General features: G+C 39.1%; 43 protein-coding genes (2 of these 43 cut by a window edge). 15 read left to right on the forward strand and 28 right to left on the reverse strand.

Annotation, left to right across the window (positions count from 1 at the left end):
• The 8 genes from GQO80_RS06820 to GQO80_RS06855 all read right to left on the reverse strand — a co-directional run.
• Positions 1 to 1002 carry the 5' portion of an OmpA family protein gene (locus GQO80_RS06820; RefSeq protein WP_157207586.1) on the reverse strand. It extends 882 nt beyond the left edge of the window, so the window shows 1002 of its 1884 coding nt (coding positions 1-1002); it begins with the start codon at positions 1000 to 1002; its stop codon lies off the left edge, out of view.
• Between the two features lie 73 nt (positions 1003 to 1075).
• Positions 1076 to 1696 (reverse strand): lipoprotein signal peptidase, encoded by a 621-nt coding sequence (locus GQO80_RS06825; protein WP_157207587.1) that lies wholly within the window; start codon positions 1694 to 1696, stop codon positions 1076 to 1078.
• A 69-nt stretch (positions 1697 to 1765) separates the two neighbouring features.
• On the reverse strand, positions 1766 to 2149 hold the full coding sequence (locus GQO80_RS06830) for a TraR/DksA family transcriptional regulator (protein WP_157207588.1): 384 nt from the start codon (positions 2147 to 2149) through the stop codon (positions 1766 to 1768).
• 4 nt (positions 2150 to 2153) lie between these two features.
• Positions 2154 to 5558 (reverse strand): isoleucine--tRNA ligase, encoded by a 3405-nt coding sequence (gene ileS / locus GQO80_RS06835; protein ID WP_157207589.1) that lies wholly within the window; start codon positions 5556 to 5558, stop codon positions 2154 to 2156.
• Positions 5559 to 5655: 97 nt separating this feature from the next.
• Entirely contained in the window at positions 5656 to 6129 is a 474-nt protein-coding gene (locus tag GQO80_RS06840; RefSeq protein WP_157207590.1) for a hypothetical protein, read from the reverse strand.
• 98 nt (positions 6130 to 6227) lie between these two features.
• Positions 6228 to 7268, reverse strand: a complete 1041-nt coding sequence (locus GQO80_RS06845) for an aldo/keto reductase (RefSeq protein ID WP_157207591.1) — start codon at positions 7266 to 7268, stop codon at positions 6228 to 6230.
• 232 nt (positions 7269 to 7500) lie between these two features.
• Positions 7501 to 8460: an OmpA family protein gene (locus GQO80_RS06850; RefSeq protein WP_157207592.1), complete on the reverse strand. Its 960-nt coding sequence runs from the start codon at positions 8458 to 8460 to the stop codon at positions 7501 to 7503.
• Between the two features lie 26 nt (positions 8461 to 8486).
• Positions 8487 to 9251 (reverse strand): exodeoxyribonuclease III, encoded by a 765-nt coding sequence (locus tag GQO80_RS06855; protein WP_157207593.1) that lies wholly within the window; start codon positions 9249 to 9251, stop codon positions 8487 to 8489.
• A gap of 233 nt (positions 9252 to 9484) precedes the next feature.
• On the opposite strand from GQO80_RS06855, the gene GQO80_RS06860 reads away from it, so the two are divergent.
• The 4 genes from GQO80_RS06860 to GQO80_RS06875 all read left to right on the forward strand — a co-directional run bounded on the left by GQO80_RS06860 (position 9485) and on the right by GQO80_RS06875 (position 18900).
• On the forward strand, positions 9485 to 12907 hold the full coding sequence (locus tag GQO80_RS06860) for a hypothetical protein (protein ID WP_157207594.1): 3423 nt from the start codon (positions 9485 to 9487) through the stop codon (positions 12905 to 12907).
• A gap of 49 nt (positions 12908 to 12956) precedes the next feature.
• Entirely contained in the window at positions 12957 to 13349 is a 393-nt protein-coding gene (locus tag GQO80_RS06865; protein ID WP_157207595.1) for a hypothetical protein, read from the forward strand.
• A gap of 78 nt (positions 13350 to 13427) precedes the next feature.
• On the forward strand, positions 13428 to 17741 hold the full coding sequence (locus tag GQO80_RS06870) for a CusA/CzcA family heavy metal efflux RND transporter (protein ID WP_157207596.1): 4314 nt from the start codon (positions 13428 to 13430) through the stop codon (positions 17739 to 17741).
• A gap of 10 nt (positions 17742 to 17751) precedes the next feature.
• Complete coding sequence (locus GQO80_RS06875; protein WP_157207597.1) at positions 17752 to 18900, forward strand: efflux RND transporter periplasmic adaptor subunit; 1149 nt, start codon at positions 17752 to 17754, stop codon at positions 18898 to 18900.
• A gap of 13 nt (positions 18901 to 18913) precedes the next feature.
• Here the strand turns inward: GQO80_RS06875 and GQO80_RS06880 are convergent, their stop codons facing one another.
• The 6 genes from GQO80_RS06880 to GQO80_RS06905 all read right to left on the reverse strand — a co-directional run bounded on the left by GQO80_RS06880 (position 18914) and on the right by GQO80_RS06905 (position 25770).
• Positions 18914 to 19828 (reverse strand): M28 family peptidase, encoded by a 915-nt coding sequence (locus GQO80_RS06880; protein WP_157207598.1) that lies wholly within the window; start codon positions 19826 to 19828, stop codon positions 18914 to 18916.
• An 81-nt stretch (positions 19829 to 19909) separates the two neighbouring features.
• On the reverse strand, positions 19910 to 20656 hold the full coding sequence (locus GQO80_RS06885) for a succinate dehydrogenase/fumarate reductase iron-sulfur subunit (protein WP_157207599.1): 747 nt from the start codon (positions 20654 to 20656) through the stop codon (positions 19910 to 19912).
• Between the two features lie 66 nt (positions 20657 to 20722).
• Positions 20723 to 21100 carry a four helix bundle protein gene (locus GQO80_RS06890; protein ID WP_157207600.1) on the reverse strand — a complete coding sequence of 126 codons (378 nt, stop codon included), beginning with the start codon at positions 21098 to 21100 and terminating at the stop codon, positions 20723 to 20725.
• A 23-nt stretch (positions 21101 to 21123) separates the two neighbouring features.
• Positions 21124 to 23136, reverse strand: a complete 2013-nt coding sequence (locus GQO80_RS06895; protein ID WP_157207601.1) for a fumarate reductase/succinate dehydrogenase flavoprotein subunit — start codon at positions 23134 to 23136, stop codon at positions 21124 to 21126.
• A gap of 10 nt (positions 23137 to 23146) precedes the next feature.
• The gene (locus tag GQO80_RS06900) at positions 23147 to 23809 is read right to left on the reverse strand and encodes a succinate dehydrogenase cytochrome b subunit (protein ID WP_157207602.1); all 663 of its coding nucleotides are present in this window, start codon (positions 23807 to 23809) and stop codon (positions 23147 to 23149) included.
• A gap of 161 nt (positions 23810 to 23970) precedes the next feature.
• On the reverse strand, positions 23971 to 25770 hold the full coding sequence (locus GQO80_RS06905) for a T9SS type A sorting domain-containing protein (RefSeq protein WP_157207603.1): 1800 nt from the start codon (positions 25768 to 25770) through the stop codon (positions 23971 to 23973).
• A 204-nt stretch (positions 25771 to 25974) separates the two neighbouring features.
• On the opposite strand from GQO80_RS06905, the gene GQO80_RS06910 reads away from it, so the two are divergent.
• Positions 25975 to 27267 (forward strand): aminopeptidase P family protein, encoded by a 1293-nt coding sequence (locus GQO80_RS06910; RefSeq protein WP_157207604.1) that lies wholly within the window; start codon positions 25975 to 25977, stop codon positions 27265 to 27267.
• A 138-nt stretch (positions 27268 to 27405) separates the two neighbouring features.
• Here GQO80_RS06910 and GQO80_RS06915 read toward each other — a convergent pair whose 3' ends face one another.
• Positions 27406 to 28728, reverse strand: coding sequence for an aspartate kinase (locus tag GQO80_RS06915; RefSeq protein WP_157207605.1), 1323 nt, complete (start codon positions 28726 to 28728; stop codon positions 27406 to 27408).
• A 234-nt stretch (positions 28729 to 28962) separates the two neighbouring features.
• On the opposite strand from GQO80_RS06915, the gene GQO80_RS06920 reads away from it, so the two are divergent.
• Positions 28963 to 29619, forward strand: coding sequence for a hypothetical protein (locus GQO80_RS06920; protein WP_157207606.1), 657 nt, complete (start codon positions 28963 to 28965; stop codon positions 29617 to 29619).
• 45 nt (positions 29620 to 29664) lie between these two features.
• On the opposite strand, the gene GQO80_RS06925 is transcribed toward GQO80_RS06920, so the two are convergent.
• Positions 29665 to 29961 (reverse strand): thioredoxin family protein, encoded by a 297-nt coding sequence (locus tag GQO80_RS06925; protein ID WP_157207607.1) that lies wholly within the window; start codon positions 29959 to 29961, stop codon positions 29665 to 29667.
• Positions 29962 to 30091: 130 nt separating this feature from the next.
• The gene (locus GQO80_RS06930; protein WP_157207608.1) at positions 30092 to 31327 is read right to left on the reverse strand and encodes a metallophosphoesterase; all 1236 of its coding nucleotides are present in this window, start codon (positions 31325 to 31327) and stop codon (positions 30092 to 30094) included.
• A gap of 175 nt (positions 31328 to 31502) precedes the next feature.
• Between GQO80_RS06930 and polA the strand changes: the two genes are divergently transcribed.
• Both polA and GQO80_RS06940 read left to right on the forward strand, forming a co-directional pair.
• Positions 31503 to 34376 carry a DNA polymerase I gene (gene polA, locus GQO80_RS06935; RefSeq protein WP_157207609.1) on the forward strand — a complete coding sequence of 958 codons (2874 nt, stop codon included), beginning with the start codon at positions 31503 to 31505 and terminating at the stop codon, positions 34374 to 34376.
• 270 nt (positions 34377 to 34646) lie between these two features.
• Entirely contained in the window at positions 34647 to 35012 is a 366-nt protein-coding gene (locus GQO80_RS06940; protein WP_157207610.1) for an endonuclease domain-containing protein, read from the forward strand.
• Between the two features lie 579 nt (positions 35013 to 35591).
• On the opposite strand, the gene GQO80_RS06945 is transcribed toward GQO80_RS06940, so the two are convergent.
• The 8 genes from GQO80_RS06945 to GQO80_RS06975 form a co-directional block, all read right to left on the reverse strand.
• A complete protein-coding gene (locus tag GQO80_RS06945) occupies positions 35592 to 36527 on the reverse strand; it encodes a 2-hydroxyacid dehydrogenase (protein ID WP_157207611.1) in 936 nt (311 codons plus the stop codon).
• 159 nt (positions 36528 to 36686) lie between these two features.
• A complete protein-coding gene (gene mgtE, locus GQO80_RS06950; RefSeq protein WP_157207612.1) occupies positions 36687 to 38060 on the reverse strand; it encodes a magnesium transporter in 1374 nt (457 codons plus the stop codon).
• Between the two features lie 10 nt (positions 38061 to 38070).
• Positions 38071 to 38856 (reverse strand): 16S rRNA (adenine(1518)-N(6)/adenine(1519)-N(6))-dimethyltransferase RsmA, encoded by a 786-nt coding sequence (gene rsmA / locus GQO80_RS06955; RefSeq protein ID WP_157207656.1) that lies wholly within the window; start codon positions 38854 to 38856, stop codon positions 38071 to 38073.
• A gap of 224 nt (positions 38857 to 39080) precedes the next feature.
• Positions 39081 to 39407 (reverse strand): DUF4286 family protein, encoded by a 327-nt coding sequence (locus GQO80_RS06960; protein WP_157207613.1) that lies wholly within the window; start codon positions 39405 to 39407, stop codon positions 39081 to 39083.
• Positions 39408 to 39442: 35 nt separating this feature from the next.
• A complete protein-coding gene (locus tag GQO80_RS06965) occupies positions 39443 to 41218 on the reverse strand; it encodes a tetratricopeptide repeat protein (protein ID WP_157207614.1) in 1776 nt (591 codons plus the stop codon).
• Between the two features lie 167 nt (positions 41219 to 41385).
• Positions 41386 to 41508 carry a hypothetical protein gene (locus GQO80_RS15915; RefSeq protein WP_262885560.1) on the reverse strand — a complete coding sequence of 41 codons (123 nt, stop codon included), beginning with the start codon at positions 41506 to 41508 and terminating at the stop codon, positions 41386 to 41388.
• A 254-nt stretch (positions 41509 to 41762) separates the two neighbouring features.
• Positions 41763 to 43034, reverse strand: a complete 1272-nt coding sequence (gene serS, locus GQO80_RS06970; RefSeq protein ID WP_157207615.1) for a serine--tRNA ligase — start codon at positions 43032 to 43034, stop codon at positions 41763 to 41765.
• A gap of 72 nt (positions 43035 to 43106) precedes the next feature.
• A complete protein-coding gene (locus GQO80_RS06975) occupies positions 43107 to 44039 on the reverse strand; it encodes a bifunctional riboflavin kinase/FAD synthetase (protein ID WP_157207616.1) in 933 nt (310 codons plus the stop codon).
• A gap of 230 nt (positions 44040 to 44269) precedes the next feature.
• Here GQO80_RS06975 and GQO80_RS06980 point away from each other — a divergent pair, with 230 nt between their 5' ends.
• On the forward strand, positions 44270 to 46966 hold the full coding sequence (locus GQO80_RS06980) for a T9SS type A sorting domain-containing protein (protein WP_157207617.1): 2697 nt from the start codon (positions 44270 to 44272) through the stop codon (positions 46964 to 46966).
• Between the two features lie 28 nt (positions 46967 to 46994).
• Here the strand turns inward: GQO80_RS06980 and GQO80_RS06985 are convergent, their stop codons facing one another.
• The gene (locus GQO80_RS06985; RefSeq protein ID WP_157207618.1) at positions 46995 to 47726 is read right to left on the reverse strand and encodes a metallophosphoesterase family protein; all 732 of its coding nucleotides are present in this window, start codon (positions 47724 to 47726) and stop codon (positions 46995 to 46997) included.
• 162 nt (positions 47727 to 47888) lie between these two features.
• Here GQO80_RS06985 and GQO80_RS06990 point away from each other — a divergent pair, with 162 nt between their 5' ends.
• The 6 genes from GQO80_RS06990 to meaB all read left to right on the forward strand — a co-directional run bounded on the left by GQO80_RS06990 (position 47889) and on the right by meaB (position 55036).
• Positions 47889 to 49187: an NAD(P)/FAD-dependent oxidoreductase gene (locus tag GQO80_RS06990; protein ID WP_157207619.1), complete on the forward strand. Its 1299-nt coding sequence runs from the start codon at positions 47889 to 47891 to the stop codon at positions 49185 to 49187.
• Between the two features lie 56 nt (positions 49188 to 49243).
• The gene (locus GQO80_RS06995; RefSeq protein WP_157207620.1) at positions 49244 to 49804 is read left to right on the forward strand and encodes a transposase; all 561 of its coding nucleotides are present in this window, start codon (positions 49244 to 49246) and stop codon (positions 49802 to 49804) included.
• A gap of 61 nt (positions 49805 to 49865) precedes the next feature.
• On the forward strand, positions 49866 to 51458 hold the full coding sequence (locus GQO80_RS07000) for a 4Fe-4S binding protein (RefSeq protein ID WP_157207621.1): 1593 nt from the start codon (positions 49866 to 49868) through the stop codon (positions 51456 to 51458).
• Between the two features lie 76 nt (positions 51459 to 51534).
• Positions 51535 to 52227 carry a glycosyltransferase family 2 protein gene (locus GQO80_RS07005; protein WP_157207622.1) on the forward strand — a complete coding sequence of 231 codons (693 nt, stop codon included), beginning with the start codon at positions 51535 to 51537 and terminating at the stop codon, positions 52225 to 52227.
• Positions 52224 to 53714 carry a cellulose synthase family protein gene (locus GQO80_RS07010; protein WP_157207623.1) on the forward strand — a complete coding sequence of 497 codons (1491 nt, stop codon included), beginning with the start codon at positions 52224 to 52226 and terminating at the stop codon, positions 53712 to 53714. The genes GQO80_RS07005 and GQO80_RS07010 overlap by 4 nt, the downstream gene beginning before the upstream one ends.
• 317 nt (positions 53715 to 54031) lie before the next feature.
• Positions 54032 to 55036 (forward strand): methylmalonyl Co-A mutase-associated GTPase MeaB, encoded by a 1005-nt coding sequence (meaB, locus tag GQO80_RS07015; protein WP_157207624.1) that lies wholly within the window; start codon positions 54032 to 54034, stop codon positions 55034 to 55036.
• A 124-nt stretch (positions 55037 to 55160) separates the two neighbouring features.
• On the opposite strand, the gene scpA is transcribed toward meaB, so the two are convergent.
• The gene (scpA, locus tag GQO80_RS07020) at positions 55161 to 57293 is read right to left on the reverse strand and encodes a methylmalonyl-CoA mutase (RefSeq protein WP_157207625.1); all 2133 of its coding nucleotides are present in this window, start codon (positions 57291 to 57293) and stop codon (positions 55161 to 55163) included.
• A 72-nt stretch (positions 57294 to 57365) separates the two neighbouring features.
• Positions 57366 to 57671, reverse strand: partial view of a methylmalonyl-CoA mutase family protein gene (locus GQO80_RS07025; RefSeq protein ID WP_157207626.1) — the end only. The gene runs 1512 nt beyond the window's last position; the window shows 306 of its 1818 coding nt (coding positions 1513-1818); its start codon lies beyond the right edge, outside the window; its stop codon occupies positions 57366 to 57368.

Genomic DNA, 57671 nt, shown 5'->3' on the forward strand with positions numbered 1-57671 from the left:
AGCTTTTCTATGATGTTTTAAAATAGGCTCCAATGCCGTGGAAAGGTTAGCATCCAACTTCACTTTAATTTCTTTTTTTGTGAGGTTTTTTAAATTGTCGTGGGGCGTTCCTTTTATATCATTTAAAAATTCCACCCAATTTTCAGAGGAAGAAACGTCCGTTTTAATAGTTGGTTTTTGAAAACTTTGTAAAGCGGCAACAATGCTGTTGGCACGTTGTTGCTGAAGCTCAAGGTTTCTTTCAACAGATCCTTCAACCGAAGAATAGGCCTTAATTTTGATGGTTTTTATGTTATAATCGGTTAACCTTAACGAATCATAAATAGGTTTAATATCCTGCTGTGAATATTCCGATTTATTCTTTTTGAATGGAATTTTAAACTTTAAGGTTTTGTACTTCATTACAAACCCTTCATCCATAATGGGTTTAACTTTTTTTGGATTATAGGTTAAAGAATCCAAATACATACCCATATCCAACAAATCCCAAGGGTAAGATTCTAAATGGTAAATGGTATTATATCGGCATAGATTATTGTTTGTTAAAAACAAAATATTGAATTCCAGTTCTTTGTTTATCAAAGTATTGGGTATTTTTCCAACGAACACACGAAACAGTTGGTTTGCATACGGTTTTAGGCCGCTTTTTAAATTTGTTGTATAAATAGGCTTTAGTAATTCCCCTTTAATTTGAGGGTTTCCCAAGCGTATCTCCAAACAACCATAACATTCTTTTGAAACCACATCAACGGCAATGCCATCGGTTGGGTTTTTAAAAAGCTGGTTAAACCACGCTTTATCGTTTACTTGAAAATATAAGTTGTCATTTTCTCTAACAACCGAAAACTGTACTTCTTTTGGTTTTTGCGCAAATGTTTGGGTGCATTGTTGGCAAACAACATCCCTATCGTTGCCAGGGAAAACTATGTTGTATTTCGTTTGGGCCGTAAGCGTTAAATGAAAGATTATAAATGAAATTACTGCACAGAAACGATAGGCCATAAACAAATTTTTAATGTTAAAAAACTAAATTTATGAAAAAATACTTACGGATTAGCGTTTATTAAGCAAAAAATTATTTTTTGGGAAATGCCTTTTTATTAAACACAATAAGCATGATAAACCCAGTGCTTATCGCCATATCGGCCAAGTTAAAAACGGGTTCAAAAAAATTGAAACGCTTGCCACCACCAATAGGAAACCACGTAGGCAAATCGATTTCAAACAACGGAAAATAAAGCATATCAACCACGTGGCCATGTAAAATAGTATCGTAGCCTCCTGCTTCGGGCATAAAGGTTGCTACTTGGTTATAACTATGGTCGAACAAAACACCGTAAAAAACCGAGTCGATAATATTGCCTAAAGCTCCTGCAAAAATAAGGGCAATGGCTACCAACAAAACCTTGGAGGCCTTATTTTTAGTGGCATCGTACAACCAATAGCCAATACCAAAAATGGCAACAATCCTGAAAACGGTTAAGGCTATTTTGGCATTCCTTTCAGAAATAAAAGACACAAAATCGCTGAGTTTTGTTCCCCATGCCATTCCTTCGTTTTCGATAAAATAAATTTGAAACCAACTAAATACCTCGATGCTGTCCTGAAGCTTAAAGTGGGTCTTGATGTAAAACTTACTTATTTGGTCGATAAGCAAGATAATGACAATGAGAAAAATTGATTTTTTTAAGGACATTATGCTATAATCTGTTAAAATAAAAAACGTCCCAAAATGAGACGTTTCAAATATATCATTTAAAAATTATTATTGCTGCATATTTTTGGCCTCAATGCTTAACGTAGCGTGGGGCACCAATTTTAGGCGTTCCTTGGCTATTAATTTCCCTGTAACCCTGCAAACGCCGTAGGTTTTGTTTTCTATACGGATTAAGGCGTTTTTTAAATCGCGAATAAACTTTTCTTGCCTAATGGCCAATTGCGAGTTCGATTCTTTGCTCATCACTTCACTGCCTTCATCAAAGGCCTTAAATGTGGGCGAGGTATCATCGGTACCATTATTGTGGTTGTTCATGTAGGCACTTTTAATAAGTTCCAAATCATGTTGTGCCTTCACTATTTTGTCTTGTATTAGTTCTTTAAATTCCGCTAAATCTTTATCAGAATATCTTACGTTCAAATCTAAACTCATAATGTTAATGTTTTTGTATGAATAACTTGGTATTTACATCATCAAAGACAATTTCTATACCACTTTCTAATTTTTCGATAATTTCCAAATCCTCGGTCAATGTTTCAGCCTTAATATACGACATATTTGCGATTATGGCCGTATTAATCTGCACATCATTTTGTAATTTAACATCTATCCTATCGGTTACTTCAAACCCAGAGTCTTTACGCAGGTTTTGAATACGGTTTACAAGCTCGCGTGCAATGCCTTCCTTTCGCAATTCGTCGGTAATGGTTATATCCAGTGCAACGGTTAAACTGCCTTCATTGGCTACCAACCAACCTTCAATATCTTGCGATGTAATTTCCACATCATCAAGGGCTAAAGTTAAATTTTTTCCGTTAACTTCAATATCCAAAACGCCATTTTGTTCTATTTTGTTAATATCTTCTGCTGAAAAGTTAGTAACTGCTCCAGCAATGGCTTTCATGTCTTTTCCAAAGCGTGGGCCTAGGGTTTTGAAATTAGGTTTTATCTGTTTTACCAAGATGTCTGAAGCTTCTTCCAAGAGCTCGATTTCCTTGATATTGACTTCGTGTTTTATTAAATCGGAAACCGCCAAAATCTCTTCTTTTTGCTGAGGATTGGCAATGGGAATCATGATTTTTTGAAGGGGTTGGCGCACTTTTATCTTTTCCTTGGCACGTAACGACAGCACTAACGATGAAATGGTTTGCGCCGCTTCCATTTTTCGCTCCAACGATTTATCCACCAACGCTTCATCAAATACCGGAAATTCAGCTAAATGCACACTTTCAAAGGTTTCTTTTTGGGTGGCCAAATTCAAATCCAGATACAATCTATCCATAAAAAACGGAGCGATGGGCGCGCCCAATTTTGCAATGCTTACCATGCAGGTATAAAGGGTTTGGAACGCCGAAATTTTATCTTGGCCGTACTCGCCTTTCCAGAAACGTCTTCGGCACAAACGCACATACCAGTTACTTAAATAATCTTGTGTAAAATCTGATATGGCCCGCGCCACTTTGGTAGGCTCGTAATCGGCATAAAACACATCTACTTTTTTAATCAATGTGTTCAGTTCCGAAAGGATCCAACGGTCTATTTCTGGGCGTTCTTGTATAGGAACATCCGCCTCTGCATAGGTAAAATTATCCAAATTGGCGTACAACTGAAAGAACGAATAGGTATTATAGAGCGTGCCGAAGAACTTGCGTTTTACTTCCTCAATGCCTTCCAAATCAAACTTTAAATTATCCCACGGGTTTGCGTTGGCAATCATGTACCAACGGGTTGCATCGGCACCATAGGTTTTAAGGGTTTCAAATGGGTCGATGGCATTACCAAGGCGTTTCGACATTTTTTGACCGTTTTTATCCAACACCAAACCGTTGGATACCACGTTTTTATACGCCACCGAATCGAAAACCATCGTTGCAATTGCGTGGAGCGTATAGAACCAACCACGGGTTTGATCGACGCCTTCGGCGATAAAATCGGCTGGATATGCTGTTCCTTTATCAATTAAATTTTTGTTTTCAAATGGATAATGCCATTGTGCATAAGGCATTGCACCTGAATCGAACCAAACATCAATCAAATCGCTTTCGCGGAACATTTTCTGCCCACTTTTTGAAACCAAAACGATGGTGTCAACTATGTTTTTATGCAAATCTATTTTAGCATAATTTTCTTCGGAATTGTTGCCCACTTCAAAATCTGCAAAAATAGCTTTTGAAAGGACGCCCGCTGAAACGGCTTTTTGCATTTCAGCTTTTAGTTCTTCAACCGAACCAATGCAAATTTCCTCTTTCCCGTCTTCGGTTCTCCAAATGGGCAACGGAATGCCCCAATAGCGCGAACGCGACAAGTTCCAATCGTTGGCATTGGCCAACCAGTTTCCAAAACGCCCTGTACCAGTTGCCTTTGGCTTCCAGTTGATGGTTTCGTTCAATTCGAACATGCGTTCTTTCACATCGGTTATTTTTATAAACCAAGAATCTAAAGGGTAGTAAAGAATCGGTTTATCGGTGCGCCAACAGTTTGGGTAGCTGTGTTTGTATTTTTCAACCTTGAAGGCTTTGTTCTCTTCTTTTAATTTGATGGCTATTTCAACATCTACCGAACGCTCTGGCGCTTCACCTTCATTGTAGTATTCATTTTTTACATATTTACCAGCGAATTCGCCCATTTCTGCACGGAATTTCCCTTGTAAATCTACCAAAGGCACTAAATTTCCATTTTCGTCTTTTACCAACATGGGAGGCACTTCGGGGGTTGCTTGTTTGGCAACCAAGGCATCATCGGCCCCAAAAGTTGGTGCGGTGTGTACAATGCCGGTACCATCTTCGGTAGTTACGAAATCGCCCGCAATAACCCTAAAGGCATTTTCAGGATTGTCATTCGGCAACGCATACTGTAATAATTGCTCATATTTGATGCCTACTAAATCTTTGCCAATACATTCACTAATAATTTTATACGGAATTTTCTTATCTTCCGGTTTGTAAGCGGCTAATGCTTCATCGGTATCAACCTGAATAAACCTTCCGGTAAATTGATATGCAACCAATTTTTTGGCTAAAACTACTTTAATGGGTTCAAACGTATATTGGTTAAACGTTTCAACCAGCACATAGTCTATTTTTGGGCCAACGGTTAATGCCGTATTACTTGGCAGTGTCCAAGGCGTGGTGGTCCATGCTAAAAAGTGAATATCGCCTTCGTTTTGTAAAAAATCTGGAAGCGTGTTTTTAATGGCTTTAAACTGGGCCACAATTGTTGTATCCGTTACATCTTGATAGGTTCCCGGTTGGTTTAATTCGTGCGAACTTAAACCCGTTCCTGCCTTTGGCGAATAGGGTTGTATCGTGTAACCTTTATAAATTAATTGCTTGTTGTAAATTTGTTTCAGCAACCACCAAACCGATTCCATATATTTGGGCTCGTAGGTAATGTAGGGGTTTTCCATATCGACCCAATAACCCATTTTTTGGGTCAGGTCGTTCCAAACATCGGTGTAGCGCATCACGGCTTTTCGGCAGGCAGCGTTATAATCTTCCACCGAAATGGTTTTGCCAATATCTTCTTTGGTAATGCCCAATTCTTTTTCTACGCCCAGTTCAATAGGCAACCCATGGGTGTCCCAACCGGCCTTACGTTTTACTTGATAACCTTTCATGGTTTTGTAACGCGGAAAAATATCCTTAATGGCACGCGCTAATACGTGGTGCACACCGGGTAAACCGTTTGCGGAAGGTGGCCCTTCAAAAAACACAAAGGGTTGGTGGTTTTCTCGTGTAGAAACACTTTTTTCAAATATGTTGTTTTCTTGCCAATAGCCAAGGATTTCTTCGGCTACTTTTGGCAAGTCAAGACCTTTATATTCAGGGAATTTAGCACTCATTGTATCAAATTTCATTTCGAGGTGCGAAATTAAGGAATTTTGCCAAAATAGCATGGTGAAAATACCCAAAAAACGGTTTGAATGTTTCTAAAGGTAATTATTCAAATGTATGGGCTTTTTTGAATGTTTTTTGAAAACGGTGCGCTTTCGCTAAAAGCAGTTTTTCTTCTTCAGGAGTAACGTGTTGCCTTGAAATCACTTTTTTGTTTTTGATGACTATTTTTTTATCGGGCTCACCACTGGTTTCCGAATGAATGAAAATCAATTCATTATGTGAAAAATAATAGGTTTCGGTGATAGTTTTATCGGTTATTTCCACGTTTTTAATACGAAATAACGCATTGCTAGCCTCATCGAAAAGCACCGTATATTTAAAAGTTCCCACATCCTTAAAACCTTTTTTGTCGGTTAAGGCCCCTTCGGTAAGGGTTTCTTTTAACTGGTTGTTTGAATCAATTTCAGCTACTTTTTTTTCTGTTTCAGCAATCATGGTATCGGTATTAATCGCTGTTTTTGTAGCACAAGAAAATACGGTGAGCATTAAAAATATATAACTAAAGTAACGGGTCATAACTTGAAAATTTTATTGTTAAAAGGAAATTTAAGGCATAAAAAATACCCAAACAACAATTTGGGTATTTTTTATGAATTTAATAAGTCAACTTAAAGTTAGCATGCAGGATTGGGAATTTCAGCATGTACCGCATTAATTTGTTTTAATACCTCGTCGTTCAATGTTAGGTTAATGCTTCCAATGTTTTCCTTTAACTGCCCTAAACTGGTAGCGCCAATAATACTACTGGTTACAAAAGGCTGTTGGGTAACGAAGGCCAAACTCATTTGAGCCAAGTTCATGTTGTTTGCTTCGGCTATTTTTAGGTAGCGCTTTGTGGCTTCGGTAGATGGTTCGCTACTATAACGCGCAAACCTTGGAAACAGTTTTAAACGGGCATTATCGGCCGCTGTGTCTTTGATGTATTTACCCGAAAGCACCCCAAAAGCCATGGGCGAATAGGCCAACAAACCCAAATTTTCGCGCATTGCTATTTCGGCCATATCGCCCTCAAAACCTCGGTTTATTAATGAATAGGCGTTTTGAATGGTTTTCATGCGCGGTAAACTATGGGCTTTTGATTCTTCCAAATAACGCATGGCACCCCAAGCCTTTTCGTTGGACATGCCTATATGGCGAATTTTGCCCAATTTAATTTGTGCTTCCAACGCATGCAGCACGTTGTTAAAATTATCTTCCCAAGCATCATTGGGGTTGTGCTTGTAATCGCGCACCCCAAAAGTATTGGTTTCGCGTTCTGGCCAATGTATTTGGTATAGGTCTATATAATCGGTTTGCAAACGCTTTAATTCGGCATTTACAGCTTCCTCAACAGAACTTGGGGTAATGCCCGAGGTTCTTATATGCGCAGTGTAATCGCTGGGGCGACCCACTATTTTACTTGCCAACACAACCGTATCGCGATGACCCGTTTTTTTTAACCAGGAGCCAATAATTTTACTGGTGGCACCTTGGGTTTCTGGACTTGCGGGCACGGGATACATTTCGGCGGTATCGATAAAGTTAACGCCTTGTTCCAGTGCATAATCGAGTTGCGCATGCCCTTCGGCCTCGGTGTTTTGGTTGCCCCAGGTCATGGTGCCAAGGCATATTTTACTTATTTTTATATTAGTGTGCGGTAGGGTTGTGTATTTCATTTTAGGTTTTTAGATAGATTCTTTTTAGATTTTTAGACTTCTTAGAAAGCAGGGTCCAAATATAAAAAACCTTTCAGTTGCAAATGAACCGAAAGGTTTAAAACTGTGTTAAGAATTGTAATTACGAGGAATGAAGCAATCTGCTTAATCTCTAAACAAAACACGATAGACGTTCAATTTAAAAGATTGCTTCGCTTTTTTCCGAATGTAAAAGTTCGCAATGACGCGGTTTTCAATTATCATTTAACAACCTAGAAAGCTCGTCCAACTTGGGCGTTAAAATAACTTCGATGCGCCTGTTTTTGGCTTTGCCTTCGGGGGTATCGTTGGTGGCAATGGGGGCAAACTCCCCACGACCTGCGGCCGTTAAATTTTCTGGATTGATGGCAGCGTTCTCTCTTAAAATAGCGACGATTGCCGTGGCACGCTTTGTTGACAGGTCCCAATTGCTGGTTATCGCACCATTGGGTTGGTAGGGTACGTTATCGGTATGGCCTTCAATTAAAACGGCAATATCAGGGTTGGTGGCTAAAACGGTGCCTAATTGTTGTACGGCCCTGCGCCCTTCGTTGCCTACCGCCCAACTGCCGGAGCTGAATAACAATTTGTTTTCCATGGACACATATACCTTGCCGTTGCGTTGCTCGACCGTTAAGCCTTTCCCCTCAAAATCGGTTAAGGCTCTGGAAATGGCATCTTTTAAGGCGGTCATGGCGGCATCTTTATCGGCAATCACTTGTTCCAGTTCGGCCACCCGGTTTGAACGGTCTGCCAACTCTTGTTTTAGTTTATCCAAGCGTAGGTTTTCGGCGGCCAAAGCTTGTTCCTTTGCTTCCAATTCAGCCAATAATTCCCTGTTTTTTTGGGAATTGGCGGTAATAGCAGCAGAACTGTTTTTTTCCAACGCATCATACGATGCTTTTAGCGCATCTACATTTGCTTTGGCAGCATCATAATCGCCTTGCAATTTATCGCGTTGCGCTACGGCTTCCTTGTAAGATGCTTGAAGTTGTTTTAATTGGGTTTCGGCTGCGTTTTTTGAATACAGCAAATCGTCATTTTCATTAGCAAGTTTTCTGTTTTCTTGTTTTAAATTAGCATATTTAGCTTCTAATTCTTTGTAAATCTTTGGAGAAACGCAGGAAGAGGCAAGCACCAATGATAAGGCAACTAATGAAATTCTTTTTTTCATTTTAAAAAATTATTTTAGGGTTTGTGTTAATTTTCTATTTCCAATAATATGGGGCAATGGTCGCTGTGCACTGCATCCGATAGTATAACGGCTCTTTTTATTTTTTCTTGTATGGGTTTTGAAACCATGGCGTAATCTAACCGCCAACCTTTGTTATTGGCCCGTGCATTGGCGCGGTAACTCCACCATGTATAGTTGTCTGGCTCTTTGTTTAGATGCCTGAACGAATCGATAAATCCATTATTAATGAACCCGCCAATCCATTTGCGCTCTGAAGGCAAAAATCCGGAAACATTACTCAGCCCTTTGGGGTTGTGAATATCAATTTCCTCATGGCAAATGTTATAATCGCCACAGATGATTAAATTAGGTATCTCGATTTTTAAGTTATTTATATACTCTTGAAACAGATCCATGTACTCGAATTTATGGTCCAAACGTGCATCGTTGGTGCCTGATGGCAAATAGAGACTCATTATAGAAACGCCATCAAAATCGGCACGCAGGTTACGGCCTTCAAAATCCATCGAGGCAATGCCTGTGCCATATTCTACATGGTTGGGTTCGGTTTTGCTTAAAATGGCAACACCGCTGTAGCCTTTTTTTTGGGCACTGAACCAATAATTGTACTTGTAGCCTGCTTCAACAAAAACATCTAAATCCAATTGTTCCTTTAGCGCTTTGATTTCCTGTAAACAGATAACATCGGGATTGGCACTTTTTAACCACTCGACAAAGCCTTTGGCCATGGCTGCCCTGATGCCGTTTACGTTGTATGAGATTATTTTCATTACTCTTACTAAACCTCTCTAGTAGAAAGGGCTTTTTTTATAATTAATAAAATTTAGAATCAATTTTTATATTGAAACATCTTAAATTCTTGAAGATTTTATTTTTTAAAATTGAAAACCTATCAAATTTCAGCTAAAATAAATAATGCGTTACTTTTACACTATTATTTTACAGCACATTTAACAAAAACCAGTAACAAAATATTTTAAACGATTTGCAGTTTAAGTATCTAATGAAGTTTATAACCTGCCTATTTATCTTTTTTTTTGGATTTTGTGCTTCGGCCCAAAACCAAAACTCTAATTATAGAACTAAAAAAGTTGCTGTAAACCCAACTATTGCGATAGATAGCGTGAGTATAAACCCCCATTATTTCTCGGTTAAAACTAAAAACAATACGCTTATCGATTCTTCATTTTATGATATTGATTTTAGCAAAGCCCTATTAACTTTGAAAAAACCTGTTGAAACCGATTCCATCATCATCAACTACTTAAAATTTCCGGGGTTTTTAACGAAAATCTACCAACAATTGGATGATAAATTGGTGGTTGAAAACACCGATAATCTTCAAAAACTGTATCAGCTTTCACAACCCAACGACACGAAGGCGTATATCCCATTTGATGGTTTAACAACTTCTGGAAGTATTTCCCGTGGTGTTACGGTTGGCAACAACCAAAATTCGGTTTTAAATAGCGAACTGGACCTTCAAATATCAGGAAAACTGAGTGAAAAAGTATCGTTGCGAGCCTCCATTCAAGATGCTAATATTCCGTTGCAGGAAAGCGGTTATAGTCAGCGACTGGATGAATTCGACCAAGTTTTTATTGAATTGTACAGCGATAAATGGAACATTCGAGCGGGCGATATCGATTTACAAAACACCCGTTCCTATTTTGCCAACTTTTCAAAACGGGTGCAAGGACTCGCAATAAACACAAAATGGGGCGACGACGGTACCGAAACCAGTGTGTTTGCCGCAGGTGCTTTGGTACGCGGACAATTTACCCGAAGCCAATTTACAGCACAAGAAGGCAACCAAGGCCCGTATAAATTGCAAGGGCAAAACGGCGAATTGTTTGTGCTTATTGTGTCGGGTAGCGAAACCGTATATGTAAACGGCGTGATGGTACAGCGTGGTGAGGACAAAGACTATATTATTGATTACAACGCGGGCGAAATTATATTTAATTCCACATTTCCCATCACTTCCGAAATGCGCATTACCATCGATTACCAATACAGCGAGCGTAATTACTCCCGATTGGTGGCTTATGGCGGCAGTAGATTTGAAAGCAAAAAATTACATATTGGCGTTTCTGTGTATTCTGAAAATGATGCTAAAAACCAACCGCTTCAACAAAATTTATCGGAAGCCCAAGTGCAAATTCTTTCTGAAGCTGGCGATGACAGAACGCAAATGGTAGCACCTTCCGAAGTAGAGGAAACCCAAAACGACAACCGGATCCTATATAAAAAAGAGCTTGTTGGCGGTGTTGAAGCTTTTGTGTTTTCAAACAATCCGGAGGATACCTTATACCGAGTAACCTTTTCGCAAGTGGGCGCAAACCAAGGCGATTATGTATTGAGCAGCACCAACGCCATCAATAATATTTACGAATATGCAGGGGTTTTACAAGGAAATTATGCACCCATTGTTCAATTGATTGCACCAACAAAACTGCAAATAGCGGTGGTAAACGGAAACTATAATCCCACCGAAAAAACAGCTATTGGTTTTGAAGTAGCGGGCAGCAAAAACGACTTAAACCTGTTTTCAAGTTTAGACGATGCCAATAATGATGGCTTTGCAGGGAAACTAAAAATATCCCAAAATATTATAAAAAAAGACAGTTTATGGAATTTGAATGTGTTTGCCGATGGCGACTTCATTCAAAAAAACTTCAAAACCATCGAACGTTTGTACAATGCCGAGTTTAATAGAGATTGGAACTTAAACGATTCTACCACCACCCGTTTAAATACCAATTTTGGCAACCAAACCTTGCTTACATCGGGACTTTTTATGTACCATCCCAAAAAAGGAACGGCCACTTACCAATTTGAGCATTTGGGCTATTCTGAAAATTTTAACGGCAACCGCCATGTTTTAAATGCCAATGTAATGCTTGATAAATTTAGAATTGCTTCGTATTCCAGTTTTTTAAATGCACATGCAACCACCAATACTTCTAAGTTTTTAAGGTCGTACAACCGCATTGAATATAGCATGAAAAAAAGTTGGGTAGGCAGCAAATTGGCTTTTGAAGACAATGAGCAAAGAGACCTTGCAACCCAACTGTTAACGCCGTTGAGCCAGAAATTCAAATCGTACGAAGTGTTTTTTGGCGTGGGCGATAGCACGAAAATTTTCACCGAATTTGGTTATAAAAACCGTGTAAACGATAGCATCAGGAACAACCAATTGCAAAAAGTAAACACCTCGAACACCTTTTATTTAGACACACGGCTCATTCAAAAAACCAACACCAATTTGGCCTTGTTCGCTAATTACAGGACCTTGAAAAGTGAAGATGAAACCGTGAATGATGAACAATCCCTAAATTCCAGGTTGCAATTCAACCAAAAGTTTTTGAAACAAATCATCCAATGGAACACGCTTTTTGAAACCAATTCGGGCACCTTGCCACAACAGGATTTCACGTATGTAGAAGTGGAACCCGGACAAGGCACTTACACCTGGATTGATTATAACGAAAACGGCATTCAAGAACTGGAAGAGTTTGAAATTGCCCAATTTCAAGACCTAGGAAAGTACATTCGTGTGTTGCTGCCCAACCGCGTCTATATAAAAACGCACCAAAATAGGTTGAGCCAAACGCTAACCATCAACCCGTCGGCATGGGCGGTTAGTGAAAATAAAACTCAAAAATTCTGGTCGCATTTTTACAACCAAACCAGTTATTTGGTAGATAGGAAATTAAAACGTGAAGGTGGTGGTTTTAATCTAAATCCGTTTGAAAATAATGCAGAAAACCAATTAGGACTTCAATTAAATTTTAGAAATGTGCTGTTTTTAAATCGAGGTAAACAGCGATACACTACATCATACACCTATCTTTCAAATAAAAGCAGAAACATTTTATCTATAGGCTTTATTGAAAATAGTTTGCAAAGTCATCAGTTTAATTTTAATCATAAAATTGCCGAAAGTTGGTTAATAACACTTCAATCTGAATTTGAAACCAATGAAAGTTTAAGCCAAAATTTCGCAAGTAAAAATTATAATTTTGATGAAACCCGTTTCAACCCCAAACTATCCTATTTGTTTAATGACAATTCGCGGTTCGATATTTTCTACCAATACGCCAACAAAGAAAACACCATTGGTGGTCTGGAAACCTTGAAACAACAAAAATACGGTACGTCCTTTACGTTGTCATCTAACCTAAAAAATACGATAATTGGGGAATTTAACTATTTTTCAAACAACTACAATGGCAATGCAAACACCCCTGTTTCGTACCAAATGCTGGAAGGTTTGCAACCCGGTAAAAACTTTACGTGGAGCTTACTGGCACAGAAAAAATTAACCACGTTTTTAGATTTAAACCTGAGCTATTTTGGGCGGAAAACCCAAACCAGCAAAACCATCCACACCGGCACGGTACAGCTAAAAGCCTATTTTTAACAAATTATAACTGTTTAACAATCAATATTTTTTGTAATATTGCCTTGGTATGAGTAAAATTATTGTTGTAATATATTCTTTTTTGATACTTTTCAACAGTTTCAACATCAATCTTGAAGACTTTTCAAGACTTGGTGCGCTATGGGAACATGCCAAATACCACAAAATAACCTATGGCGATAGTTTTCTCGATTTCCTTTCAGAACACTATGGCAGTAAAATGGTTACCCATGAGCATACCCATGATGGGCATGACCATTTACCATTTAAGGACCATAACCACATGCTTTGCCACCTTAATGTCTCTTTTATCCTTACGCCACACTTAATATATACCGTTTACCATCAAGAATTTATAGAAAACCCAACCAACTTTTTTTATAAAGAACCATTTTCAAATTTCGAAAAACCTTCCTTTTTCCAACCGCCCAAAATAGCATAATTCTATTTCAATATTTTTTTAAACCTATCTTAAACACCCATTTTCGATAGCATTTATTAATTCCTATTAAAATGAATTATGTTAGAGTACATCATCAAATTCAGCTTAAAAAATAAGCTGGTTATCCTTTTGTTTACGGCCTCCATTATTGGTTTTGGCATACTGTCGCTAACCCAAATCCCTATTGGTGCCGTACCCGATATTACCAACAACCAAGTACAGGTAATTACCACCTCAAGAAATTTATCAACGCAGGATGTGGAACAATTCATCACGTATCCTGTGGAATTGGAAATGGCAAATCTTCCGGGTGTTGAAGAAATTCGGTCGGTTTCTAAATTCGGCCTCTCGGTGGTTACCATTGTTTTTCAGGATAAACTGGGAACCTATCTTCCCCGACAATTGATTGCTGAAAAAATAAAATCGGCTTCCGAAAAAATCCCTGAAGGCTTTGGTTCCCCAGAAATGGGCCCCATAACTACCGGACTTGGCGAAATTTACCAATATATTTTAGATGTAAAACCCGAATATAAACACCGTTATTCGGTTACCGAACTGCGCACCATCCAAGACTGGGTAGTAAAACGTCAACTTTCAGGAATTCCCGGTGTAGTTGAAGTGAATACTTGGGGCGGTTATTTAAAACAGTATGAAGTTGCCATAAATCCTGAAAAACTAAAAGCCATGAACATTGATTACCTGGCGGTTTTCAATGCCTTGGAAAAAAACAACAGTATTGCAGGTGGCGGTTATATTGAAAAAACCAACAAAGCCTTTTTTATTCGTGGCGAAGGTTTGGTAACCTCGTTACAGGACATTGAAAACATTGTTATAAAAAACGAGGGGTTGCCCATTTACATCAAAGACGTTGCCAAAGTAGGCTTTGGAAGTGCGACCCGTTTTGGTGCTATTACCGGTAATGGTGAAGGCGAAAAGGTACTGGGGCAAGTGATGATGCTGAAAGACGGCAATTCCAAAAAAGTGATTGATGCGGTTAAAGAACGTGTCGCTTCCATAGAAAGTTCATTGCCAGAGGGCGTTTACATTAACGGATTTTTAGAACGCAGCGAACTTATTGGCAAAACAACCTTTACCGTTGCCGAAAACTTGATCCTGGGGTCGCTCATCGTTATTTTTGTTGTGGTTTTGCTATTAGGAAATTTACGCTCGGGCTTGGTGGTGGCATCGGTTATTCCGTTGTGCTTGCTGTTTGCTATTTCGTTGATGAAAATTTTTGGGATTGATGCAAATTTGATGAGTCTTGGCGCGATAGATTTTGGCATTATCATCGATGGCGCGGTTATCATTGTCGAGTTTATTGCCTTTCAAATAACCTCGCAAAGTTCAAAAATAAAGGCACTTTCCCAAACCGACCAGCAACTTGCTATTGATACGATTACGCACAAAAGTGCTTCAAAAATGATGAATTCCGCCATTTTTGGGCAACTCATCATTCTCATTGTTTTCATCCCTATTTTATCGTTAAGCGGCGTAGAGGGCAAAATGTTTAAGCCCATGGCACTAACCTTCAGTTTTGCACTTATTGGCGCCATGATTCTTTGTTTAACCTATGTCCCTGTAATTTCTTCCCTATTTTTAAAACCAAATGTTCAAAGTAATAAAAACATTTCGGTTAGGTTAATGGCATCATTAAATAAACTTTACAAGCCTACCATCCATTGGGCATTAGAGCACAAAAAAATAGTAGTTTCGTTAGCAGGTGTTCTATTGGCTTTTAGCTTTTGGCTTTTTACCACCATGGGCGGTGAATTTGTGCCGACTTTAGATGAAGGCGATTTTGTGATACAACCCGTTTTAAAAACCGGCACCTCTTTGGGAAAAACCATTGAAATTACCACAAAAATCGAAAAAATACTTTTGGATAATTTTCCTGAAGTGGACCAAGTGGTGAGCAGAATTGGCGCAGCCGAAGTGCCCACCGACCCCATGAGCATGGAAGAAAGTGATGTGATCATCAAATTAAAACCTAAGAAAGAATGGGTTTCTGCGGAAAGTAAAGATGAACTGGCCGATAAATTCAAGGAAGCACTCGCCATTATCCCTGGGATGGAAGTTGAATTTACCCAGCCCATCGAAATGCGTTTTAATGAACTGATTACGGGTGTTAGGGCCGATGTTGCCATTAAAATTTTTGGCGACGACCTATCGGTTTTGGCGAACAAAGCCAATGAAATTAAAATGCTTATCCAACAGGTTGAAGGTGCTTCGGATATCATTATTGAAAAGGTTGAAGGTTTGCCGCAAATGAGCGTAACCTACAACCGCAGTAAAATTGCCCGTTATGGTTTAAATATTTCAGATGTTAACCAACTCATTTCCATGGGGTTTGCAGGCACCACCATAGGCACTGTTTTTGAAGGTGAAAAACGGTTCGACATTGCCATTCGCTTAGATACTGCACACCGCAACACCATTGAGAATATTCAAAATTTATATGTGGATACCCCAAATGGTGTAAAAATCCCGTTGAGTGAATTGGCCGAAATAAAATACACCACAGGGCCAGCCAAAATTTCCAGGGATGATACCAGACGACGCATCGTGGTGGGCATAAACGTTAGGAACCGCGATTTACAATCGGTTGTCGATGATGTTAGAAGCATCATTGAAGCCAAAGTGAAGCTTCCCGTGGGTTATACAATTACCTACGGTGGGCAATTTGAAAACCTGCAAAGTGCCAAGGCCCGTTTACTAATTGCAGTGCCCGTTGCTCTCATCCTTATATTCATCTTATTGCATTTTGCCTTTGGTTCCATAAAGGAAGCGTTCATGGTTTACTCTGCCATACCACTTTCTGCCGTTGGTGGCATTTGGCTGTTGTGGCTTCGCGATATGCCCTTTAGCATTTCCGCAGGCGTTGGTTTTATTGCGCTTTTTGGTATTGCCGTTCTAAATGGCATTGTTTTAATTGAACATTTTAAAGAACTAAAAAAAGAAGGCATGACCAACATTGAAGAACTTATAAAAAAAGGCACTGCCGAACGTTTACGCCCCGTTTTGTTAACCGCCGCCGCCGCCGCTTTAGGGTTTTTGCCCATGGCCATTTCAACCAATGCAGGCGCAGAAGTGCAACGCCCTTTAGCAACCGTTGTTATTGGCGGTTTGGTATCGGCAACGTTTTTAACGCTTATTGTATTACCCATTTTATATGCATGGTTTGAAGAAAAAAAAGATAAAAAAATGAACAAAAAAACCATACTACCTATTATTATCGTATTGTCCACTTTACAAATACAGGCACAGAACAAGCCTTTTACGGTTGATGAAGCTATAAATTTAGCTATTGAAAACAATGCGCATTTAAAAGCATCTTCATTAAAAACCGATGAAGCAAAAGCATTAATTGGTAGTGCGTTTAATTTCGATAAAACGGCCGTTTACTATCAGTACGATGAAAACAATCTAGCTGTAAACGGTTTGCCTTTAAAGATTTTTGGTGTATCGCAGGACTTCAAGTTTCCAACCGTATATTTTGCCGATAAAAAAGTGAACAAGGCCAGATACCAGCTTCAAAAATCGGGTTATACTATTAGGCTAGAAACTTTAAAACGCGACGTGGCACTAGCGTATTACCAGTTAAATTATGCCGAAAACAAAGCTAAAACCTATAAGTTTTTAGATAGCCTGTTCCAAAATTTTGCGATTGCCTCAGAGCGTCGATTTGAATTGGGCGAAACCAACTATCTGGAAATGATTAGTGCAAAATCAAAACAAAAACAACTTGAAACCATTTTTAAACAGGCACAACAAGATGTTATTTTGGCAAGTGAGCAACTGAAAAAACTGGTACAAGTTGATAGTATCTCAACCAATGCCGAACCTATGAGAAAACTTGAATTACAAACCATTTCATTGGCCAATAATGCAGGACTTCAATATTTCGACAACTCAAAAGCCCTGTACAAAGCCTTATACCAACAAGAAAAGCAAAACCTGTTGCCCGATTTAAGCGTGGAATATTTCCAAGGCACCAACAGCACTTTAAACAGCAATGTTATTGGGTATCAATTTGGTGTAAAAATCCCGTTGTTTTTTAGCGGAAATGCTTCAAAAATAAAAGCGACTAGAATTGCCGAAGAAGTTGCGGAAGCCGAAAAACAAGATTTTAAGCTAAAATTGAATGTTGAATATCAAACGTTAATGGCGAAACTTCAACAGCATGATGAAGCCATCACCTACTACGAAACGCAAGGCAAAACGCTTTCCGAAGAAATTATAAAAACAGCCGAACGCACATTTAAAGAAGGTGAAATCGATTTTTTTCAGTACATACAAAGCATTGAAACCGCTACCGAAATTGAATTGACTTATTTAAACAACATCAATGCCTATAACCAAACGGTTATCGCCATCAATTATCTAACATTATAAACGAAACACCATGAAATATATACCTAGCTTCCTATTTTTGCTTGCCTTGGTTGCTTGCGGAAATTCAGAAAAAAACAATGAAACGACTGCTGAAACGGCACCGAACAGCAACGACATAACCATCACACAATCGCAATTTACCAGTGAAAACATGCAGATGGGAACACTTGAAATGCACACTTTTAATGAAACCATTAAAACAAGTGGCATGATTGATGTGCCGCCGCACAACAAAGCTTCGGTAAGTACATTTATGGGCGGTTACATAACAAAAACCCCGTTGCTTGTTGGCGACAAAGTGAAAAAGGGGCAACTTTTGGTAACTCTTGAAAATCCGGAATTTGTGGAAATCCAACAGCAATATTTAGAAATTGCCGAACAACTTAATTACTTGAAATCTGAATTCACACGCCAGAAAACCTTATTTGATGAAAAAATAAGTTCGCAAAAAAACTTTTTAAAAGCCGAAAGTACCTACAAAAGTAGTTTGGCGCAGTACCACGGTTTACGAAAAAAACTGAATATGATCCATATAAGTCCCGCTTCGGTTGAACAAGGCCAAATAAGCTCAACCATCAATGTGTTTTCTCCTATCGATGGTTTTGTAACCAAAATCAACGTTAGCAGTGGTGCGTACGTCTCAGCTTCCGATGTCATTATGGAAATTGTTGATACCAACCATATCCATATAGAGCTATCGGTTTTTGAAAAGGATATTTTAAATGTTAAAAAAGGACAAAAAATTCAATTTAAAATTCCTGAAGCTTCCCAAAAAACCTTTGAGGCCGAAGTACACTTGGTGGGCACCACCATTGATGAAACCAATAGAACCGTAAAAGTACACGCCCATATTTTAAATGAAGATGAAACCAATTTTGTGGTAGGCATGTATGTTGAAGCCGCTATTATTACAGAAGCTACGGCAAGTTTGGCCTTACCAAAAGATGCCATTTTAGAGACAAATGGCGATTATTTTGTACTGGTTTTAAATGAAAAGAAAAAAGATGGCTACCATTTTAAAAAAGTTAAAATAAACTTGGGGACACAAACCGAAACGTATGCCAGTATATTGAACACAAACGATTTAATAGATAAAAATATTTTGGTACAAGGAGGTTACATGCTGCTTAATGAAAGCGAGAGCGACCATTCCCATTAAAAATTAAAGGCTGTTAAAGTTGTAAGGCATCCATTTTTTGGAAAACCGCCATGATAACTTTAACAGCTTCTTTATAGAATTCCGGTTGGATGTTCTCATAATCATCGGTGGGTTCGTGGTAATCTTTGTGGTCTTCAACCCCAAAATATAAAAACGGAATACCTTTTTTGTGAAATGATGCATGGTCTGAGGCGTGGGTCCAGTTCTCTTCCCAATTGCCTTCATCGTGCCCTGTTAAAAGCTTTATTTTGTTTGAATATTTATTACTTATTATGAGGTCTTTCAGCCATTTGTTGTGTATCGTACCCACTACAAAAAGTTCTTTTTCATCACTCCTGCTTATCATATCCATATTCAAATTAACCTTGATTTGGTTTAGTGGCACTATGGGACGACCTAAATAATATTTCGAGCCTTCCAGCCCCAGTTCTTCAGCATCAAAAGCAGCTAGAATAACCGAGTGTTTGGGCGCATGGTTTTTAAAGAATTCCGCAAAGGCAAATAGGGCGCTAACCCCCGACGCATCATCATCGGCACCGTTGTAAATCTGTCCGTTTTTAATGCCTTCATGGTCGTGATGGGCGGTTATAACGATGTATTTTTCGGGAAAGGATGTTCCTTTAATGAGCCCTAATACATTCGTTCCATTAAAATGCTTGCCTTCGCTTGAAAATGCAAATGGTTGGGTATAATTAGGAACTAATGGTAAAACTTGCAGTATTTTGAAATGGTCAACAATATAATTTACAGCTTTTACCCCGCCTTTGGTTCCTGTTCTTCTGCCTTCAAAAGCATCGGATGATAGGGTTTTGATATGATGGAGCAATTCCGTTTCATTAAACCCATTATTTTTAGGAATAGCAATTTGTGCTTGGTTCTGAAAGCCCCAGAAACAGATGAGTACAACAAAATAGATGTTTTTGCGCATTTATAATAAAATTAGTGGGTAAATCTAAATAAAAAACCCAAGCCGAGGCCTAGGTTTTTAGTATTATCGATAAAAAGGAAATTATTTTAATACAGCGGCTTTCATTAGTTCTCTGTTCATGCGTGCAATGTTATCCAAAGAAATGCCTTTTGGACACTCAATTTCGCAAGCTCCGGTGTTGGTGCAGTTTCCAAAACCTTCCAAATCCATTTGTGCCACCATGTTCCTTACACGATCGGCCGCTTCAACTTGCCCTTGGGGCAACAGCGCATATTGCGAAACTTTGGCACTTACGAACAACATCGCAGAAGAATTTTTGCAGGTAGCCACACAGGCACCACAGCCTATACAGGATGCTGCATCCATCGATTCATCGGCAGCGTGCTTTGAAATAGGCGTTGCGTTGGCATCTTGGGTATTTCCAGATGTGTTTACCGAAATATAACCTCCCGCTTGCTGAATACGCTCAAAGGCCATTCTATCGACCACCAAGTCCTTGATTACGGGAAATGCAGCGGCCCTAAATGGTTCGATGGTAATGGTATCGCCATCTTTAAACATGCGCATGTGCAATTGACAGGTGGTAACGCCTCTATCGGGGCCATGAGCTTCACCATTGATATACATTGAGCACATACCGCAAATACCTTCGCGACAATCGTGATCAAAAGCAATGGGTTCTTCCCCCTTGTTTACAAGCTGTTCGTTCAAAACATCCATCATTTCCAAAAAGGACATGTGCTCTGAAATATCCGTAACTTTATAATCGACCATCTTGCCTTTGTCGGTAGCGCTCTTCTGGCGCCATATTTTCAACGTTAAATCCATTTATTTAAGTTATTAGGTTGTTGATAGAGTTATTAAGTAAATAAGTTATTTAGTTAATACTAGTGCTTATTTATCTTTTTGGCCCATTAAGTACTTAATGTATCCATTAAGAATCAACAATGTTTTATTATGTATTACTCTTAATTCTTTTAAATCTTCTTCTAAAATATAACCTTCATCTAATGCTATGATTGCATGGTCTAAAGTTTCAAAAAGAGAACCTCTAGCTATTCTGCAAAACTGAATGTTCTCTTGAAAATGGTATCTACCATAGCCTTCAGAAATATTATTACATACAGAACGGGATGAACGTTTAATTTGATCAATTAAAACAAATTTCTCTGAACTTGGTATTTTAGTGATTATATTGTTTTTTATAAATAACCTTAAGTTTCTTGCTTCTTTCCAACACTCTAACTCTTCAAAAGACTTAAAATTATTCATCTAAATAACTTAATAACCAATAACTATTTATAAGAACGCTGCTTCAACTCAATATCCTTAAACTCTAGTTGTTCTTTATGCAGTACGGCATCGGCTGGTTCGCCTTTATATTCCCAAGCTGCTACAAAAGCATATTCAGCGTCGTTGCGTTTTGCTTCTCCTTTTTGTTCGCCGTCCATTTCAACCGATTCTTCCCTAAAGTGCCCGCCACATGATTCTTCACGCATTAAGGCATCTTTTGCGAAAAGTTCACCCAGTTCTAAAAAGTCGGCTACACGTCCTGCTTTTTCCAACTCGGGGTTCATTTCGTAAGCAGAACCTGGCACTTTTACATCTCTCCAGAATTCTTCACGAATTTGTTTAATTTCGGCCATGGCTTCTTTCAGTCCTTTTTCATTTCGTGCCATTCCTACTTTGTCCCACATTACTTTTCCAAGACGCTTGTGGAAATGATCAACAGATTTTGTGCCCTTGTTGTTTAAGAAATGGTTGATTCTATCGGTCACCTCTTTTTCGGCCTCATCAAATTCTGGGGTATTGGTTGGAATTTTACCGGTTCTTATTTCATTTGCCAAATAATCGCCTATGGTATAAGGCAATATAAAATAGCCATCTGCCAATCCTTGCATTAAAGCGGAAGCCCCCAACCGGTTTGCGCCGTGGTCTGAAAAGTTTGCTTCGCCTATGCAATACAAACCATCGACGGTGGTCATTAAATTATAATCTACCCATATCCCGCCCATGGTGTAATGGGTTGCCGGGTAAATCATCATGGGTGTTTTGTATGGGTTTTCATCAACGATTTTCTCATACATTTGGAATAAGTTTCCGTATTTTTCCTCAACAATAGCCTGCCCTAACTCGTATATTTTTTCTTTGGAAGGATTTTCAATATTATGGATTTTAGCTTGTATTTTACCATATCGCTCTATGGCCGATGCAAAATCAAGATACACTGCCTCACCTGTTGCGTTCACGCCAAAACCTGCATCACAACGTTCTTTAGCGGCTCTTGAGGCCACATCGCGGGGTACTAAATTCCCAAATGCCGGGTAGCGACGCTCTAGGAAATAATCCCTGTTTTCTTCAGGAATTTCGGTGGGTTTCAGCTTTCTTTGTTGTATTGCCTTGGCATCTTCTATTCTTGCTGGCACCCAGATACGGCCATCATTTCGCAACGATTCCGACATCAAGGTTAATTTTGATTGATAATCACCCGAACGCGGAATACAGGTGGGATGTATTTGCGTAAAGCACGGATTAGCGAAATACGCACCTTTTTTATGTATTTTCCAAGCGGCCGTGGCGTTGCTGCCCATGGCATTGGTTGAAAGGAAATAAACATTTCCGTAACCGCCCGTAGCAATAACAACGGCGTGTGCCGAATGGCGTTCAATTTCTCCGGTAATTAAATTACGTGCAATAATACCGCGTGCTTTCCCGCCAATTTTAACCACATCGAGCATTTCGTGGCGGTTGAACATTTCTATTTTACCACGTGCAATTTGTCGGTTCATGGCCGAATAAGCGCCCAATAATAGTTGCTGGCCTGTTTGCCCTTTGGCATAAAACGTTCTTGAAACCAATACGCCACCAAACGAACGGTTGTCCAACAACCCGCCGTAATCGCGTGCAAAAGGAACACCTTGCGCCACACATTGGTCGATAATGGCCCCCGATACTTCTGCCAAACGATAAACGTTCGCTTCGCGCGACCGGTAATCGCCACCCTTTACGGTATCGTAAAACAATCGGTACGTTGAATCGCCATCGCCCATATAGTTTTTGGCAGCATTAATACCACCTTGTGCCGCAATGGAGTGAGCACGACGAGGCGAATCTTGGTAAGCGAAGGCTTTTACATTATAGCCAAGTTCCGCTAGTGTTGCAGCAGCAGAACCGCCTGCCAACCCTGTACCAACCACAATAACGTCGATATGACGTTTGTTTGCAGGGTTTACAAGGTTGATATGATTTTTATAATCTGTCCATTTATTTTGAATGGGACCATGTGGTATTTTTGAATCTAATGCCATATATCTGAGATTAATGGTGATTAAAATGATGGAAAAGTGCAATGATTATAAATCCTAACGGAATGATAATCGCGTAAGCCTTTCCAAAAGTTTGTAATGTTTTTTTCCTGATGGTTGAGGCGCCCATAGATTGAAAAGCCGAGGCAAAACCGTGTGCTAGGTGAAGCCCTAACAAAATAAAGGCCGCAACATAAGCTGCAACGCGCCATACGGGCACAAATTTTTCTTGCAGTTCATGGAAATAACGGGTAGGCTCCTCTGGGTTAAACGCTATGTATTTATAATTTAATTCCGGAAGCCAAAAATCGGCAAAGTGCAATCCTAAAAAGGCTAAAACAACCAGCCCACTGTAAATCATGTTCCTGCTCATCCAGGTAGAATTGGCTGCACCATTATTTTTAACATACGCTATTTTTCGTGCGCTTTTATTTTTTATCTCTAATACAAATCCCATTACAAAATGGAACACAACCCCCAAAATCAAAACGGGTTGTAATGCAAATTGAACTAATGGGTTGGTTCCCATAAAATGGGACATCTCATTAAATAGATTGGCACTAAACAACGAGGTGATATTGACCGCTAAATGTATTATTAAAAAAAACATGAGGAAAAATGCTGAAAGTGCCATGGCAACCTTTCTTCCTACTGAAGAATTAAAAAATCCGCCCATTTTAATGTGTTTATTTATTTGTGTGCAAAGGTACGCTAGGTTAAAGTTTTAACCAACTAACAAATGTCATGTTTTTGCTATTTAGAATGGTTTTAAAGAATTTTGTTTTGCAAAGAAAAGGGCGTTTTTTTGAAACACCCTTTTATACTTATTTTAAAAATTTATTCCAGAATTATTTTTTTTGTAATCATGGCTTTGTCTGAATAAATACTAACAAAATACATCCCCCGCGATGCACCCAGTAAATTAACCGTTTTAATTCGTGGGGCGTTCAACATATCTGTTTTTAAGATTAGCCTACCGCTAACATCATAAACAACCACTTTTTCCAAATTTATCAAGGAAGTATTTTGAACATTGAACTGGCCTTTTGTAGGGTTTGGATAAATGTTGATGGCTTCGTTTAAGGCTGCTTCCTCTACGCTTAAATAACAGGGGTGGTTGGTCATAACTGTTGTGTTAAAAGGCGGAGCGGGGCATGGATTTATTGATGTACTTCTAGTCTGTATTGCACTTGCGACGGTGATATTGCTGGTGCCCAACACACGGCGGTCCAAAGCAAACTGAAGTGCATAGTTCATCACATCATTATCGTCTATCACATGGCCTAATTGATGCCCATGGCCCAATTCGTGAAGTGCCACACTTTCAAAATCATATTTGCCAATGACGGCTGGTGTTGGTGCTGGACCAAAATTCCAATCGGTGGTATCGTCAAAAACAAAATCCATTTCTGTAACATACCAATTTATATTGGGTGCTGTACCACAACCACTGTAATAATAGGAGGTTCTGCCCAATTCAGTAGGATCTAATTCCGCGCCATTATCAAATCTAATAACATTTGTTCCATCAGATGCCGCTACATCTATGGATGTTGTGGCACCTATTGTCCAATTAATTCCTGTTTGGCACCTCCAGCTATCATGTGCCCTTGTAAAGGCCGCTTTTGCAGCCGTATTATTATTAAAATCGGTAAACAATTGAAAAGTATAACCTCCTGAACCATTATCATTTACATGTTGCACACGATAAGCTAAATTCCCTCCATTTTGAACCACGTTAATTTCGGAGTACGAAATGGTTAAATTACTAGCAGAAACATCGCTTGCAGGAGAAGGCGCTGCATCGGTTACCATAACTGGGCCCGTACCAGCTTCCGAAGGGACTTCAACCGTAATTTGGGTGTTGTTCCAAGTAAGTAGTTGGGTACTCAATGCATCAATAAACGTTGCGCCGCCATCATCCGCATTCCGAAAAGACACCTTGCCTTTTGTGGTTCCAAAACCGGTGCCATTTATGGTAAGTATCGATTTGGTTCCCGCCGTAATAGTTGTTGGGCTAAACGTTATGCCACTCGGGGCCAGTGTTGCTTTGCTTTGCGACGCTTTTGAATAGGTTGCTTGCGCATCAAAATTTGAGAGCTCGATATACTTGCTTTTTGTGTAACTTCTAATTTCATCATAAAAGGAAGCACTTATCCCTTGTTTTTTATTGAACACATTGGCCGCCACATTTTCATGGAGACTATACTTATAAAATCCTTGTGAAGACCCATAAGGCTTAAATTGTTTCACTCCCGATTTATCTGAAGCTTTCATTTGAACGTTGCTAGGGTACAAGGTAAAAACCCCAACAGCATCGGTATGTAAATTTAAACTTGGTGTTACCCTTTCGGCAAACAAACCCACGGTACCACCCGGTGTAATAACCTCAATGGTGGCTACCGGCTCTCCTTTAAAAACCTTATAAACTTCAATAGTATTAGCGGTATAAATGTGTTTATTTTCCGCATCCCAAAACGATTTTTTTGAAATAACCTTCCCTTCAACAACCAAACTTGAGTTTTCAATTTGTTTTTCCAACGAAACCTTTCTAAGTAAATCTTGTGCATTCAAATTAGATAAACCTATCACAAACGATAACACAACAACAACGACTTCTATTGTAATTTTTTTCATAAATCACTAATTTTAAATTAATAATCTGGCAGTGGATAACTTCAAATATAGTAAAAAATTGTACAGGTTTTATTTAGTTTTGTTACTTTTAGCATCATTAATCGTTACACAGCACTACACTGGCCAATTGTTATTGCTACTACACGCATCATGCATATTGGCCTTAAACTGAAACAAATCGTTAAAAAAAATCAAAATTTATCCATGAAATATCATCCCATAAACCCATCGCTTTTTATTGAAAACAGAAAAAACTTTGTCGCCAAAATGCAACCGCACAGTCTGGCAGTATTTAACTCAAACGACATTTACCCCATTAGTGCCGATAGTACCATGCCTTTTGAACAACATCGGGATATTTTTTATTTGAGCGGTGTTGACCAAGAAGAAAGTATTCTGGTACTATTCCCCGATTGCCCCAAGGAAAAACACCGCGAAATATTGTTTTTAAAAGAAACCAACGACCATATTGCAGTTTGGGAAGGCGAAAAACTTACCAAGGAAGCTGCTTTTGAAACCAGTGGCGTTAAAACGGTTTATTGGCTTAAGGAAATGGAAAAAATAATGTTTGAACTTATGACGCAGTGCCATACGGTTTATATTAACACCAACGAACATTACAGGGCAAATGTTGAAACCGAAACCCGCGAAGACCGCTTTACCAAATGGCTTTTAGCAAAGTATCCCGCCCATAGTGTTGCCAAAAGCGCCCCTATTTTACAACGCTTGCGCTCTGTAAAAAACCAAATTGAAATAGACCTGATACAACAGGCCTGCACTATTACCGAAAAAGGGTTCCGGCGTATTTTGAACTTTGTAAAGCCCGGGGTTTGGGAATATGAAATTGAAGCCGAATTTATGCACGAATTTTTGCGCAACCGCTCTAAAAAATTTGCATATACCCCCATCATCGCTTCAGGAAATAACGCCAATGTGCTGCACTACATAGAAAACAACAAGCAATGTAAGGCTGGCGATTTAATTTTATTGGACGTAGGCGCAGAATATGCCAATTATTCAAGTGATCTCACACGTACCATCCCCGTTTCTGGCACCTTTACCAAACGCCAAAAAGAGGTTTACAATGCGGTAAACCGCGTTAAGATTGAAGCCACTAAAATGCTCGTTCCGGGTACCGATTGGGCATCGTACCATGTGGAAGTTGGCAAATTAATGACTTCGGAATTGCTTGATTTAAAACTTTTGGACAAGGCCGATGTACAAAACGAAAACCCCGACTGGCCCGCCTACAAAAAATATTTTATGCATGGTACCAGCCACCACATGGGGTTGGACACGCATGATTACGGAATTTTAACCGAACCCATGCAACCCAACATGGTTTTTACCGTGGAGCCAGGTATTTATATCCCAAAAGAAGGGTTTGGTATTCGGTTGGAAGATGATGTGGTAATCCAAAAAACGGGAGAACCCTTTAACTTAATGCGTAACATTCCTATTGAAGCTGAAGAAATTGAGGATTTAATGAATTCTTGATACACCAATAAAAACAACACTTTTAAGCATCCCTTTCAGCGTTTAAAACGCTGAAAGGGTTTTAAAATATAATTTGAGCATAAAAAAGAGCCGCTAAATTAACGGCTCTCCATGCTTTCAAAACTAAAATATTGTAGTTTACAGAGTGACTAATTCAAATAAATAATCGTTTAGTTTTTGCAGCGTATTGATTTTATTTTTGGTATCGACCAATAACGAAATGTTGTTATTGCTTCCACCGTAGGAAATCATCCTAATTTTTACATCCTGTAATATTTGGAACAACTTGTAGGTTTCTTGATGGTTCACCACCGAGTGCCCAACTAAGCAAATAATGCTTTGGTTTTTATCTACTTCAATGGTGGCGAATTTTTCAAGTTCGGCTAAAATTTTATCCAAATTTTTATCATCGTCAATGGTTAGCGACACGGCAACTTCCGAAGTGGTAATCATATCGATGGCCGTTTCATAAACTTCAAATATTTCAAACACCTTTCTTAAAAAACCGTGGGCCTGCAACATTCGGCCCGATTTTATTTTAATGGCCGTAATGCCATCTTTAGCCGCCATGGCCTTAACGCCCGTTTCAGAATGGTCGTTGTTAATTAAGGTGCCGTAAGCCTCGGGATTCATGGTGTTTTTCAATCGTACCGGTATGTTAAGCGACCTCACTGGCGTTACGGTTTGCGGATGCAGGATCTTTGCCCCAAAATAGGCCAATTCTGCAGCTTCATCAAAGGAAAGGTTTGAAATGGGCCTCGTGTTTTCAACATAACGCGGATCGTTGTTGTGCATGCCATCTATATCGGTCCAAATTTGCACTTCTTCAGCATGTATGGCAGCACCAATAATGGTTGCGGTAAAATCGCTTCCACCACGTTGCAAATTTGATATTTTCCCTTTGTCGTCCAAACAAATAAAGCCTTGCGTGATGTAAATCTCAGCATCTTCGGCCTTATCAAATGTGCTTTTAAAATGTGCTTTTATATAGTTTAAGTCTGGGTCTTTATGTTCATCAATTCGCATAAATTCCAGTGCAGGCAATAAGGAAGCCTTTACACCTTCTTGATTCAAATAACTAGTTACCATATAGGTTGAAAGCAGTTCGCCCTGTGCCACTATTTCATTTTCCAATTGAACGGAATAGGGCTTGTTGATACTTTCAACCAAAACATTGAAAATACCCGAAACATAGGTTTTAACCTCTTTGTTTAAAACAGCATGCGATAAAAGGTTATCAATTACAACAACATACGTGTCGTGCAGCTTATTTACTTTTTCAATGGCTTCAACAAACTCTTTATTTGCAATATGGTTGGATATTGCCACTAATTGATTGGTGGTTCCAGACATGGCCGAGAGCACCACTACCTTTTTTTCGCCATCGTTAATAATTGTTTTTACGTTCGCTATATTTTCAACCGACCCCACGGAAGTGCCTCCAAACTTTAATACTTTCATGTATGTAATTAATTTATTTTTAACAATATAATCGTGATAATTAATGCGCTAAACTATAACTCCTTTCACTAAAAAAGATATTTATTAAAAAATATACCTATTTTTGCACATATTGTTAAATAGTTAACACGTGCTTTAGGTTGAAATTTTTATTGATAAAATAAAATAGGCTGAATGTTGCCGAACCTGCTCGTGGTGCAAAAAACAAATTCTTTAGAAATAATAAATTTACACATGAAAACCGTATCAAACTGTGTTGAAGACATTTTAATTACACAACCCTATTTGGAAGAAGCACTTTCCAGGAACATTATAAACTTTAGTGCTTTGGCCATCGAGCTAACCGAACCCATTAGCAACATGTTGAAAAAGGAGGTAAAACCAGGTGCTATTATGATGGCTTTAAGGCGATACAATCCGCCGCCAGCGCTAACCAATTCGGTGAAAATGAAAAAATTTATGCAGAATCTTGGCGATATTACCGTACGCTCGAACCTAACCGATTTTACCATTAAAAATTCGGAAACCATTATAGACAACCATGCTAAAATTTTAGACAGAATCAATCAAGAATCTAAATTGTTTTACACCTTTACTCGCGGTATCCATGAAAGCAACATTATTATTTCCAGCAGTTTAAATGAATTCATTAAAGAGAATTTAAAAAATGAAAGCTTTCTTGCCATTCAAGATGGTTTATCGGCCATAAGTGTTAACCTGCCGCAGGACAATTCGAAAATAGCGGGTTTATACTATCAGTTTTTTAAGCGATTGGCTTGGGAAGGCATCGTGCTTTACGAAGTAATATCTACCACGAACGAGTTTACTATTTTGGTAGAAGATGAATTTGTTGACAAGGCCTTTACCGCCATAAAAAAGGTAAAAGCTTAAAAATTGATGGTGATTTTAAGAATAAAAAGAGAACACTACAAGAACTTAAACATATTGCTGAATGATCCCAATAAGTGTATTGGCATCTTGTTCGCCGCTTTGGCGCCATTTCATTTCGCCATCTTTATAGATAATTAAAGTAGGCAACGCTTTAACCCGCAACGCTTCGGCAAGCTCTTGGTTTTTTTCAACATCAATTTTAATCACTTTGGCCTTATCGCCAAGTGCAGCGGCAACATCCCTTAGCACGACATGCATCGCAGTTGATTGGTCGTTCCATTCGGTAAAAAAATCTAACAGAACCGGAATTTCAACATCAATAAGTTCCCCAAATTTTGACATATTTTAGTGTTTATTAGTCAAATGTACTTATACAAACCTAAGCAATTTTTTGAAAATAGCAATATTTGCCGTATTTATAATGTATTACAATAAAAATAAGCAATTTATTTAACATATAAGCATAAAAAAATTAAACGGTAGCTTTCCCTTTTTTTAGCTCAATTACGGTTATTTCTGGCCAGATGCCAACACGTCCTGGAAAAGCCAAATATCCAAAACCGCGGTTTACATTAATATATTCGCCCATAACGTTATAAATGCCTGCCCAATATCTATAACGCCATTTTATGGGGCTCCATTTAATCCATCCGGGTATTTCGATGCCAAATTGCATGCCATGGGTATGGCCACTTAAGGTTAAATGATAGTGATAATCGTCCTTCAAAACTTGCTTTTCCCAATGCGTTGGGTCGTGGCTCATGAGTATTTTAAAATCGTTTTTTTCTATTTTTGAAGCAGCCAATTTTAAATCGCCTGCTTGTTTAAAGCCGCCAATGCCCCAGTTTTCAACACCAATTAAGGCGATGCGCTCGCCGTTTTTTTCAATAAACCGACTTTCGTTTAAAAGTAAATCGAAACCTAATTTTTTCTCAAGAGCCTTTAAACTTTCTAGGTTTTGGTGCTTTGCTTCCTCCGATTCCCAAGTAACATAATCGCCATAATCATGATTTCCTAAAATGGAAAATTTACCATCTTTAGCCTTCAATTTATCGAAAATGTGCATATAGGGGAGTAATTCTTCGGCTTTATTGTTTACCATATCGCCCGTAAAAAGAATCACATCGCTTTGTTGTTCGTTTATTAAATTAATGGCGTACGAAACCTTTTCTACATCATCAAAACTTCCAGAATGTATGTCGCTTATCTGTGTAATCCTATAACCATCAAAGGCAGCGGGCAAATCTTCAAAATGAAGCGTGTAGTTAAGCACTTTAAAATTGTATCTCCCTTTGTATATCCCATAAATAACAGACGCCAACGGAATGGCTGCAATACCCAATGCTATTTGGCTAATAAACTGCCTGCGCGACGGCAAATAGGGCCCTTTAGCGGCAGAACCTTCTGTTATATATCGGTACAATGCCAATGGCAGCCTAAATACATCTTCAGCAAGCATGCCTACCACCAACACCAATTTTGGAACCAACAGAGCGATAAAAAACCCCGCAGCGTAAGCATTGGCATGCGTAAAGCCTTTACTCCTATCAAAACCATAATAGTTATTTATAAAATTGCCAATAACCAATACCGTAATAAGCCAGTACACTAAAAAAAGCCAATTGTTTTTTGTTACCGTTTTAAAGGCTTGAAAGGCATAAATATCAATAATGGCAAAAATGAACAGGAATACAATCCAACGCAACATAAAATTTCAAATTAGCTTGTAAAGTTACTCATTTTGACTTCCTATTTTCTTATGGAACTGTTAAAGGTTTTCATTGAAGTTTCGCCATGAAGCTAAAGATTTCATCAAAGGTAAGTTGTAGCCTTTAAATCAAAAATAGTTTTTGTAGTTTTGGGATTCTATCAAAACACATACGATGCCTGAACAAAAACGTCTATTTTTAGTTGATGCCTATGCCCTTATTTTCCGTGGGTACTATGCCTTTATAAAAAACCCCAGAATCAATTCAAAAGGGCTGGATACCTCGGCCATCATGGGGTTTATGAATTCCCTTTTGGACGTTATAAAACGCGAGCGCCCCGACCATTTAGCGGTTTGTTTTGATAAAGGCGGCAGTACCGACCGCGTAGAAATGTTTGAAGCCTACAAAGCCAACCGAGACGCCACACCCGAAGCCATAAAAATTGCCATTCCGTATATACAGGATATTTTAAAAGCCATGCACATACCCATTATGGTTAAGGATGGTTATGAAGCTGATGATGTAATTGGAACACTTTCCAAACAAGCCGAAAAAGAAGGCTATAAAACCTTTATGGTAACGCCCGATAAGGATTTTGCCCAATTGGTTTCTGAAAATATTTTTATGTACCGTCCTGTTTTTGGCGGCGGTTACGAAACTTGGGGCATCCCCGAGGTGAAAGCAAAATTTGAAGTAGAAAACCCCTTGCAGGTTATTGATTTTTTAGGAATGATGGGCGATTCATCCGACAACATCCCTGGGTTGCCCGGTGTTGGTGAAAAAACAGCGAAAAAGCTTTTAGCTGAATATGGCAGTATGGAAAACCTGTTGGCAAACACCCACGAGCTAAAGGGCAAAATGAGAGAAAACATTGAGGCCAATAAAGAACTTGGCATCCTATCAAAAAAACTGGCTACCATCATGTTGGATGTTCCGGTTGTTTTTCATGCAAAAGATTTTGAACTGGACCAACCCGACCTACCTAAAGTTACCGAAATTTTCATGGAGCTGGAATTCAGGCAATTGCTCGCTAATTTTGAAAAAACGTTTTCTGTGGAAGTTGAAACTCCTTCCTCAACAAATCACACCGAAAACGCTTCATCCGAAGGTGCTAAAACTCCCGCTGCGGGAAAAACTTCCGAAGCACAAAAGGGGCATGCCGGAGCTGGACAGTTCTCATTGTTTGGAGCTGATATAACTTCCGCGGAAGCGCCAACAGAGCACACATTTTTACGAAAAACAGCCGATACCACATCGCACTTTTACCAAAGTGTCGCTTCGGGCATGGCAACGACCCTGTTCGTTAAAAATTTAATGAAGCAAAACAGCGTATGCTTTGATACCGAAACCACCAGTATAAACCCTTTAACGGCCCAATTGGTTGGCATTGCCTTTTCATGGGAAGCCGGCAAAGGTTTCTATTTGCCATTTCCTGAAAACCAAGATGAGGCCCAAAAACTTATTGAACAATTACGCCCATTTTTTGAAAATGAAGCCATTGAAAAAATTGGCCAGAACTTAAAATACGATATTAAAGTATTGGCAAAATATAACATACAGGTTACGGGCAAATTGTTCGATACCATGTTGGCGCATTACTTAATTAACCCCGATATGCGCCATAATATGGACGTATTGGCTGAAACGTACTTGAATTATTCGCCCATTTCAATTGAACAACTTATTGGCAAAAAAGGCAAAAACCAACAAACCATGCGCGATGTACCGTTGGAAGCACAAACCGAATACGCCGTTGAGGATGCCGATATTACCCTGCAACTTAAACAACATTTTGAAAAAGAACTAGGCGAGGCCAATACCCAAAAACTGTTTGACGATATTGAAATTCCGTTACTTCGCGTGTTGGCCGCCATGGAACTGGAAGGAATAAATTTGGATGAAAAATTCTTAAACTCATTATCCGGCCAACTTGAAAGCGACATAAAAGCTTTAGAAACAAGAATTTATGCTGAAGCTGGAGAAACTTTCAATATTGCATCGCCAAAACAGTTGGGCGACATATTATTTGATAAGCTGAAGTTGATTGACAAACCAAAAAAAACCAAAACCGGACAGTACGCCACGGGCGAGGAAATTTTGAGCTACTTGGCAAAAGACCATGCCATTATCCAGCATATTTTAGATTACAGAGGGCTATCAAAATTAAAAAGCACCTATGTTGATGCGCTACCAACACAAGTAGAACCCTCAACCGGAAGAGTCCATACAGATTACATGCAAACCGTTGCCGCTACGGGGCGTTTAAGCAGCAATAACCCCAATTTGCAAAACATCCCTATCCGTACCGAACGCGGGCGCCAAGTACGAAAAGCATTTATACCTCGAAACGAAGATTATGTGCTGTTGGCTGCCGATTATTCACAAATAGAACTTCGTATCATTGCGGCCTTAAGTGAAGAAGAGAACATGATAAACGCCTTTAAAAATGGTGAAGACATTCATGCATCAACCGCATCAAAAGTCTTTAATGTGCCTCTTGAAAAGGTTACGCGCGAACAACGAAGCAATGCCAAAACAGTAAATTTCGGAATTATATATGGCGTTTCAGCATTCGGATTAAGCAATCAAACCGATTTATCGCGAAGTGAATCTAAAGAATTGATAGACACCTATTATGCCACCTATCCTAAACTCCGAAATTACATCAACGAACAAATTGGTTTTGCGCGCGAAAACGGCTATGTACAAACGGTTTTGGGGCGTCGCAGGTATTTAAACGATATTAATTCCAGAAACGCCGTAGTACGCGGTGCTGCCGAACGCAATGCTGTAAACGCGCCCATTCAGGGAAGTGCTGCTGATATAATTAAAATTGCCATGATTCGCATTTATGAAAAACTGCAATCGGGAAACTTTAAATCAAAAATGCTTTTGCAAGTACATGACGAACTTGTTTTTGATGTTTACAAACCCGAACTGGAAACTATTAAAATACTTGTTAAGACCGAAATGGAAAAAGCATATACACTAGAGGTACCTTTGGTGGTTGATTTAGGCGTTGGCAATGATTGGCTGGAGGCGCATTAAAGAACCTGCAATTAGAAAACCCCCCTCAAGCCCCTTCGAGGGGACAAACCAAACAATGATGTTTTTGCGAAAGTATTGAAAATAAATAATGTCAATTACCCAAAGCACAGTAACCAAACGTGAACAAATATCCCCTTGAGGGGACAATCCAAACAATGAAGCTTTTTGCGAAAGTATTGAAAATAAATAATGTCAATTACCCAAAGCACAGTAACCAAACGTGAACAAATATCCCCTTGAGGGGATTATAGGGGTGTAAAGCAACACTTTATGAGAAACAAAATAATACCATACAATCCCGAACTTAAATTGTTGGCTCGCCAGTTACGAAAAAACAGTTCACTGCCCGAAGTGTTGTTATGGCAAAACATAAAACAACGTGCTTATGGTGTGCAGTTTCATAGACAAGTACCCATGCTTCATTACATTGTGGATTTTTATTGCCATGAAATCGGTCTAGCCATTGAAATTGATGGTGCAAGCCATGACCATAGTGTTTTGTACGATGCCAAAAGACAGGGGGAATTGGAAGCTTATGGCGTGAAGTTTTTGCGGTTTTCTAATGAAGATGTTAAGAAAAATATGTTCAGTGTTTTATTGGTTGTTGATGAAACGGTTAAGGAATTACTTAAATAAAATATAGTGTAAACACCCCTAAAGTCCCCTCGAGGGGACAAACCAAACAATGAACCTTTTGCGAAAGTATTGAACTTTAAATCTCAAAACAGTTTCGGTTACTTAAAACACAGTAACCAAACGTGAACAAAACAGTTCAATCCTTTCATATCAAGAAAACACCCCTCAAGTCCCCTCAAGGGGACAACCCAACAATGTAGTTTTTGTGAAAGTATTGAACTTTAACTCTCAAAACCGCTTCGGTTACTTAAAACACAGTAACCAAACGTGAACAAATATTCCCTAGAGGGGACAATCCAAACAATGAAGCTTTTTGCGAAAGTATTGAACTTTAACTCTCAAAACCGCTTCGGTTACTTAAAACACAGTTACCAAATGTGAACAAAACAATTCAATCATTTTATATCAAGAAAGCACCCCTCAAGTATCCTCAAGGAGGGCAACCCAAACAATGAAGCTTTTTGCGAAAGTATTAAAAATAAATAATGTCAATTACCCAAAGCACAGTAACCAAACGTGAACAAATATCCCCTTGAGGGGATTATAGGGGTGTTCAAAAAAACATAACACTCACTAAACTCACGTAAAACTTTTTTTTATTTTATCGACAATCGTTTGTGCCAATTTTTCTTTGCTTTCCATAGTCCAACCTGCAATGTGCGGGGTTAACAACACATTCTCAGCCTGTATTAAGTATTGAAATGCTGGGGGCATGGTGGTAGTAAACATATCTTCAAACGAAGCTTTTTCATATTCTAAAACATCTAAACCAGCACCTAAAATTTTACCGGATTTTAATGCCGTAACCAAATCTTGGGTTACTACGCTTTTTCCGCGAGCGGTGTTTATTAACCAAAATGGCTTTTTAAATTGGTTTATAAATTCTGTATGTACCATATTCAGCGTTAATGGTGTTTGTGGCGTGTGCAAGCTTACTACCTCTACCCGATCCTGAAATTCTTTTAATGATACTTGCTTTGCATTTTCATCGGCTACATTTTTTTTAATATCATAACACAGCACCTCAACGTTAAAACCACGCAGTTTTTTTGCAAATGCTTTACCCATGTTGCCGTAACCGATTATGCCCACCGTTCGTCCATCCAATTCAATACCTCGATTGGCTTCGCGCAACCATTTGCCTGTTCTTACTTCATTATCGGCTTTATTAAGTTTGTTGAATAAGGAAAGTAGCATGCCCAAAGCATGTTCGCCCACCGCATTACGGTTACCTTCGGGCGCTGCGATTAATAGGATGCCCTGTTTTTCGGCATAATCGCAGTCAATGTTTTCAAGTCCAGCACCAACACGCCCAATAAATTTAAGGTTTTTTGCAGCATCCAGAAATTGTTTATCGATGGTAAACCGGCTTCGTAAAATGATGCCTTGGTAATCGTGTATTTTTGCTTCGATGGCTTCTTTTGATGAGGTATAATCTTCATGGTTGGTAAAGCCCAAATCGTTGAGTTGATTTATAAGAAGTTGATGATTGATATCTAGGTGAAGTATTTTCATTTGATAAGGCACTTGGGTTGCGTTGATTTGTGAGCTATCTTAATTGTTAACAGATTACAAATTTACTAAGTTTTGCGTTAGCGATTGTAGTGGAAATCCTTTTGCTTTTGCAAAAGATTGCAACGGAAAGCGCGACCCAAAGGGTAACGCCCAAATTATTTAAAACCCTAAAATTAATTTTGCAATAACAAAGTAAAGCAAAATACCAAAAATATCGTTGCTTGTGGTTATAAAAGGCCCTGTGGCCACTGCGGGATCGATACCACGCTTGTCCAAAAATATAGGGATGAACGTGCCTATTAAAGCGGCTATGATGATAACCGTGATTAGCGCGATGCCTATGGTGGCAGATACCAAATAGGGCGTATGGAAGAAAAAGTGGCTTATTACAAGTACTACCAATGCTATGGCGATGCCGTTTACCAAACCGAGTATAAATTCCTTGAACAGCCGTTTTAGGATTTCGCCCTTTATGGTGTCGTTTGCCAGACCTTGCACTACAATTGCGGAGGATTGTACACCCACGTTTCCGGCGGTGGCCTGTATTAATGGCACAAAACTTAACAGTATTTTGTAATTGTTTAAAACCGATTGAAAATTGGTGATGATGGTGGCGGCGCCAATACCTCCAAACATACCTATTAAAAGCCAGGGCAAACGGGCTTTGGTGAGTACCCAAATGCTATCGTCGGCCTCTACATCGCTGGTGATACCTGCGGCTAGTTGGTAGTCTTTTTCGGCCTCTTCCTTCATCACGTCCACAATGTCGTCGATGGTAATGCGGCCCAGGAGTTTCTGGTTGTTGTCCACTACCGGAATGGCCTCCAAGTCGTATTTCTGCATGATTTTTACAACATCTTCGGCGTCGTCGTGCACATTCACGCTATCTACATTGGAAATATAAATATCGGCTATTTTTTGGTCGCTTTTGGCAACAATTAGGTCTTTTAGCGATAAACGCCCTACGAGTTTATCTTTTTTATCGACCACGTATATGGAATGTACCCGTGTTACCTCTTTGGCTTGCCCACGAATGCGCCTTAGGCACCCGGCAACCGTCCAGGTGTCGTAAACCTTAACCAACTCTTTGGCCATAAGCCCTCCCGCAGTATCTTCGTGGTAGGCAAGCAGTTCCTTTATTTCGGCTTTATGGTCTTCATCCTCAATATGAGAGATAACCTCTAGTTGGCGTTCTTCGGGCAGTTCTGAAATGATGTCGGCAGCATCATCGGTATCCAATTCGCCAATTTCATCGGCAATTTCTTTGGAAGAAAGGTTTTTTAATACTTTTTCCCGACTGTCTTCATCAAGTTCCATGATGATATCGGCCGTGGTATCAGAATCTAAAAGTTTGATGACGTACATGGCGTCATCTAAGTTCAGTTCGTCTAAAATTTCAGCAATATCGGCGTAATGGAACTCCATTAAAAGTTTGTGGAGTGCCTTATCTTCCTTTAATTCAATATGGCGCTCTACCCGATTTATTAACTCATCGGTCAACTCAAATTGTATGTTATCTAATTCTTCAGCCAAAACGCGTTATTTAGATATCCGTTTCAATGCATTGTGTAAGCTGAATAAACTGCTGCACGGTTAATTGCTCCGGACGGTTGTCAAAGATACTATCTTCTCTTAAACTATCGGTTAAATTCATTGATTTTAAACTGTTGCGAAGCGTTTTTCTTCGCTGTTGAAATGCTGTTTTTACAACCTTAAAGAATAAAGCTTCGTTGCATGGAAGCGTGCCGTTGGTTTTTCGGGTAAGCCGCAATACGCCCGAATCGACTTTTGGTGGCGGATTGAATACGTTGGGTGGTACCGTAAAAAGATATTCGGCATCATAAAACGCTTGGGTTAGTACCGACAAGATGCCATATACTTTACTGCCTTCCTTAGAGCAAATACGCTGTGCCACTTCCTTTTGGAACATGCCCGAAAACTCGGGAATTTGGTCGCGCATTTCCAATACCTTAAAAACGATTTGTGTTGATATATTATAGGGAAAATTACCAATAATGGCAAAAGGTTCGCCCTTAAAAACCCGGTTTAAATCATATCTTAAAAAATCTTCCTCAATAATTCTGGAAGCCAGATTTAAGTAGTTGGCCTGTAAATAGGCTACCGATTCATTGTCGATTTCAATAACGTGGGTGGTTATTGGTTTTTGAAGCAAATACTTTGTAAGCACGCCCATGCCCGGACCAATTTCCAAAACAGTTTTATAGCCCTTTAAAGTAAGGGTATTGGCAATTTGTTGGGCAATAGCTTCGTTTTTTAAGAAGTGTTGCCCCAAATGTTTTTTTGCCTTAACTTGGTTTTGGTTTGGGATATTTGCCACAGTTGCACGTTTTTGGGGTTTGAATGCCTAATAAAGTGCGAAGATACTAATTTTGGGGCGCAAAGTCGCAAAGGTGTAAAGCTGAAAAAAGGCTTCTGTTGTAGAGAGATGCAGAATTTGCTCTTTATTGTAACCAGAAAAGGTATTATGGCAGATTTTGATAACTATTCTGGCTTATCTGCAAAAAAATTCAATTGCCTAAAGCCTAGTGCCCATTAATTAAACGCAACCGAATATTCATCAATAATATCAAGCTCCGTTCTAAAGGAAAGCACTTTATCGGCAAATTTTTTGTTCACCTCGGCTCTCAATCGGGGCGCATTGTTTTGATAGTATGCTTCCAAGGCTTCACGCGAATTGACCCGGTATTGCACCGAATAGGTTACGGTTCCAACCTCGTCCTCAATCAACACTTTGGTTAAGGTGGCTTTTTCAAATTTTCCGGTTGAAAGCACTTGCGGTATATGCTCGGTGGTCATCCACTTTAGCCATTCTTCATGAACACTTTCATCTACATTCGAGGTTACATTGTATATCAGCATTGGTTTTTGGTAATTTGTTTCTATATGTTTAACTATCAATTAATTGCATCGCCACGCAATGCGCGATAGTGTTTTCGGGCATCGACAAAGTAGATGCTATCGGCATGGTTAAAAATAATTTTTTCGTAAAATACTTTCGCTTTTTCTGGTTGGTTCAAGGTGTTTTCATACAACTGTGCCAATTTAAAATAGGCATCATCAATTAAAATTCCTGCACTATAATTAGCAATAAGGGTTTCATAATTTGTTTCGGCTTTTTCAAATTTTGATAATTCGGTATATAACTGTGCCTGTTTAAATAGTGCCTGTGCTACGATAGGCTCGGTTTTGTGCTCTGCCATTATTTTATCCAATAATAAAATGGCGGCCTCTTTTTTGTTTTGAAACGCCAGTAAATCTGCCTTAGCGTATAATTTCAAGGCCGTTTGAAGCGAATCTTCATCTTTAAAATCTGAAATAACAAGTTTTAAATCCAGCGCATCATTGGCTATTAGCTGTGAGGTTGAAGCCTTTAATATTTTAAGTTGCGATTCGGCCCATTTAAAATCGCCTTTATAATAACTTGCCTGTGCCACTTTATAACGAGCCTGTTGTGAAATGGTACTGTTTTTTAAGGTACGCTGAATTTGTGTAAAGTAAATTAAAGCTTCATTAAATTTTTCCTGCAATACCAAAATGTCGCCCAGTTCTAGTTTTACCTCGGCCTGTTGCAATTCGGTAAGTGGCAATTCCAAGGTTTTTTCCAAAAACGTGGTTGCTTTTATGGCATCGTTCATATAAAAAGCCAAAAAATGCGCATACGCAATCTGGATTTTTAAGGTTGACGCAAACAGTCCGAATTTTTTAAACAATTCTTGATACCTGCTTTCAATTTGCTGGTAATTTTCCGGTGACGTTTGTTTGGTTTCAAGCTGAAGCAAGTTGTAATGGGCCTCTAAAAGTGTTTCGGTGTCTTGGGCGGTTTGGGTTATGAAGGTGAAAATTTCCTTGGCCATTTCCACATCGTTTTCATTGAAGGCCGTAAGCGCCAATTCACCAATACGGTCCAAACTTTCGGGTTGCCTGTTGTAAATGGCCTTTTCTTGAAGAAATGCTTTTTTATAATCTTTTTGTTGCACAAATAGCCAACTTAACAGTTCGTTCCAAATTAAACTGGGGCTTTCCTGGGCTTTTTTAAGTAAGATTTTCCTAAATAAAATATTGTTTTCCTGCATGCCGTCTTCGCTAATAAAATCGGTAATGGCACGCTGTATATTGCTTAGGGCAATGGGGTTGGCTTCGGCAAAATCGATATAGCTTACGAACATTTTTTCTATGTTACCCTGTTCGCCATACAATTGGGCCAGTTGTAGGTTGAAATTATAATCGGGGTTAAGCGCTGCCGCTTTTTCATAGGCTACGATGGCTTCGTTTAAAAGCGCATGACTTTGAAAACTTCTAACAATGGCAAACACGTTGCTAGGGTTTTCATCAATTTTTTCCAACGCTTTAGTATAATTGGCGTTGGCATTTTGCATATCGTTCTTTAGTTGGTAATTAAAGCCTAACTCAACAATAAACGCTGGGTAATTAACACGTTGCATGAGTGTTTTTAAAAACGATTCCGCTTCATTGTACTGCTCCAGTTGTTGATAGGTACTTACTATTTGGAAAATATAATTAATGTTGGAGGGCGATTGTGCATACAGTTTTTTATACTCATGAAGCGCCTTTTCAAAATCACCACTTTTAAAATAGTCGCGTGCAAATGTATCATCTTGCGCATACATTTGAAAACTAAAAAAAAGGCATAAAAAGTAAAGGAATTTCATGTTGTAAATATAACAATTAGCATGAGCAGCTACTGCTAAGATAGTGATAAAAAAATACCCGAATTAAAATTCGGGCATAAACCAACCAAAATAAAAGTTCTATTAACTGACGCTAATTTAAAAAACGATGACTACTGATTGGGGACAATCTTAAAAAAAACAAACCCCTATTTGCTTGCAAGGGCCGTTGTTTTGCTTTCGGATTTAGATATATCGAAATCTGAAAACAACACCTTACTTGCACAAAAAATTAAAGCAATTAAAATAACCAAGCGTTTGATATTTTTCATGTTAGTTGATTTTAATGATTTGGTGCCCCTAACTTCTAAAATAAATTTTTAATAGCCAAAGAATTCAATACCAAATCGTTAAATAACGTTTTAATTTTACACTTTATCGATTATTTTAAGTTAAATAAACCAAAAAGTAAGATTTTTATTAATTTTTTATTTATTAAAACTTTAGTTTATCCCAACAAAAAAACACCCATTTACATGTTTTCTTTACATGCTAAATGGGTGCTGTATGTGTAAAAAACAATGATTTAATCAATCATTTTAAATCCTGTATAGGGTTGTAAAACCTCTGGAATTTCGATACCATCTTCAGTTTGGTAGTTTTCCAAAATGCCAGCCAAAACACGGGGCAATGCCAAAGAACTGCCGTTTAAGGTATGTGCCAGTTCATTTTTACCGTCGCTATTTTTAAAACGCAATTTTAAACGGTTTGCCTGAAAGGTTTCAAAATTTGACACCGATGAAATTTCCAGCCATCGGTCTTGTGCGGTCGAGAAAACCTCAAAATCGTAAGTTAATGCGGAGGTAAAACCTAAATCGCCTCCACAAAGTCTTAAAATTCTATATGGTAATTTTAATTCTTGAAGGATGGTTTTTACGTGTTCAACCATCCCATCCAACGCTTCATACGATTTACTGGGGTGTTCAACTCGTAAAATTTCAACTTTATCAAATTGGTGCAAGCGGTTCAAGCCCCTTACATGTGCGCCATAGCTTCCTGCTTCGCGACGAAAACAGGGTGTGTAGCCCGTAATACCTATTGGCAAGTCGCTTTCATTCAAAACCACATCCCTAAAAATGTTGGTTCCAGGCACTTCTGCGGTTGGGATTAGGTATAAATTATCTTCGGTTACATGGTACATTTGGCCTTCCTTATCAGGCAATTGCCCGGTACCAAAACCAGAGGCTTCGTTTACTAAATGTGGCAATTGGTATTCGGTGTAACCTGCGGCGGTGTTCTTATCTAAAAAATAAGCGATTAAGGCACGTTGTAATCGGGCGCCTTTTCCTTTGTAAACAGGGAAACCAGCCCCTGTAATCTTGTTGCCCAGTTCAAAATCGATGATGTCGTATTTTTTTGCCAATTCCCAATGTGGCAAAGCCCCTTCGTGCAACACGGGGATAGCGCCTTCTTTGTAAACCTCTAAATTATCGGTTTCCGAATTTCCGTTAGGCACAAGCGCATTTGGAACATTCGGAATTTTATAAAGCAACTGGTTCAAGGCCTCAGCTTTGGCGTTTAACGCATCGTTTAGCTCTTTTGAAGTATCTTTCAGCACAACCGTTCTCTCTTTTAAAACATTGGCCTTTTGTGTTTCGCCCGATTTGTATAAATGGCCAATTTCCTTTGAAAGCGCGTTCGATTCGGCCAAGGTGTTATCCAATTCTGTTTGGATGCGACGACGGTCTTCATCAAGCGAAATAACGTCGTTTATCATTTGTGTAGCATCGATATTGCGTTTTGCCAATCGGGTTATTACCAAATCTTTATGTTCTCTAATAAAAGGGACTTGTAACATGTTTTGAAAATTTAAGCGACAAATTTAATGAATTGCGACTATAATTTAACTTCTTTTGAAAGTAAAATCAATTTAATTAAAATGTGATTTTATATAGTGAAGTGAGGTTTCCTTATCCACTAACAATTGGGCTTTTAAAGCTTCGACCGATTCAAATTTTTGTTCATCGCGAAGGCGGTGCAATAGGTTTATTTGAATGGCTTTATTATAAATATTTTGGTTGAAGTTAAAAAAATGCACTTCAATGGTTTCGTGGTTGCCGGCAACGGTTGGGTTGAAGCCAATATTCATCATACCATAAACCAATTGCTTGTTTATAAGCGCATTAACTATATAGGCACCGTGTTTAGGAATTAATTTATAAGCTTCAGGTATTTGGATATTGGCGGTAGGATAATCAATTTGTCTTCCTAAAGCTTTTCCTTTTACCACTTTGCCCGTAAGCATAAACGGATAGCCCAAATAGGCGTTGGCTTTAGCGATTTCGCCATTTTCCAACGCTTTTCTGATTTTTGTGGAACTTACGGCCACATCATTTATATCTTGTGCCGAAATTTCTTCAACTTCAAACCCAAATTGCGCGCCAAATTTTTTTAAATCGTTAATATCGGCGTTCCTGTTTCTTCCAAAACGGTGGTCGTAACCAATAATGACTTTCTTCGCATTTAATTTTTCAACCAAAATAGTCCTTACGAAATCTTCAGCCGAAAGGCGCGAAAAGGTTTTACTGAATTTTTTTATTACTAAATAATCCAGCCCTAAATCGTTTAAAATCACAGCACGCTCTTTTATGGTATTGATTAATTTGATGTTTGCATCTTTTTGCAAGACCATGCGCGGGTGCGGGAAAAATGTAAGTATTACCGATTTTAAACTGCTATCGTTGGCCGTATGTATTAAACGCTTGATTATTTTTTGGTGTCCTATATGCACGCCGTCAAACGTACCAATGGTAACAACGGTAGGACAATTGGGTATTGAATTGGCAAGGTTTGTAATTTTCAAAAGGTGCAATTTTATGGCAAAATTAACTATTATGAAACTAATTTATAGCGACAACCCCTTATTTTTTGATGCGCTTATAAAACATGGCGTTCAGGAGATAATTTTGCAAGCTTGAAGCTTATGTATGGCACATAAAACCTTGCTACTTTTAGAAGTATCAAAAAAAAATATTGGTATTTATAAATTATCAACTATTTTAGTTCCTGTAAAAAACTAATGAGCCACCCAAAATGAAACCAACCTACTTAAATCTGACCCTTTTATTTTTGCTTTTTTTGCTTGTTCCCGTACATCTTTTTGCGCAGAACAACCAGCAATTATGGTCTAAGACCACAAAAGAACAGTCGGAAATCGGGAAACAGGTTTTACGAAAAACCGACCCCAACAATGCCTTGTTTTTTAAATTGAACGTTGATAAACTTAAATCCAGTTTGGAATCTGCGTCCATAAAAACCAATACCATTAGCTTTCCAAAAGCTGATGGTTCATTTGAAGCGTTTGAGGTGAGCGAAACACCCATTTTAGAACCCCAGTTTCAAGCAAAACATCCCGAAATCCGTACTTATACCGGCAAAAGCATAGACGATCCAGGGTCGGTGATATATTTCAGCATCACACCACAAGGGGTTCATGGCATGACACTTTCCACTAAAAACGAAACGCAATTTATAGACCCTTATACCACAAGCACCAATTCGTATGTGGTTTATAATAAACAAGAGTTGCCCCGACTAGATGGTTTTTTTAATTGCTTAACCCCCGAAAATTATACCGAAGCCAAAAGCAGCAATTCAAAAGCAGCTTTAAATGCTAGTGATGGCAAGTTAAGAACCTTTCGGTTGGCATTAGCAAGCACAGTAGAATATGCAACCTTCCAAATAAATGCAGCAGGCAAAAGCGGTGCAAGCGATGCCGAAAAAAAAGCGGCTGTTTTAGCGGCCATGGTAGTTACCATGAATAGGGTAAACGGTATTTTTAAAAGAGAACTTTCGCTTCAAATGCAACTTATAGATAATAACGCCATTATTTTTTTAGCTGAAAATGATGGCTTTACCAATAATGATGCCGATGCACTGATAGACGAAAGCCAAACGGTTATTGATGCTGCCATAGGATCTGCGAATTATGATATTGGGCACACCTTTAGCACAGGTGGCGGTGGTTTGGCAGAATTGGAATCGCCATGCGTTACAGGGGTTAAAGCAAAAGGCATTACAGGCTCTTCCTTTCCTGTTGGCGACGCTTATGATGTTGATTTTGTGGCACATGAAATGGGCCATCAATTTGGCGCGCCCCATACCTTTAATGGCAATGCCGATAATTGCGGAGGTGGCAATAGAACCGCCGATAATGCCTACGAACCCGGAAGCGGTTCCACCATTATGGCCTATGCGGGCATTTGTGCACCTCAGAATGTACAATCGGCTAGCGATGCATATTTTCATCAAAAAAGCCTACAAATGATTTGGGACAATATAACTTCTGGCTTCAGTACTTGCGCCAATGCTTCAGCCATTTTAACGGGCAATACCGCACCAACAGCCGAAGCGGGTGCGTCGTACAACATTCCTAAATCTACACCCTACAAACTTACAGGCTCGTCAACCGATGCCGATGGAACAGGCACCCACACCTATACCTGGGAACAGTATGACCTAACATCAACTTCTGGCTTGCCCCTTGAGAACAATGTTGATGGGCCATTAGTTCGTTCTTTTGAAGGCACAAGCAACCCTACAAGATACATTCCTAAATTGGCAGATTTGTTAATTACAAACGGCTCTACCACTTGGGAGAAGCTACCCTCGGTAAGCAGAAGCCTCAATTTCAAGTTAACGGTTAGGGACAACGATAGTAGAGGCGGCCAAACAGCCACCGATGCTATGAGCATTACCGTAGATGGCAGCAAAGGCCCTTTTGTAGTAACCTCACAAAATACCACGGGAATAAGTTGGCCCGTGGGCAGTACACAAACCATTACATGGGACGTTGCGGGAACTGCTTCCAGCCCAATTAATACGGCAAATGTGAACATTTTACTGTCCACCGATGGCGGATTAACCTATCCAAACACATTGGCATCAGGCGTGCCCAACAATGGCTCGTACACCCTAACGGTGCCAAATATCCCAGCGCCACAGTGCAGGCTCATGGTTGAAGCAGCCAACAACATCTATTTCGCCCTAAACCAAAAAGATTTTTCCATAGGCACCTTTACCACAACCTGTACCCCATACACATCGGTTTCCAATTTGAATTTGAATATCCCAGATGGTCCAGCGGGAGCAACCTTGACCAACATAATCAACATACCCGATTCTAAAATAATCAATCACATCAAGGTTGGCGTAAATATTACACATAGTTATATTCAGGATCTAACCATTCGTTTAAGGCATCCAAACGGTACTACATTCACGACTCTTTGGGATGAAAACTGTTTTGATGAAAATGATATAAACGTTGTTTTTAAAGATGGTGAACCCAGCATTGTTTGTGCTTCACCAACTTCAGGAACCTATTCGCCTGCATTTCCCTTAAATGTTTTTTCTGGGCTTAATGCTTCTGGAAATTGGACTTTGGAAGTGAAGGACGGTGAAAATGGCGATGTGGGCATATTAAACGATTGGTATGTTGAAGTTTGCGAAACCACTTTGGGCACTACCACTTATGAGGCGTTTTCAAACCTAAAAGTCTATCCAAACCCAAACAATGGCAAATTTATGGTTGCGTTGAGCGATGCTTCAAACAACGACATCACCTTAGAACTTTTTGATATTAGTGGCCGAAGTATTTACAAAAAAACACATCCCAACACAGGCCATTTTCATCAAGAAATACAATTGGGCCATTTACAATCGGGCCTGTACCTATTGAATATTAGCAATGGCGAAAAAAAATCGACCAAAAAAATAGTGGTAGAATAAAGACCCCATTTTTGGGTTTTTTGGAATTTCATTCATTGTTCCGCCCTTTTTCATCGGGATATAAATTTCTTAAAATGTCACTTTGGAAAAAGGCCTTAGTATCCACATTTAAGGCAGTTAACCTTCCGTTAAACGCAGCACCCGTATCAACGTTCCAAACGTTTATGGCGCACATGGGTTGCTCTTTGCCGTAATTGGTGGTTGGGGTATGCCCAAGATATATTTCCTTATAATGTTTTAATCTGTTTGGATAAAAACACGACGACTCATCCAGATTACTGTCCATGGTCAAGGCCATTTCCCATAAGGTTCTATCAAAAAGAAAACTATCTGTGAACACTTCTTTTTCAACACCGTGCATCGATGTAAAACCGGCATGGATGAACAACCTGTTTTTTTCATCAATATGATAAAGGGGCATCGTTTCAAAAAACCTGAGATGGATTTTCTTAATCGCATCTGTAAAACCATCATAGCTCGCTATGGTTTCCTTGCCACCGTGCATATACCAAACCCTATCAACATGCCCCGTTCTTAACCAATCCTCGCACCAAGCATCATGGTTTCCTTTTATAAAAATGCTGTTTATTTTTTTTGAAATGGTTAAAAGAAGGTCGATAACCTGTGCCGACTCACTCCATCCGTCCACATAATCGCCCACAAAAATCAATGTGTCGGTTTCTTTAATTTCCAACGTATTCAATAATTGAACAAGCGCTTTCAAGCCGCCATGAATATCGCCAATTACAAAAGTTCGCATGCTTTAATTTTTTTGCAAAACTAATCATTCCATCTATAATTCTTAAAATGAATCGAACGATTGCCAAAAATCGGCTTATAATGTGTATTTTTAAACAAATTAACAGGAATTTTTTAAGGTTTTGCGCTTAACCCCGACCTATAAAAACCCACAAATAAATGTATGGAGCATATTGTTATTATTGGCAACGGCATTTCTGGCGTTACGGCGGCACGACATATACGGAAGCTTTCCAATAAAAAAATTACGATTATTTCTGCTGAAAGCGATTATTTTTTTTCAAGAACCGCCTTAATGTACGTGTACATGGGCCACCTAAAGTTTGAGCACACCCAACCTTATGAAAATTGGTTTTGGCAAAAAAACAACATCCACCTTAAAAAAGGTTTTGTAAAAACGGTTGAAACCAATACCAAAACGCTTCATTTTGAAACGGGCGAAACCCTTACATACAACAAACTTATAATTGCTACGGGAAGCAAACCCAATAAATTTGGATGGCCTGGGCAAGATTTAAAAGGTGTAATGGGCATGTACCATAAACAAGATCTGGAAAATTTAGAACACCATGCGCCCAATAACACGGTTTGCAAACGCGCCGTTATTGTAGGCGGTGGTTTAATTGGCATTGAATTGGCCGAAATGCTAAACTCCAGAAACATACCCGTTACGTTTTTGGTTAGGGAATCGAGTTTTTGGAACAACGTACTGCCCGAAGCTGAAAGCCAAATGCTTAACAAGCATATAAAAAACCACCATATCGACTTGCGACTAGCTAGCAATTTAAAAGAAATAAAATCGGATGAAAATGGCAACGTAAAATCGATTATTATTGAAGAAACTGGCGAAGAAATTGCATGTAATGTAGTTGGTTTAACCGCAGGCGTATCGCCGAATATCGATTTTTTAAAAAATTCCAATATTGAAATTGGTAAAGGGGTTAAAGTGAACCGGTTTTTAGAAACGAACGTTCCTGATGTTTATGCCATTGGCGATTGTGCCGAACAACTTGAAGCGGCTAACCAACGCAAACCCATTGAAGCCGTTTGGTACACCGGCCGCATGATGGGCGAAACCGTGGCGCAAACCATTTGCGGTAAAAAAATGGCATACCAACCGGGGCATTGGTTTAACTCGGCTAAATTTTTTGATATCGAATACCAAACCTATGGGTGGGTGTTTCCAAAACCAAGAGAAAATGAAGCGCATTTTCATTGGAAACATGAAGATGACACTAAATGCATGACCGTTTGTTTTGATAAAAATACGAATAAATTTTTAGGCATCAATACCTTCGGAATAAGACTGCGACACACTATTTTCGATACATGGCTCACCGAAAAAAGGGATGTCGATTATGTAATGAATCATTTATATGAAGCTAATTTCGACCCAGAATTTTATAAGCGTTTTGAAAAAGATATTCTGAGCGCATATTCTAATGAATTAAAATTAGCTTAATCCACACCTCACAGGTTTTAAAAACCTGTGAGGTGTTTAAAAAGCAATAAATACAAATGAAATACGAACCATTAATAGAAGATTCTTACTATCATATTTATAATTGTGGCAACAATAAAGAGAACTTATTTATTGATGACGAAAACTATTCTTATTTTCTAAAATTGATAAAAAAGCATCTCCTGGATACTTGTGATATTCTATCATATTGTTTGTTAAAAAATCATTTTCACCTACTAATAAAAACAAAACCACACGTAGAGAGCAAAATAATTTCTCAGTCGTTTTCAAATCTATTTAACGCGTATTCAAAAGCCATAAACAAAAAATATGGAAGAAGTGGCAGTTTGTTTAAAGATCGGTTTTCAAGAATTAAAATTGATAATGAAGATTATTTGAAGTCTTTAGTGATTTACATTCACACCAACCCTGTACATCATAATTTTACCGATAATTTCAGAACATATAAGTATTCGTCATTTATGGCATTCATTTCAGATAGACCAACCCTATTACAACGCGTTTTTGTGATTAGATTATTTGAGGATAAAGAGAATTTCATATTTGTACACAACAATAAACAAATAAATATTTTAGAAAACTTACTGTTAGAATAAAAAACAGATTAGACCTCACAGGTTTTTAAAACCTGTGAGGTGTGGAACGAAAATAACCCAAATGAAAAATAAAAGCATGTCGTTAGCAAAACCAGAAGCAAACAATTTATCTACCAAACAAAAAGTGGCGGTTGCATTGGGCATAATGGGCTTACTTATTTTGGTTTTGGCTGTTTTCAACACCAATTTCCCAAATAAAACGGTTTTCTTATCACTTTCATTAGGATTGATGTTTACTGGAACCATCCTTTTTTCAAATGCTATCTATCTTCAAAAAACAAAAGGCATAAAAAATGATGGCGTTTGGTTTAAATCCCTCTCATCGCGCGGTATTTTGGCTTGGGCAACGGGTGTTTTAATAACTGGTTTTTATATAGTACTTTATTTTTATCCGCAGTATTTAGGGCTTTCTTCAAATGGTGCATCCAATACGGGGTTAATTTCATTATTCGACCCATTAAGCTATCTTTTAAACGGAAACCCTGCAAGCCAATGGTTTGTTTATGGCACACTTTACACGGTAGCTATTTTAGTGTTTGGCTACAAATTCATGCTAAAATATCGACACAATCGGTATCAACAATTACGAACCGTATCCGTAATGTTTTTTCAATTGGGGTTTGCCTATTTGATTCCCGAATTTATGTCGCGCCTTAATGAAAGTCCGAATTACAATTTACCCTATTACGACCTAAAAAGCATGTGGCCCTTAAACTATTATCTGTTTGATAGTTGGTCGGTAAATGGCTTGCTGTCTTCTGGAAATCTGGGGTTTGCAATGCTTCTTTTCGGAATAATTTCAATATTTGTTATTTCACCCATTCTAACTTTCAAATACGGAAAACGTTGGTATTGTTCATGGGTTTGTGGCTGTGGTGCCTTAGCAGAAACCGCGGGCGATTCGTTTAGGCAACTTAGCAGTAAAAAACTGGCCGCTTGGAAACTGGAACGCTGGCTAATACATACCGTTTTGGCGTTTTCGGTAGTGATGACAACCGCAATTATTTATACTTATTTAGGTAACGATGCTACAAAATATTGGTTAACCCGACCTACTTTTTTATTGGGCGTTGGTGTGTTGCTAACCTTGGTGTTTGCAGCAGTTATGCTGTTTAAAAGAAAAGAACTTGCCAAAGACGCGCGCTATGGCGCCATTGGTTATTTTGTGGTTATCGCTTCTCTTATCATCATGCATTACACAGGAACAACCGATGAGGTTTTCTTAGTAAAATCGAGTGCATTGCGTACTGCTTATGGCTTTTATATCGGCGCCATCTTTTCCGGGGTCATTGGTACGGGTTTTTATCCCATTTTGGGCAATCGTGTTTGGTGCCGTTTTGGTTGCCCCATGGCTGCGGTTCTTGGGTTCCAGCAGCGGTTGTTTTCAAAATTCAGGATTACAACCAATGGTGGCCAATGCATTTCCTGCGGCAATTGTTCAACCTATTGCGAAATGGGCATAGACGTGCGTGCTTATGCACAAAAAGGCGAAAACATAGTACGCTCCAGTTGTGTGGGCTGCGGTATTTGTGCCGCCGTTTGCCCAAGAGGCGTGCTAAAACTGGAAAACGATTCGCTAAAAGGACGCATCAACCCAACAGAAATACTGTTAGGAAACGACCCAAATCTGATCGATTTATTGAATAAAAAGTAATTCAACAAAACCATAAAATTTTGTTAAAAAATTCAATAAAAGTATTGTACTTTTGCGTATTAAAAGTTAAAGCTTAATGCCCAACATAAAAGTCATCATTCCTGCATATAATGAAGCTGACTCTATTGTGAAGGTTATTGGTGAAATTCCCAAGATTGTTTCAGAAATAATCGTGGTAAACAACAACTCAACCGATAACACCGAAGCAAATGCAAAAAATGCCGGGGCAACCGTTTTAACCGAAAAGCATAAGGGGTATGGAAATGCCTGTTTAAAAGGTTTGGAATACGTTGCAAACCAACAAGTTAAGCCTGATATTATAGTGTTTTTAGATGGTGATTATAGCGATAACCCTCAAGAATTAACCAAACTAGTCGCGCCCATTATCGAACATGATATTGATTTGGTAATTGGTGCCCGGGTGAAAAATTTAAGGGAAGTAGGTTCCATGACCGCACCCCAGATATTTGGCAACTGGCTGGCAACACATTTAATGGCGCTTTTTTTTGGTGCAACATTTACCGATTTGGGGCCTTTTCGAGCCATTAAATACGATAAGTTGCTACTGCTTAATATGATAGACAAAACCTATGGCTGGACCGTAGAAATGCAATTAAAGGCATTAAAACATAAATTAACATATACCGAAGTACCCGTAAACTATAAAAATAGAATTGGCGTTTCAAAAGTATCAGGAACCGTAAAAGGTAGTATATTTGCAGGCGCAAAAATCTTAAGTTGGATTTTTAAATACAGTATAAAAAAATGATTCTAGAAACCGCAATTATCATTATTTACACAATTTCACTATTGCTTATTTTCATGTATGCACTAGCGCAATTAAATCTTTTATTAAATTATTTAGCATCGAAAAAGAAAAAGGACACCTCTGCGCTTTTCGATCTTTCCAAACCAGAAGAAGTTCCCTATGTTACCATACAACTGCCCGTTTACAACGAAATGTACGTTATGGAACGCTTGCTGGACAACATTGCAAAAATAGATTATCCCACCGATAAACTTGAAATACAGGTATTGGACGATTCTACCGATGAAACCGTAGCCACCACCCGTGCACACGTAGAAAAATTGCGCGCTACCGGTTTGGATATTAAACACATAACACGTACCGACCGCTCAGGCTTTAAAGCGGGCGCATTAAAGGAAGGCCTAAAAATAGCCAAAGGCGATTTTATTGCTGTTTTCGACTCCGATTTCCTGCCACAAACCGACTGGTTAAAACGAACCATTCCTTATTTTAAGGATGAAAAAATTGGCGTGGTACAAACCCGTTGGGGGCATTTAAACCGTAATTTTTCCATTCTAACAAAAATTCAAGCCTTCGCACTCGATGCCCATTTTACCTTGGAACAAGTAGGCCGAAACAGCAAAGGGCATTTTATCAATTTTAATGGTACTGCGGGCATCTGGAGAAAAACCTGCATTATCGATGCCGGCAACTGGGAAGGCGATACACTTACCGAAGATTTGGATTTAAGCTACCGCGCCCAACTTAAAAACTGGAAATTCAAGTACCTTGAAAATGTTGAAACACCTGCCGAATTGCCCATCGTCATCAGTGCAGCGCGCTCGCAACAGTTCCGATGGAATAAAGGTGGTGCCGAAAACTTTCAAAAAATGATGTGGCGCGTTTTGAAAAGCAAGAACATTTCAGCAAAAACAAAGCTCCATGGCCTTTTGCATCTGCTAAACAGCACCATGTTTCTTAACGTGTTTCTGGTGGGCGTGCTAAGCATCCCGATGCTTTACATAAAAAACGAGTACACACACTTAAAGCCTTACTTTTATGTTATGAGCTTCTTTGTAATTAGCTCCATCATTTTCTTTATCTGTTATTGGTTTATGTACAAAAACATTTATGGCAGCGGCTTTAAAAACTTCATTCGCTATATAGGCATGTTTTTTATATTTTTCTCAATAGCCATGGGCTTTTCACTACATAATTCCATTGCGGTTATTGAAGGCCATTTTGGTAAGAAAAGCGAATTTGTGCGCACGCCAAAATTTAACATCAGCTCCCTAAAAGAGAGTTGGAAAAAGAACAAGTACATCAAAAAAACCATCTCCGTACACGTAATTTTCGAAGGTTTGCTCATGCTCTATTTTGCGTTTGGCATGTACAGCGCTTTTATTGTGGGCGACCAAGGTGGCGATTTTGGGTTGTTCCCCTTCCACCTCATGTTGTTTTTAGGCTTTGGCTATGTATTTGTTAAATCATTAACGGCAAAGGTTTAAATTTTTTGGGCATTCCCCTTTGGGTCGCGCTTTACGCTCTATCTTTTTAAAACGCCATTGTGCGGAGGAACGACCTAGCAATCTGCCCGTTTTCAGCCTTCACCATATTCAGTGCCAGCACCTTTTAAAAAGGATGCCGCTGCAATCGCTAATGCAAGTCCGGTACTAAAATCAAACAAACGTTGCCTTTAAATTATAGGTGTTTCAATAAACTTTTCACAATATCAACTGCTTTATTTCGCTTAAAAATGAAGCATTTTTAACATGGTTCATTTTCTTATTATCAGTATCTTTATATCGGCAATTTCCAACCGAAAATGAAGAACTACAAACCAAAAAACAGACTCACCGCACAGGCCTATATCGATGGTGTTTTAAGTGGCAACAGGGTTATCCTCTCCAGGGCCATCACCATTATTGAAAGCAATTTAGAAACCGATAAGGCACTTGCCAAAGAAATCATCCAAAGCATTTTACCGGCTTCGGGCAATTCCATGCGCATAGGCATTACAGGGGTTCCCGGTGTGGGCAAAAGCACCTTTATTGAAGCGTTTGGAAAACACCTTATTACCCAAGGGCATAAAGTGGCCATATTGTCCATCGACCCGAGCAGCCAACGCTCCAAAGGCAGTATTTTGGGCGATAAAACCCGTATGGAAGAATTGAGCAATTTGGAAAATGCATACATCCGTCCTTCAGCTTCGGGCGCCACTTTGGGCGGTGTTGCCAACAAAACCGCCGAAAGCATGTTGCTTTGCGAAGCCGCGGGCTATGATGTTATTTTAATTGAAACCGTAGGTGTTGGCCAATCGGAAACGGCGGTTCATGGCATGACCGATTTTTTCCTACTGTTAATGCTGGCGGGTGCAGGCGATGAACTACAAGGCATAAAAAAAGGCATTATGGAAATGGCCGATATGGTAGTTATCAATAAAGCCGATGGCGACAATATCCGAAAAAGCGAACTGGCGCGCTTACAATACCAAAATGCGTTGCACATTTTCCCACTAGCAGAATCTGGTTGGGAGCCCATTGTTACCAAAGCATCATCAACAAAAAATACGGGCATTGACACCGTTTGGGAAGAAGTTTTAAAATACAAACAATTGGTTACCACCAATGGTTATTTCCATAAAAACAGGAACCAACAGAAAATACGTTGGATGTACGACAACATTAACGAGGCCCTAAAACAATTGTTCTATGGGTCGAAAGAGATTGCTGAACAGCTTTCAGTTTTAGAAAAAAACATCATTTCATCTGAAATATCACCCGTAAAAGCCGCAGAAGAGATGATTGAAAAGTTTAAAAAAACCTTTTAATTGTTAATACAGGGCCACTTGTTTTGAATTAAGTTAAATATTTATATTTCAATACATTACCGTAAACTAAAAACCCCGTACTGCAAAAACAGACGGGGTTTTAAAAATCGAACATTTTTTGCTATTAATTCTGTTCTAAATATTTTTCCATAATGGTTATGGCCGATTTAGCGATTACCGTTCCAGGGCCAAAAATGGCGGCCACTTTACGGTCTAATAAATACTGATAATCTTGTTCGGGTATTACCCCACCGGCAAAAACCATAATATCGGGTCGTCCTAATTTTTCCAACTCCTCTATTAACTGCGGAATTAGGGTTTTATGGCCTGCTGCCAAACTGGAAGCGCCCACAAAATGCACATCGTTTTCAATGGCCTGTTTTGCGACTTCTTCAGGCGTTTGGAACAATGGCCCCATATCAACATCAAAACCTAAGTCGGCAAAACTTGATGCTACCACTTTGGCACCACGATCATGCCCGTCTTGTCCCATTTTGGCAATCATTACACGAGGACGTCGTCCTTCAATCTCGGCAAACTTATCGGCCAATTTTAATGCTGCCGCAAAAGTATCATCGTCGCTTACTTCTTTACTATATACACCGGTTATTAATCGGGTATCGGCTTTATGGCGACCAAAATGAACTTCCAAAGCATCGGATATTTCACCCAATGTCGCAAAATTTTCGGCAGCTTCAACAGCAAGTTCCAGCAAATTGCCTTTACCTGTTTCCGCACACGCCGACAAGGCTTTTAATTTTGCATCAACAACGGCTTGGTCTCTTTGGTTCCTCAGTTTTTTTAAGCGCTCTATTTGGGATAAACGTACAATAGAATTATCTACCTCTAAAATTTCGATATTCGATTTCTCATCGGTTTTGAATTTATTAACGCCCACCAAAATATCCTGTCCGGAATCCAAACGTGCTTGTTTTCGTGCGGAAGCTTCTTCAATACGCATTTTGGGCACGCCCGTTTCAATAGCTTTCGCCATACCGCCCAATTCCTCAACTTCCTCAATAAGTTTCCAAGCCTTTTTAGCGATTTCCTGGGTTAAATATTCTACATAATAAGAACCCGCCCATGGATCGACGGCCTTGGTCATTTGTGTTTCCTCTTGAATGTAAATTTGGGTATTACGGGCAATGCGTGCCGAAAAATCGGTTGGTAAGGCTATCGCTTCATCCAACGCATTGGTATGCAACGATTGTGTACCGCCCAAGCCCGCTGCCATGGCTTCAATACAGGTTCTGGCCACGTTATTAAAGGGATCTTGCTCACTTAAACTCCAGCCCGAAGTTTGGCTATGCGTACGCAACGCCATTGATTTGGGGTTTTGCGGATTGAACGATTTGATGATTTTTGCCCAAAGCATACGTGCGGCGCGCATTTTGGCAATTTCCATAAAATGGTTCATCCCAACGGCCCAGAAAAACGATAAGCGGGGCGCAAACTCATCAATTTTTAAGCCGGATGCTAAACCGGTTCTAATATATTCCATGCCATCGGCCAAGGTGTATGCCAATTCAATATCGGCAGTAGCGCCCGCTTCTTGCATGTGGTATCCACTTATGGAAATGGAGTTGAACTTGGGCATGTTTTTGGTGGTGTATTCAAAAATATCACCAATAATTTTCATGGAAGGCAATGGCGGATAAATATAGGTGTTGCGCACCATAAATTCCTTTAAAATATCGTTTTGGATGGTGCCACTTAATTGGTCTAGCGACACGCCCTGTTTTTTTGCTGCTGCAATGTAAAAGGCCATAATGGGCAACACGGCACCGTTCATGGTCATGGAAACAGACATTTTATCCAACGGAATTTGGTCGAACAGAATTTCCATATCCAGTATAGAATCGATGGCAACGCCTGCTTTACCAACATCGCCCGTAACACGTGGATGATCGGAATCGTAACCACGGTGCGTAGCCAAATCGAAGGCAACCGACAGCCCTTTTTGGCCCGCAGCCAAATTTCGTCTGTAAAACGCATTCGACTCTTCAGCGGTTGAAAATCCCGCATATTGACGGATGGTCCACGGCCTGGTAACGTACATGGTACTGTAAGGGCCTCTCATAAAAGGTGGCAAACCAGCTGCAAACTGTAAATGTTCGGCATGTTCGATATCGTGTTTCGAAAAATGGGTTTTCACGGGAATCCCTTCTGGCGTGTTCCAAACTTGTTGGTCATCGGCATGTGCCGTTTCCTGTTTTCTAACAGTTTCTAATGTTATATCTGAAAAATTTGGTTTCATGTGTCATCTGTTTTTTTAGAAAATACAAACCGTTTTAATGCCAAATTGAATGGCAATGGGCGTTTTAAATATTTATACTTCTAAAGATTTAATTTTTTTCTCAACTTTTTTCTGAACACTTGCAATGGTTTGAATGACATCCGATTTTAAATGGATGCATCCGTCTAAACCAGCAGCAGTTAAACTATCAATGATATTCACCGGGTTTCCTGCCAATAAAAGTACCTTATCTGTATTAATATCCCTAAAAATTTCAACAAAGTTCAGGGCGTTTTCATCATAATCGGGGTCGGAACTACAAATAATAACCACATCAGAATCTGATTTGGCACTATTTTCTGCCGCTTGATCTACATCAGCATAACTTTGTTCGGGTAA

Source organism: Mariniflexile maritimum (genome assembly GCF_009746565.1).
GTDB classification, from domain to species: domain Bacteria; phylum Bacteroidota; class Bacteroidia; order Flavobacteriales; family Flavobacteriaceae; genus Mariniflexile; species Mariniflexile maritimum.

Excerpts from the sequence above, each read along its gene's own strand:
- meaB (WP_157207624.1), top strand. The coding sequence starts at position 54,032 with ATGAAGAACTACAAACCAAAAAACAGACTCACCGCACAGGCCTATATC.
- GQO80_RS06940 (WP_157207610.1), top strand. The coding sequence starts at position 34,647 with ATGAGAAACAAAATAATACCATACAATCCCGAACTTAAATTGTTGGCT.
- GQO80_RS06885 (WP_157207599.1), bottom strand. The coding sequence starts at position 20,656 with ATGGATTTAACGTTGAAAATATGGCGCCAGAAGAGCGCTACCGACAAA.
- GQO80_RS06860 (WP_157207594.1), top strand. The coding sequence starts at position 9,485 with ATGAAGTTTATAACCTGCCTATTTATCTTTTTTTTTGGATTTTGTGCT.
- GQO80_RS06990 (WP_157207619.1), top strand. The coding sequence starts at position 47,889 with ATGGAGCATATTGTTATTATTGGCAACGGCATTTCTGGCGTTACGGCG.
- GQO80_RS06840 (WP_157207590.1), bottom strand. The coding sequence starts at position 6,129 with ATGACCCGTTACTTTAGTTATATATTTTTAATGCTCACCGTATTTTCT.
- GQO80_RS07010 (WP_157207623.1), top strand. The coding sequence starts at position 52,224 with ATGATTCTAGAAACCGCAATTATCATTATTTACACAATTTCACTATTG.
- GQO80_RS15915 (WP_262885560.1), bottom strand. The coding sequence starts at position 41,508 with ATGAAAAATATCAAACGCTTGGTTATTTTAATTGCTTTAATTTTTTGT.
- GQO80_RS06985 (WP_157207618.1), bottom strand. The coding sequence starts at position 47,726 with ATGCGAACTTTTGTAATTGGCGATATTCATGGCGGCTTGAAAGCGCTT.
- GQO80_RS06920 (WP_157207606.1), top strand. The coding sequence starts at position 28,963 with ATGAAAACCGTATCAAACTGTGTTGAAGACATTTTAATTACACAACCC.
- GQO80_RS06865 (WP_157207595.1), top strand. The coding sequence starts at position 12,957 with ATGAGTAAAATTATTGTTGTAATATATTCTTTTTTGATACTTTTCAAC.
- serS (WP_157207615.1), bottom strand. The coding sequence starts at position 43,034 with ATGTTACAAGTCCCTTTTATTAGAGAACATAAAGATTTGGTAATAACC.
- GQO80_RS06850 (WP_157207592.1), bottom strand. The coding sequence starts at position 8,460 with ATGAAAAAAAGAATTTCATTAGTTGCCTTATCATTGGTGCTTGCCTCT.
- GQO80_RS06855 (WP_157207593.1), bottom strand. The coding sequence starts at position 9,251 with ATGAAAATAATCTCATACAACGTAAACGGCATCAGGGCAGCCATGGCC.
- GQO80_RS06875 (WP_157207597.1), top strand. The coding sequence starts at position 17,752 with ATGAAATATATACCTAGCTTCCTATTTTTGCTTGCCTTGGTTGCTTGC.
- GQO80_RS06900 (WP_157207602.1), bottom strand. The coding sequence starts at position 23,809 with ATGGGCGGATTTTTTAATTCTTCAGTAGGAAGAAAGGTTGCCATGGCA.
- GQO80_RS06905 (WP_157207603.1), bottom strand. The coding sequence starts at position 25,770 with ATGAAAAAAATTACAATAGAAGTCGTTGTTGTTGTGTTATCGTTTGTG.
- GQO80_RS06830 (WP_157207588.1), bottom strand. The coding sequence starts at position 2,149 with ATGAGTTTAGATTTGAACGTAAGATATTCTGATAAAGATTTAGCGGAA.
- GQO80_RS07005 (WP_157207622.1), top strand. The coding sequence starts at position 51,535 with ATGCCCAACATAAAAGTCATCATTCCTGCATATAATGAAGCTGACTCT.
- GQO80_RS06845 (WP_157207591.1), bottom strand. The coding sequence starts at position 7,268 with ATGAAATACACAACCCTACCGCACACTAATATAAAAATAAGTAAAATA.
- GQO80_RS06870 (WP_157207596.1), top strand. The coding sequence starts at position 13,428 with ATGTTAGAGTACATCATCAAATTCAGCTTAAAAAATAAGCTGGTTATC.
- GQO80_RS06980 (WP_157207617.1), top strand. The coding sequence starts at position 44,270 with ATGAAACCAACCTACTTAAATCTGACCCTTTTATTTTTGCTTTTTTTG.
- GQO80_RS06995 (WP_157207620.1), top strand. The coding sequence starts at position 49,244 with ATGAAATACGAACCATTAATAGAAGATTCTTACTATCATATTTATAAT.
- GQO80_RS06890 (WP_157207600.1), bottom strand. The coding sequence starts at position 21,100 with ATGAATAATTTTAAGTCTTTTGAAGAGTTAGAGTGTTGGAAAGAAGCA.
- polA (WP_157207609.1), top strand. The coding sequence starts at position 31,503 with ATGCCTGAACAAAAACGTCTATTTTTAGTTGATGCCTATGCCCTTATT.
- GQO80_RS06825 (WP_157207587.1), bottom strand. The coding sequence starts at position 1,696 with ATGTCCTTAAAAAAATCAATTTTTCTCATTGTCATTATCTTGCTTATC.
- GQO80_RS06880 (WP_157207598.1), bottom strand. The coding sequence starts at position 19,828 with ATGCGCAAAAACATCTATTTTGTTGTACTCATCTGTTTCTGGGGCTTT.
- GQO80_RS06960 (WP_157207613.1), bottom strand. The coding sequence starts at position 39,407 with ATGCTGATATACAATGTAACCTCGAATGTAGATGAAAGTGTTCATGAA.
- GQO80_RS07000 (WP_157207621.1), top strand. The coding sequence starts at position 49,866 with ATGAAAAATAAAAGCATGTCGTTAGCAAAACCAGAAGCAAACAATTTA.
- scpA (WP_157207625.1), bottom strand. The coding sequence starts at position 57,293 with ATGAAACCAAATTTTTCAGATATAACATTAGAAACTGTTAGAAAACAG.
- GQO80_RS06930 (WP_157207608.1), bottom strand. The coding sequence starts at position 31,327 with ATGTTGCGTTGGATTGTATTCCTGTTCATTTTTGCCATTATTGATATT.
- GQO80_RS06965 (WP_157207614.1), bottom strand. The coding sequence starts at position 41,218 with ATGAAATTCCTTTACTTTTTATGCCTTTTTTTTAGTTTTCAAATGTAT.
- ileS (WP_157207589.1), bottom strand. The coding sequence starts at position 5,558 with ATGAGTGCTAAATTCCCTGAATATAAAGGTCTTGACTTGCCAAAAGTA.
- GQO80_RS06895 (WP_157207601.1), bottom strand. The coding sequence starts at position 23,136 with ATGGCATTAGATTCAAAAATACCACATGGTCCCATTCAAAATAAATGG.
- GQO80_RS06945 (WP_157207611.1), bottom strand. The coding sequence starts at position 36,527 with ATGAAAATACTTCACCTAGATATCAATCATCAACTTCTTATAAATCAA.
- GQO80_RS06915 (WP_157207605.1), bottom strand. The coding sequence starts at position 28,728 with ATGAAAGTATTAAAGTTTGGAGGCACTTCCGTGGGGTCGGTTGAAAAT.
- GQO80_RS06910 (WP_157207604.1), top strand. The coding sequence starts at position 25,975 with ATGAAATATCATCCCATAAACCCATCGCTTTTTATTGAAAACAGAAAA.
- GQO80_RS06925 (WP_157207607.1), bottom strand. The coding sequence starts at position 29,961 with ATGTCAAAATTTGGGGAACTTATTGATGTTGAAATTCCGGTTCTGTTA.